The following is a 57,671-nucleotide window of genomic DNA, read 5'->3' as shown; positions in this document are numbered from 1 at the left end:
GTTCTTTTTACATCCAGACAATATAGTTTTTAATGCTAATTTAATACCAAGTATTATACATAGAGGAATTCGAGATATTGTTCCGCCAACCCCGTTATTAGAAGAGCAATTTTTAACACAATATAAATGTCTAATTATTGCTTTATTCTCCCAAAAACATAACTTTGATGATTTGTATGCTGGGTTACTAAAAGATGCAAAAGAAACAACATTTGAACAGACCGTTGCTCAAATGGAAAGCTTAGATGCATTACTGCAGTTTCTTAATGACAGCTTTGAGAAGGAACAAACAAAAACAGAAAAAAATATGCAGTTAGTACCTAAAAAAAGCTATAAATCATTTAAATACTTAGCTTTTTCCTTCATAGCGGCGACAGTTATTTTAGCTGCTCCTTTAATATATTTCACTTTTATAAAATTTCCTTATCAAAATAAATTGTTAGAAGCAAATGCAAGTTTCATAGCAACTGATTATGACAAAGTCATTACGCAATTGAATGAGGAGGAGTTTGAATCATTACCGATTGCATCTAAATATGAGTTAGCATTTGCATACATTACAGCTGAAAAACTAGGTGAAGCTCAAAAGAAATCGATTATGAAAAACATTAGTTTGAAAAGTGATGAAAAGTATTTGCTGTATTGGATGTATAACGGAAAAGGTAATTTTGATAAATCATTAGATTTAGCTAAGACACTTGATGATCCTCAGCTTATTATGTACGGCCTTGTTAAACAAATTGAATCACTGAAAAATAATCCAGATTTATCAGGGGAAGAACGTGATCAAAAGTTAAAAACATATGAGCAACAATTAGATGAATATAAAAAGAAATATGGCAATTCATCAAGCGATAAAAATTTGTCGGACACGGAGAAAAAAGAGTAAGCACTTGATGAGACAGTTGAAAAGGAGCAGTGAACACGGATGGAGCAACTATTAGTATTGACTTATGGAGACAAAATATATAAGTGCACATTACATCCAAATGAGCAATCAATAGTGTCGATTGGAAAAGAGTGGACAAATGATATTACGAATCCAAGTTTAGAACAAGAAGTAGAGTTAAAGTGGAATAATGAAGTAAATGCTTGGATGGTACAGGATCAGTTAATAGAATTTAATAAGGAAATTGAGATTGGGAAAACAAGAGATGTGAGCTTGAAAATCTTTATATCTATTGTTGGTACAACTAAAGTGTTTGATATCGGAATGAAACATTCTCTTACAGTGAGTCAAAACGATTACGATGATATTTCTATTACTGGGACTAGTGTAGATTTAATGCTATCTCGCGAAACGTTGTACGATTCTTTTAAAGTGAACGTGTATGGCGGGGATGTATTTCATAATTATACGAAGTTAAAAGATAGCGTTATGTTGGAATCAGGAGACGTATTATATTTTGATGGTATTTTATTGGAGATTGGTAGTGAAGACATTCAAGTACTTTCTTCAGAAGATAAAGTGAAATCTGAGTTACCTATTTTAGTAGAATCAGAAACAAATTATCAAAGTGGTTATCCAGACTATCATCGTTCACCACGTATTATTTACCGTGAACCAGAAGAGAAAATGACAATTGCAAAGCCTTCAAGTATGCCATCAAAACCAACGGAGCATTTAGCAAGAATCATTGCACCTTCACTTGTCATGATTGTCGTAACCGTATTACTTGCTATTTTCATGAAATATGGAATGTTTATTATCGCATCGATTGCGATGACATTAGTAACAATCATTGTTTCTGTCACATCGTATATTAAAAATTTGAAGCAATATAAAGTCGACATTGTTGAACGAGATAAAAGCTATAGAGAGTATATAAAACAAAAAACGAAAGATTTACATGCAGAAAGTGAAAAACAGCGTCACGCATTACATTATCACAATCCAAATGTAGAAGTAATACGTAATATGGCAGTTCAAGTAAATCCTCGAATTTATGAAAAAACAATGTTACATCATGATTTCTTAACATTTAGCGTTGGAACAGGACAAGCTAATACGAGTTTTGAAATTCAATTTAATGAAGAAGAATTTAGTCAAACGAAAGATGAATTAATTGATATAGCACGTGAACTAAGACAGCGTTATCTATCATTGGAAGATGTACCAGTTGTAACAGATTTAATGAATGGACCAGTCGGTTATATTGGTCAACGCTCTTTAGTGTTAGAGCAATTACAATTATTAGTTGCACAAACGGCTTTATTCCATAGTTATTATGACTTGCAGTTTATTACTATTTTTCCGGAAGAGGAAAAAGAACAATGGGATTGGATGCGCTGGTTACCTCATGGAAGTGTTCGCGATATAAATGTACGTGGATTTGTATACCATGATCGTAGCCGTGATCAAGTGTTAAATAGTTTGTATCAAATATTGAAAGAACGAAAATTAAAACTAGATGAAAAAAGTTCTACTAATGAAAAAATGTACTTTGCACCACACTATGTCGTTCTCATTACAGATGAAAAACTAATATTAGACCATGTTGTTATGGAGTTCTTTAATGATGATCCGAGTCAATTAGGTGTATCGCTTGTATTTGTACAAGATGTTATGCAAAGTTTACCGGAGCATGTGAAAACGGTAATAGATATAAGAGATGCAAAACAAGGGAACATCATCTTAGAGCAAGGAGAACTTGTTAACCGTCAATTTAAGCTAAACCATGTGCCAAAAGGATTCAATTTAGAAGATATTTCACGGGCATTAGCACCATTAAATCATTTGCAAAACTTAAAAAATAGTATTCCAGAAAGCGTAACATTTTTAGAAATGTACGGCGTTGAAAAAGTAAAAGAACTGAATATCACAAGTCGTTGGGAGAAAAATGCAGCGCATAAATCTTTAGCTGTACCACTTGGATTACGTGGGAAAGAAGATATCGTAAACTTAAACTTACACGAAAAAGCACACGGACCACACGGATTAATAGCAGGTACAACAGGTTCAGGTAAATCGGAAATTATACAATCGTATATTTTATCTCTAGCAGTCAATTTCCACCCGTACGAAGTAGCCTTTTTACTAATTGACTATAAAGGCGGCGGAATGGCGAATTTATTCAAAAACTTACCGCATTTATTAGGAACAATTACGAACTTAGATGGAGCGCAAAGCATGAGAGCGCTCGCATCAATTAAAGCTGAATTACAGAAAAGACAACGATTATTTGGGGAAAATGATGTAAACCATATTAATCAGTATCAAAAACTGTATAAAGAAGGCTTAGTAAGTGAACCGATGCCGCATCTATTTTTAATTAGTGATGAATTCGCGGAACTGAAGTCAGAACAACCAGAGTTTATGAAAGAGTTAGTTTCAACAGCGCGTATCGGTCGTTCGCTCGGAATCCATTTAATATTAGCTACGCAAAAACCGAGTGGTGTTGTAGATGATCAAATTTGGAGTAACTCGAAATTCAAACTAGCATTAAAAGTTCAAAATACGTCAGATAGTAATGAAATTTTAAAAACACCGGATGCTGCTGAAATTACATTACCAGGACGTGCTTACTTACAAGTTGGGAATAATGAAATTTATGAACTATTCCAATCAGCTTGGAGCGGAGCAGACTATGTAGAAAATAAAGAGGATAAAGAACATTTAGATGCAACAATCTATGCAATAAATGATCTAGGACAATATGAAATATTAAGTGAAGACTTAAGTGGACTTGGTAGCAGTAAAGAAGTAATAAGCGTACCATCTGAACTGGATGCTGTTATTGACTACATTCACGATTACGCAGAAATAAATGAAATTGAAGCGTTAGCAAGACCGTGGTTACCACCACTTCCAGAAAGCGTATATTTACAAGACTTACATGCTATTCAGTTCAAAGAAGCATGGACGAAAGAAAAGAAACCATTACAAGCAACAGTTGGTCTACTAGATCAGCCTGAATTACAATCACAAACACCATTAACACTAGATATTAGTAAAGACGGACACGTAGCGGTCTTCTCAAGTCCAGGCTACGGAAAATCAACATTCTTACAATCAGTCATTATGGATGTAGCTCGTCAGCATAGTCCGGAGCATTTGCATGTGTATTTAGTGGACCTTGGAACAAATGGTCTTCTACCTTTGAAAGGATTACCTCATGTAGCGGATACGATTACGATTGATGAATCTGAAAAATGTTTAAAGTTTGTTGAAAGATTAACTCAAGAAATGAAAAATCGTAAACGATTATTAAGTGAATATGACGTTGCAAATATTGAAATGTATGAAAAGGCAAGCGGGAAAGAAATACCACATATTATTATTGCAATCGACAATTATGATGCAGTAAAAGAAGCGAAGTTCTATGAAAGCTTTGAAATGCTAATTATGCAAATTGTCCGAGATGGTGCAAGTTTAGGAATTCATACCTTAATTAGTGCAGGGCGACAAAATGCACTTAGAATTCAATTGTACAATAATATTAAAATCCAAACTTGCCTATATATGATTGATCAAAGTGAAGTAGCTAGTATTGTAGGGAGATCTGATATAAAAGTGGAAGAAACAGCAGGAAGAGCGTTAATAAAACTAGAATCTCCTACATTATTCCAGGTTGCATTACCTACGAAAGCAGAAGATGAATTACAGCAAATTCAATTATTACAACAAGAAGCAAATGATATGGATCGAGAATGGGATGGAGAACGTCCGAAGGCAATTCCAATGATGCCAGAAGTGATTGATATTGCTACTTATCGTAAAAATAAAGACGTTACAAAAGCTCTACAAGCAGCAAGAATTCCAATGGGGCTTGATTTTGCAAACGTAGAAGTTGTAGCTCATGATATTGCAGTGAATGATCATTTAATGATTTATAGTGTAGATGATAGTATGAGAAAACAAATTGTATCTAGCATCCTATCTCAATTGAATAAAGATTATTTTGAAAGTGTGACGTTGGTGGATACAGCAGAGTATAGTTTCGTTCAATATAAAGATAATGTGACGCATTATATTGTAGACGAAAATGAAATCAATATGCATGCGAAGTATTGGATGGAAGTAATTCGCGAACGAGCTTTTGAATTAGCACAAGCAAGACAAGAAGGTAGAGAAATTCCTACATTCACAAAACAACTCATTATCATGACAAATGTTGAAGAGTTTAGTAAATTTGTTTATTTAGAAATGGAGGATGCAGCGACTTTAATTGATCTATCTCGTACAGTAGGTATTTACTTTGTATTAGCAGGTCACCATGACTACATGGACCGAAATCGTGAAGCTCTACCTATGAAAATGAGAAGTAAACTAACAGCAGCAATTATCGCAATGCCATTAAATGATCAAAGTATCTTCAACATAAAATATATAAGCAACGAAGCACCATTAGGTAAAGATGAAGTGTACTACTACCAAAAAGGGAACATAATGAAACTAAAAATGCCTAGAGTAACTAACGAGGTGACAGTATGAAATTAAAGAAGAAAGCTAAGGTGATGATAGTCGTGTCAATAGTTGCAAGTTTATTAAGTGGGTGTGGTTTTGGGGAGACGAAGATAGAGTATGAGAGATTTGTTGAGGCATTAGAAGAAGAGGATATGAGTACGGTAATGTCTGCGAGTGATGATGGGTATGCTTATGTGGCCCAACGAGGTATATATAGTACATTTGAACAAAAGGAAGATGGAGAGCATAGTAAAACAATTCGTCAAACTACTGAAGGTGTATATAATACAAAAGATAAAATTTTTTATGGTGACACGATACAAACAATTACTACGGATATAGAAGATAATAAGCAAAAAAGGACAAATGAAAATTATAAAAAGGAAACTATTTATAGTACTAATGTTAAGTATGAAAATGGGCAGGTGAAAAGTCCAAATTCAAACCTGGATGTTTCATATGTGAACGTAATTGTAGATCGTTTAAAAGGGATAGGGAAACTAAATATGAAACCAGGTGATAATATAAAGAAATTTGATCAGCCTAATACTGTTGGGTATAAACTAACTGAATCAGAATTTCAAAGTATTTTAAATGACAAACTAAAAATACAATATGATGAATATGAGGGAGCAACAATTGTAATTCATCTTGATTCTGCAAAAAAACCCAAACAAATATTACAAATAAGTATTGATATAGATTATAAGAAAAAGAGTGATGAGGGGAATTTATTAGAAAATATGGTTCAAATAAAAACGTATTTTAATAAAAAAGGAGATAATGAACAAGATGCAAAAAATGAATACTCAGACTATAAAGTAAGTTACGGAAATATAAAGTGATTAAGAAACGGGAGGAACTGGAATGAAAAACAATGAGGAGCAAGATAAGGATTTAAAGATAGCTTCTGATTGGGGTAAATTAGAACTGTCTGGAACTGATATTTATTCTTTTAGGGAAGGAAGATATCCTTATGATAAATCAGACGAAAAAAATATAAAGAGATTACAAGAAAACTTTAACGCAAAGTATTTAGATCATAAAGTAGATGAAAATACTGGATTTGCAGCGTATGCTTTTGAAGATAAAACAACAGGGGAAATTATAATAACGTACGTAGGAACAGAAGATGTAACGGATGCAATAACAGATGGTGAAATTGGAGGACATAATATAACAGGTGCAAATAAAATAGTGTTAGGTGATTTGGAACACGATTTTACAGTTAGACAGTATGATCAAGGAGAAGAATTTTATTTGAAGGTTAAACATGATAACCCTTCTGCCAAAATTAGTGTAACAGGGCATTCATTAGGTGGTGGTATAGCTAATACCGTATCGCTAAGACACCAAGAAGATAATATTGAATCATTAACATTAAATCCAGCACCTGTATTAAACCGAGATGTTGATAAATTTGGTAATGGATTTGATATGAATAATATTAGGAATGTTATTAACGAAAAGGATCCATTACATCTCGGAATAAAATTGGCGGACTTTACAATACCTGGGAGAATGTATATAATTCCAAACCAAGCATGGCATTCTTATGTTTTTTCTAAGAAAGATTATGATAATCATGGCAAGTTAATATGGTTTGATAAATTAACCAGTACTAATGATACTGGAGGGGATATAATTCCAGGTTTTGTAGAGTTTACCCAATCGGCAGGTGCTTTTTATACAGGACTTATAAATAAAAAGTTTGGAAGGCAAGTTTCTTTAGCGGAAGAACAAGTCGCAGGTATAGGAATAAACTTTATTCTAAAAGGAACACCGCTTTCACCGATTTTATGGGGGGTACTTACCTATTCAGATGCTGTACAAGCTGGGAGAGAATATAGAAAAATAAAGGGTCAAGTGGCAGAAAGTATTTATAACCTCCATAAAAAGTATGAAGGGCTAAAATCTCAAATTACAGCAGAAGCAATTCAATTTAGCATAATGGCTACAATCGAAATTAAAGGCGCAGTAGATACAGCTGTAGAGTGGATTGAAACAACTTTAGCGAAATGTAAGGAAAAAGTTTTAGAAGTATTAGAGTCTGTATTTAATACTGCTATAAACTTTTTAGCTGGAAGTGTTGCAGTATATTTAGCTACAAGTGAAATTTTAGAAATTGCGAAAGAAGTAGCAGCTTCTTACGTCCAAGATTTATTAGATTTGTTTAAAGGAGATTTTGTGGTTGACACAAATGTAGCTGCAATTGTATCTGAACATATATTAAGTCATCGTCACTCATTATTAAATCTCTTTATGAATGATAACAGCAGGGGGTTAAACCGTTCTTTATTAGGTGAAATTGCTAAAGATGTGAAGGAGTTATCGAAAGATTTAAAGCAATTAAATGACGATGTTTCAGAAGCGGTATTTTCTATGTTTGCAAAAGACGAAGAATTAGGAGCAGTTTCATATTATTAAAACTCCAAGTTTATAAATTTAAAAGAGAGGGGTATGAAGGTGGATTTACATACGATAATGTCAAGAGTTCATAGCACATTTCCGGCTAGTGGTGGACGAGAACAAATTATAAACGTTGTAGTGCAATTGGAAAAAGCAGCTGCATCTTTAACAGGGGATATTAGAAGGTTAGAGAGTAGTATTGATAGCACATTACAAGGAAAAACACGTGAGGCATTTATTGATCGTATCCGTCAATTAGAGAAAAAAAGACAAAAAATAGAAGAGAAAATTAGCGTACTAAAAGGGACAGTGAATTAATATGAAAGACTATATGGATAAAGTATTACCTTTAGGAAGTGTTGTGAGATTGGGTCTTAAAGAAGAGGAAGATGTGGAGTATGTAATCACTACGAGAGGTTTATTACTTGATGAAAACACATTCTATGATTATGGCGGAGTGTTGCATCCAGTGGGTTTAACCGAAGAAACGTATAAATTATTTAACCACGCGGATATTGCAGAGGTTAAATTTGAAGGGTATCGAAATAAAATTGAAGGTCAATTCGCAGCTAAGTTTAAAATGTGGCGGAATGAGTTTGTTGAAAAAGTAATTGAAAAAAATAAAAAGAAACAACAAGAACAAGAGATAGAAATAAAGGGAAAAAAATAAATTAAAAAGGAAATAAGCTTTCCTCTTCCAAAATGGAAAGAGAAAAGCTTATTTTGATTGAATAAGGGTGTAAGTATGAAGTTAAAGAAGAAAGCTAAGATGATGATGGTTCTGTCAATAGTATCAAGTTTATTAAGTGGATGTGGTTTTGGGGAAACAAAAATAGAGTATGAGAGATTAGTAAAGGCATTGGATGAAGGGGATATGAAGACAGTTATGTCTGCTAGTGATGATGGGTATGCGTATGTGAAAGAAGAGGTTAGCGATAGTACTTATGAAGAAAAAGAAGACGGTGAACATAGTAGGATAATATATCAAACAACTCATGGAGTATATAATGTGAAAGATAACGAGTTATATGGGGAAACAACTCAAAAGGTTGCTACTGATATAAAAAATGACAAAAACGTTGGTGATAATCAAAATTACAAAAAAGAAACTGTTTATAGTACAAGTTTAAAAAATGAAAAATCCCTTTCAATAGCCCAGAATCAAGGTATAGATGTTTCATATGTAAAATTAATGTTTAGAGGATTAAATGAACTTAGTAAATTGAAACCGAGTGAAGATACAAAAAGATTTAGTGAACCGAGCATAATAAGCTATGATTTAACTGAATTACAGTTTAAAAGCATAATAAATGACAAGTTAAATTTAAAATATGATAAATTTGATTCTGCAATATTGATGATTGAATTTAATATGCCTAATGATACAAAAGAAAATCAAATGAGAATAATACAAATAACAATATCGGTAAATTATGAAGAAAAAAAAGAAGATAAGCTTATAAAACGCAATCAAGAGATTTCAACATATTATCATACCAGCGAAGATAATAATCAAAGTTCAAAAAAAGAATATGTAAATTATGAAAAAGAGTATATAAATCAAAAATAATATATATTAATTGAATTTTGAGAACGATAAGTGTTGAGAGGATATGAGTAAAGGGTTAGAAAAAAATAGTTACTGTGATGACAGTTATGTTTTTGCTGGGCACGTGTAGTTTTTTGAAATGAAAATAAAGTATAAGAGCCTAGTAAAGGCAATGGATGCAGGTGACATGAAGACGCTTATGCTTAAGTCATAATGAGAAGGATATTTGGAACTTTTGAGGAGAAAGGACACTATTTGAACTATCAAAAGGCATTCTGATTAGATGATTATGGTAATCAATATGGTAATGATATACCTAAAAGATTATCTGAATTTAGTTGTACAAAGATCTATGTACTTAAAAATGTTAAGAATGTAATGGGATTTTAGTGTCTGAAAATTATTTAAACTGTATAGAAGGTGAAAAGTCAGGATGTGGAATATAAAAGAAGAGGATTTAGATAAATTTCGGATGACATGTAAACGTCGATTAAGTCCTGAAGGTGCTTTTGGATTTATGATAGGAACAATAGTGTTTGTTTCAATAATGATGTTTTTTCTTATTGGTACTTTAGTAACGTTTGGTTGGGACTATTATACTACTTTCTTTGAGAAAACAATCGTTAGAATGGAACTTGTGCTATATAGCTTGCAAATAATTTTTTTAATTCTATATTCATTTCCAAAAGCTCGATTTAAATTTCAAAAGTTACAAACATTTGTTGTATTATTATATGCATTTCAATTAGGTACGATATTATTCACGGCTCTAATTCTTCCTGGAATGTCTGATTATACAGTTGATCGAATTACATTAGTATATGTAGGTTTCTTATTTTTAGGAGCAGTGATTATTCATATTGTGACAACGATTGATACGTTTAAACAGGCAAGTGAAGGTGCGTTTAGTATGAATGAAAGATCCACTTCCTTTTTTAGTAAAACAAAAGGTACTATGATGAAAGTGGCTTCAATATACGCATTAATCCTACTTATTTTAATTTATTTTCATAATGATTATACGTTTGACATTTTTATTGGATATGTAATAGGTACTGTTTTAATGTATACAGTAGCTATAGGTGCAGCTGAATTTCAGCTATTAGCGTATTGTAGATTTAAATTCCCTTCATTTAACATATCATGGGAGCAACATAAAAGAGAGACTCCAAGATATCAAAAGAAAAATAAAAAAGGTAAATCAAAACGTAAGGCGTAAAGAAAATGAGTATAGTAGATTTAAATGTTCGTCATTTACTATAATGTGGAAGGAATATGAAGGAGAGCGTAAGTGACATTTGAAGAAACATAAAAAATATAGCCAAGATATAGTAAAAGGAGTATGTTGGGTGAATCATAGACGTAAGAAAAAGAAACCGAAACAAATAAGAAAAGAATCTGTTCAGATAAAATCGATAGTAGAAGAAAAACCACTAAAGAAGAGTAGCAAAAAGTTAGTTGATATTCTTCTAGGTATTCTTCTTTTCCCAATTTTTATATGGGCTGTCTTGGAAGGTTCTACAACACAAGTAAGCAAAGGGAAGACTTTCCTTATTATCGTTTTCTTTCTCTTAATTGCAATAGGGTTATCTATGATAGGAAACAAATAAGGGGGAGTGCAGATGTTTAAGAAGAAGGAGAAAAAAACATTTACGTTAGATTGGTAAACACACAAGGGGAAATCATTCGAGAGTTTAATTGTACAGAAAAAGACTTGCGAAAAGTAAAAGAAAATGGTACTGAAATTCGTTTGGTTGGAGATAACTCATATGAGATGGTAGCAACCGATGAACAATTAGAAAAACTAGCAAGAGTTGAAGCAGAAATCGAAGCGGAAATTAAGGCATGGGAAGATGCTTTAAATGAGAGTTTGGATGAACGCGAAGAAAGAGAAGCGAGACAGAAAGAATTGAAAGAAAAGAATAAATGGAGTACAAAGAAGAAAGTAATCGTATTTGGACTGATATTTTTTGTATTTATTGGATTACCTATTATCGAAGGGTATCAAAATAGTAAATTAGTTGAAGAAGGTACATTATTAAATGCAGAAATTGTAGGTAGGCATGTAGAGAAGGAATTCATGTTTACACACCCCACATTAGTAGTTGAGGTAGATGGTAAAAAGCATAATGTGTGGGTAAGTGAAGAGACATATAACGGAGCAGAGTGGTTAGGTAGACTAAAAGTCATCAAAACAAAAGATGGTAAAGTTGAGAAAGACCCTAGATATGAGGGGGAAGACTTAATTACGAGTTATTAAGCAGTATGTTTTTAATATTCGCTGCTCAAATTAAATAACATTATTATTTGCAAAAATCGAATCCATTAAAATAAAAAACAAATTTTAAATAACTGTAATAACCTCTTAGCATATTGTTGATGGGAGGTTATCACCTTTCTGAAGATAAAATTAAAGCTATATTATCTCGATACAATTGTGATGACAGTAACGTTTTTACTAAGTGAGTGCAGTTTCGGGGGAAACAAAAATAGAGTATGAGGAATATGCTTAAGTGAAAGAGAGAAGAATATTTAGAGCTTTTGAGGAGAAAGAAGGCTATTTGAACTATCAAAAGCATTCTGATTATGTACGGTAATTAATGTAGTGAGGATATACATAAAAGATTATCTAAATTTAGTTACACAAAGATGAATGTACTTAAAAAATTAGGAATGTAATGGGAATTTAGTGAATGAAAATTATTTAAACTGTATAGAAGGTGAAAAACTGAATGTGGAATATAAGAGAAGAAGATATGGGTCTTTTTGAAATTGAAAATAGAAATCGATTAAGTCCGGATTATATAAGAATTTTTTATGGGGGAGTTTTTGCATATACTTCTATACCAATGCTCATCATGTTTTTAGGTGTTTTGCTGAACGGTGATAAGATTTCTTTAACACCTTTTGAAACATTTTTGGTACGATCTGAGGTAAAGTTATACATTTTGGAGTTGATTCTTTTAATAATTTTCATGTCTTCAAAGGTTGCTTTTAAATTACAGAAACTCCAAGCCATCGTGACTTTATTTTATTCTTTTCAATTAGCAACATTACCATTTATTGTTATGATGGTTGAAGGAATGTTTGATTTTCCAAGTAATAATAAAACGTTAGTTTATATTGGTTTAATAATGTTAGGGGCGCTTTGTACTCACATTGTAACTACAATTGATGTTTTTAAAAAGGCAAAACATGGAGGATATAAATCGGAAGGACCAGCCGTCTCATTTTTTACTAACGCAAAATTATATTTATCGATTGGAATGACAATTGGTGTAATGGTTCTACTTATATTAATTTTTTTAAATCTTAATTATACATTTAGCCAAATGGCAATTTATGTTGTACAAACAATAATATTATATACATTTGCTGTAGTATCAGCAGAATTCGTCCTATTAGTGTATTGTCGCTTTAAATTTCCATCATTTAATATTACGTGGGAACAACATGAAAAGGAACGCCACGAATTTATAGGAAATAGAAAAAGAATAAGAGAGAAAGAACAAAAGCGAAACAAAAACTGAAATGAAAGTTATAAATGATACTCGTAAACTTACATTGAAGATAGAATGAATACATTATTCATAAATTAACTAGTAAAGGGAGGAATGTAATATCTTGAATAAAGATTCTAAAGCTGTAAAAAAAGAAAAAGGTTTATTTGAAAGTGTAATAGCACCTATTATTGTGGGGATTATGTTTATCTTTTTACTTCTATATAAAGTAGCAGAGTTTCTGGGGAAGTGGCTCATTATTTTGTCAATACCGAGCTATATTGTTACTATGTTTATTTTTTTATACCAGAAAGAATATGGAGGTGTATTGGTTTGTGGAATAGGCTTAATACTAATGCTATCGCTGTATTTTGTGTTTGTTAAAAAAAGTAAAAAAGGCTAGTTTAATATGAAATACTAAAAACATTTATTTACTCTCAGTTTGTCTACAAAAATAGAGTTATTACATGATTTTAGAAAAGATGGTGTAATTATATGTGGAATATAAAAGAAGAAGATTTAAATGAATTTAAACGTACTTGCAAGAATCGCTTAAGTCCCGATTGGGCGACAGGATTTATGTTTGGAACGATGTTTTTTATTTCTTTAATAATGTTTTTTCTTATTGGAGGGTTAATAAGGTTTGGTTGGAGTTATTACCCGACTCTCTTTGATAAAATAATTGTTAGCCTTGAGTTGGTGCTTTATAGTCTTCAAGTAATTTTTTTAATTATTTATTTGTTTCCTAAGATGCCATTTAAATTTCAGAAACTACAAACACTCGTGGTACTATTATATGCGTTTCAGCTAGGCACTATAACATTTACAATGTTGATAATTCCAGGAGCGTCAAATTATTCAATTGATCAAGTTACATTAATGTATGTCGGGTTATTATTTTTAGGTGCAGTCATTTTACATATTTTAGCGACTATTGATACTTTTAGACAGGCAAGTAAAGGGGCATTTAATACGGGAGAAGAGTCCTCTTCATTTTTTAGTAAAACAAAGAGGACTGCAATTAAGTGTGCTCTAATTTATGTGTTAACTCTTCTCATTTTAATTTATGTGCATAATGATTATACACAAAATATTTTAGGATTGTATGCGGGAGGAACTCTAATCATGTACGCGGTAGCCATAGGTGCAGCAGAGTTCCAATTATTAGCCTATTGTAGATTTAAATTTCCATCATTTTATATTTCGTGGGAGGAACATGAAAGAGAGCGTCAGAAAAGACTAAAGCTTTATGAAGAGCAGGAAAAAAAGCAAGCCAAAGAAATAAAATAAGTTTTGGTTTCTGAAAATTCGAACAGGATATATAAACAATTAAGGATTGTATAAAAATCGATGCTATTAAAAATTAAAGTATCTTCAACATAATCTGTATGAGTTAATAAATACCGGTAAGTAAAGGTGAACTATATTACTATCAAAATGGGAATGTAATGAACCTAAAAATGCCTAGAGAAATCAACGGGGTGTCAGTATGAAGTTAAAGAAGAAAGCTAGGATGATGATAGTTCTGTTAATAGTATCAAGTTTATTAAGTGGATGTGGTTTTGGGGAGACGAAGATAGAATATGAGCCATTTGTCAAAGCTTTGGATGAAGGTGACATGAAAAAGGTAATGTCTGCGAGTGATGATGGATATGCGTATGTGGAACAAAGAGGCATATATAGTACATATGAACAAAAAGAAGATGGAGAACATAGAAATACAATCTATCAAACTTCGGAAGGGATATATAATACGAAAGATAAAAGTTTATATGGAAATACAACACAAGAGGTTACTTCAGCAGTAGACAGCAAAGATAATAAAGAAGAAGTTGTTTATCGTACCAATATTATGTATAAAAATGGACAGGTACAAAGTCCGGAATCGAATCTGGATGTTTCATATGTGAACTTAATTGTAGATCGTTTAAAAGGGATAGGGAAACTAAAGATGAAGCCCGGGGATGATATAAAAAAGTTTGATCAGCCTAGTACTGTTGGATACAAACTAACTGAATTAGAGTTTCAGAGTATCATTAATGATAAGTTGAAAATACAATATGATGAATATGATGGTGGATCAATCGCATTGCATATTGATTCTAAAAATGGTTCAAAGCAGATATTGGAAGTAAGTATTGTAATAAATTATAAGAAAAGAAATGATGAAGGCAAGTTAGTAAAATACATATCACAAATACATACATCTTTTGATAGTCACCAAGGTAATAACCAAGATGCGAAACAGGAATATATTGATTTTAAAGCAAAGTATAATGAGACGCAGTAATATTTAGAAGGGCATTTGTACGGAAAGATAATAGCGACATAAGTGTGATAAATGTTTCATAAATATTTCTATTTGTAGTGGGAAGAAATTGAGTATAAATATGTAGCCCCAGTTGCTGGAGTAGATGCAACTGGGGCGTTTATCTGTCTAAATTTAGCTTGAATACATGACATGTTTTAGTTAGGGGCACGGCTTTACAAGTAGTTTCTCCATCTTCATAATAACGGTGTGAGTTATTTTGTAATTTGCTTGTATTACTAAGTTACGACTATTTCCTCTTATAGAGTTACTTCTTATTATCGATACATCGTCCACATCCCAATGTCTTTAAATCCTAGTCGTTTATAAATTCGTCCAGCAGCTGGATTATTATAAAACAAACAAAGCGTTCGGCCTTCATTCGTAAAGTCTTGAATCATTTTTTGTAATATGAGTGAAGCGTAGCCATTTCCGCGATAATTCGGGTGTGTACATACGCCAACTACCATAGCGGATAATGAATTTTCAGCGGAAGTAGAGGCGGATGCGATGATCACGCCATCTTTTTCAATATAGTATGTGCGTCCTGTATTTGTTTCGATAGCCTGCCTTAATATTTTCTCTGATTCATTGGTAGTCGGAAATTCAGCGATGTCACTTCGTAATTTCATAATTCGTTCTATATCATCGAGTGAGGCAAGTTTAATTGTTTCATGAATTGGTGTGCTAGGTAAGTTGTTGTCATTTAGACATTCGCAAAAATACATTTCATTTTTAGTACCTAGTTGTATATTTGAAGCAGTTTCAAATTGTTCTACGATAGTTGACTTACCAGAGAGTTTAAGCGGCTTATATGTGGAAAGAAGTGCCTCATAATCAGTGGTAATAAATTCTTCTTTACTATAGGGTATAAATGAATCGTGGAATCGGAGTAGAATTGATTTTAATGTTCCATTCTCTTTAAATACTCCCCATAATTCTTGAAAATCTGTGTCATAACCGAAAGCTTCAATGTCTCCAATAATAAACAAGTTAAGGGCTGCTTCTTCTTTTAGGTAAGCGAATACTTGTTCATGATCTTTCTTTGTTAATTTTCGCATCATAACGAATCGACCTCTTTTTTATTTTTCTAAATATTACAACTTTATTTTTTTGAAATCAATATAAAATTTTATGTTTAGTTCACAAACTTTCGGAAAAACTAGGAAAGATATGACAAAGGAGGTTATGAACGGTGGATCATCCAATTCAAGGGTTAATGAAAGCGGCAATGGAAAATTTAAAAGAAATGGTTGATGTAAATACGATTGTTGGAGAGCCTGTTCAAACGGCTGACGGTGGTGTGGTGTTAACGGTTTCTAAAGTGGCGTTCGGTTTTGGAGCAGGAGGTTCTGATTTCCAAACGAATGATGGACAAAGAGCGAACGGTAACCCTGCATTTGGTGGCGGTAGCGCGGGTGGTGTTTCGATTACACCAGTAGCATTTCTTGTGGTGAATAAAGATGGAGTAAATATTCTTCATCTACAAAATGCGACACATTTAGCAGAAAAAATGATTGAATTAGCTCCACAAACAATTGATAAAATTCAATCGATGTTCCAAAAAGAAGAAAAGAAAGAGGGAAATCATCACCCTCAAAACCCAGATGATATCCTTTAAAAACGCCTGCTTATGAGCAGGCGTTTTTTCTTGTAATCACTATGTAATAAAACACATGAAATTGTAAATAGTTTTTGAAGTTTTTTCTATGTTTCTAAAATTTTTCATGTTAAAATATGCTATAGAATTGAAACATATAAAACGAAGGTGGCTAGGTGCTTTGTCTGGAGGATCTGACCAAGTAAAGAATATGATATATATTAATGGTAATCGTCGAGGTCATTGTTTTATTACATCAGGAATTACGTTTAAAGAGTTTGCGAGTAACATCCCTTCACCGCTTCATCAAGTGTTGCTTTTGAAGCATAACTTTGAATGGACGGATTTTCATTATCATACTTTATTTGAATATGTTGAGGAAGAAAATATACATAAGTTAATTCAAGCAGAGATTGATGAATTTGATGAATTTTGTTGGGTAGATTTTGATGATGCAAGCGATTTAGATGAATTAGAGCCGAAGGAAATTGCAGAATTATTATATTTGGCTCACAAAAAAGAACCACTTGCAAGAACATTCTTTCCGTTACTGAAAAATAGATTTGTTTATTTTTCACATGATGACGGCTGGTACAACAAAGTGTATTATCGCAGAATTGCTGACTTTGTAGGAATGTTAAGTAAAGTCATTCCGTATAAACTCGGTGCTTTCGGTAAGAAACGTTTTTCTTTCTTCCAAAAATCAAAAATTTTCCCAGCAATTTCAAAAGAATTGATCATGGGACTTATTCCACTAATGGAAGATGGTCTTTACATTGATCTAGCAGGAAAAATTGAGTCAAGAAGAGGTCTTGAAATTCCGGTATATGTAGTTGGTTCGTATGAAAGTACGGATGAGGTGTTAGATAATATCGATGAATTGAAAGAGGAAGCAACAGAAACAGGTTGGCTCATTTTTGATAAGAAAGAACAAGAGTGGCAATGGGTTGTTGACTAAGAAAACTTGGCGCATGAAGTCAAGTTTTCTTGTCATTTGAAAGGAGTACAAATGAAGAAATATTATACAATTGTGGGTATTGTAAGTATTATTCTCGTGGCAATATTACTTATAACTTGTCCGAAAGAATCAGATTTTAAAGTGTATGTAGAGGATAAGTATGCGTTGAATTGTAATGAGAGTAGTTTTGAATGCACGCAAAATGTAGATGGTAAAAAAGAAAAACTACAATTTGAAAGTACAGATGCACGAAATGGTGTATTCTTTATGACTGTAAAGCAAACATTTAAAACAGAAGCTGGCGTTTCAAAAGAATATAGCGGAGTAGGAATGTTTGGTACATTTCTTTTTGTTTCAGAGAAGACTTTCTAGTAATAGAAGGTCTTTTTTTTATGCTTATGTTCATATAGATGAAGTAAGACAAGCATAGGAGGGATAGCGATGAAGAACACATGTATCGTTTGCGGTGGTGAGGAGTTTTTTTCCTCAACGTTATATGCACGTACGAAACAAGATTGGGCATATGCACCAAACATGTATCGATTTGAAAAAGTATTTATTGAGCATCGAGATGAAGAAAATTATCCAGTGTTTCAAGAAATTACAGCGAAACATTGTTGTGGATGCGGTCATATTATGTTGTATCATGAATGAACACACCAAGTATGACTTGGTGTGTTTTTTTAAAACGCTGACAAAGCAAGCGGATAAAGTAAAGTAAATAAAACAGAAAAACTACCAAAACCAATGGCTGTATATCCAAGTGTTCTTGCTCCGAAATTGACAGCTAATAAGCCAACTAAAATTGCTAGGGAGCCGAGCGTAACTGGATAAAAAGCAATGGAGAATAACGAAAGAAATAAAGCGACATAGCCTACCATTGCGCCGGTATTTGTACCTTCTATCTCATTTGCAATTTCTTTACGCTTATGTCTAATTGGAATGCCAGCTGGTGATATTTCAGCTGCATACTCTTCGTTTTTTTCACCACTTTTAAAATGATGATTTCTCTTTCTTCGCATGTACATCCCTCTCTTTCAATTGGGTGTACCTATAGTATCTTTCATAAAGAGAAGAACATGAGTATGAGTTAAACCCAAGTAAAGCAAAAATTGGAGAATAAAGATTCCTTCATTAGCATGTATATCTCCTTATGAAGATAAAACAGGAATTTTGGAAAATGATGTAGAATGAAATGAGTGATAAAGCGTGAAGGTAGGGGAATGTATGACGAAATTTAATTGGCATGAATCAGCAGAAAAGAAATGGGATAGTAGTGCGGAGTTTTGGAATCAAAATAGTCAAGAGATGTGGGACAGCGGGAGTAGGAGCACAATTATTCCGTTTTTTGAACAATACGTGAAGAAAGAAGCACTAGTGCTCGATGTTGGTTGTGGTGATGGGTACGGTACATATAAATTAAGTCGCGCAGGCTATAAAGCAGTGGGAGTAGATTTATCGGAAGTGATGATTCAAAAAGGTAAGGAGCGCGGGGAAGGACCAAATTTATCTTTTATAAAAGGAGATCTTTCTGCATTACCATTTGAAAATGAGCAATTTGAATCAATTATGGCAATTAATTCTTTAGAATGGACGGAAGAGCCATTACGAGCATTAAATGAAATAAAGCGTGTGTTAAAGAAAGATGGATATGCATGTATTGCAATTTTAGGACCGACAGCAAAGCCACGAGAGAACAGTTATCCTCGCTTGTATGGAAAAGACGTTGTTTGTAATACGATGATGCCTTGGGAATTTGAACAGTTAGCGAAAGAACAAGGTTTTAAAGTTGTAGATGGCATCGGCGTATATAAGCGCGGAGTAAATGAGAAGATGTTAGGTCAACTACCTACAGAGTTACAACAATCGTTAACATTCTTATGGGTATTTATGTTAAAAAACGTATAAAGAAACGAAAGAATTTTTAGGAGGTAAATAAGTGCAGAAAATACAAAAAACTGATACAATATCATCAGAATCAATTAAAGGGGGACTAGGGTATATGACAACTACTACAACAGTGAAATCTGATATTGAAATCGCACAAGAAGCAAGTATGAAGAAGATTCAAGAAATTGCAGCTGATTTAAATATTTTAGAAGATGAATTAGAGCCATACGGGCATTATAAAGGTAAGTTATCTCTAGATATTTTTAAGCGTTTACAAGATGAGAAAGACGGTAAAGTTGTTTTAGTAACAGCGATTAACCCAACTCCAGCTGGAGAAGGTAAATCAACAGTAACAGTTGGTTTAGGTCAAGCTTTTAATAAAATTGGTAAGAAAACAGTAATTGCACTTCGCGAACCATCTCTTGGACCAACGATGGGATTAAAAGGTGGAGCAGCAGGTGGCGGTTTTTCACAAGTCGTACCAATGGAAGACATTAACCTTCACTTTACTGGAGATATTCACGCGATCACAACTGCCAATAACGCATTAGCAGCGTTTATTGATAATCATATCCAACAAGGAAACACACTTGGAATTGATACGCGTAAAATCGTTTGGAGACGCTGTGTTGACTTAAATGATCGTGCCCTTCGTAACGTAGTAATTGGTCTTGGTGGACCTGTACAAGGTGTACCACGTGAAGACGGTTTTGACATTACAGTAGCATCTGAAATTATGGCCGTGTTCTGCCTTGCAACAGATATTCAAGACTTAAAAGCGCGTCTATCTCGCATCGTAGTTGCTTATAACTTTGCAAATCAACCTGTAACGGTTAAAGATTTAGGTGTAGAAGGTGCGTTAACGCTATTATTAAAAGACGCATTAAAACCAAACTTAGTACAAACATTAGAAAATACACCAGCTATTATTCATGGCGGACCATTTGCGAATATTGCTCACGGTTGTAACAGTGTTATCGCTACAACAATGGCAGCAAAATTAGGTGATTATGTTATTACAGAAGCTGGATTTGGTGCTGATTTAGGCGCTGAGAAGTTTTTAGATATTAAAGCTCGTGCAGCTGGCATTAAACCAGAAGCAGTTGTTATTGTTGCGACGATTCGTGCGCTTAAAATGCATGGCGGCGTAGCAAAAGATCAATTAAAAGAAGAAAATGTAGATGCATTAGCAAAAGGTATGGAAAACTTACAGAAGCATGTTGAAACAATTCAAAGCTTCGGTGTGCCTTTCGTAATTGCAATTAATAAATTCATTACAGATACAGATGCAGAAGTTACATACTTACAAGAGTGGTGTAATGAGCGTGGCTATGCAGTATCCTTAACAGAAGTTTGGGAGAAGGGTGGCCAAGGCGGAGTTGATCTTGCTGAAAAAGTACTAAAAGAAATCGAAAAAGGTGAGAACAACTACGCACCACTTTATGAATTAGAATTACCATTAGAAGAAAAAATTCGTACAATTGCTCAAAAAGTATATGGCGCAAAAGATATTGAATTTGCCCCGAAAGCACGTAAGCAATTAGCTCAATATGAAGGAGAAGGTTGGAGTAACCTACCAGTTTGTATGGCGAAAACACAATACTCTCTTTCTGACGATGCAACGAAATTAGGTCGTCCATCCGACTTTATCGTTACAATTCGTGAGCTAAAACCATCTATCGGTGCAGGTTTTATCGTTGCGTTAACAGGTACAATGTTAACAATGCCAGGTCTTCCAAAACAACCAGCAGCACTTCAAATGGATGTAAATGAAGATGGAAAAGCAGTAGGTTTATTCTAAAAGGTTGTAATTCATCTCGTTTATCTGTAAACTATATATACATCAAGTGGCGCCTTTCCATCGAAAGGCGCCTGTTTTTTGGAGGAAATTATGTTTGATCCAACTGCTTTTGACAATTTAAAAGTAATCGTAGAAGGTGCTGTGTATGATTTTGATCTACATGGAGATATTCTTGTAACAAATCGAAAAGATATGATGGACCTTGCCTCATTAAGTCGTATATATCATATCTCATTTCAATTAACAGAACCGTTCGAACCATTAGTAGAAGCAACATTTTCATTATCTGTGGATGCAAAGAACTTGTCTGGTGAAATACTAGAAGTGCCTCAGTTTACACCAGGTTGTGAAATGAAGCTAGCATTTTCATTCCCGTTAGAACAACCAGAAGTAGGATGCGAAGAAATTGAAACTTTAATGCGTTCTATATGGGGAAAAGAAAGAATGATTATGCAGAAAGTTTCATACGAATATAATAAGCAAGCGATTTCATATCATAATAAGGTAGAGGTTCTATTTCAAAAAGCGATTACAGAAGACCATGTTGATGATTTAATAGCTGTTATTTCACACATGATAGAAACGGTGCGAACAATACAGCATTTTCTTCAAAAATAGAGATAAAGGAGAAAAACAAATGATAAAAGATATGCAACCATTTTTACAAGAAGCTTGGGAGAAGGCTGGTTTTAAAGAATTAACTGAAATTCAAAAACAAGCGATTCCAACTATTTTAGAAGGACAAGACGTTATAGCTGAATCTCCAACTGGAACAGGAAAAACGTTAGCGTACTTATTACCCCTTTTACATAAAATTAATCCTGAAGTAAAACAGCCACAAGTTGTTGTTTTAGCGCCAACACGTGAACTTGTAATGCAAATTCATGAAGAGGTTCAAAAGTTTACAGCAGGAACTGAAATTTCAGGTGCATCTTTAATTGGTGGTGCAGATATTAAGCGCCAAGTTGAAAAATTAAAGAAACATCCGAGAGTAATTGTCGGTTCACCAGGACGTATTTTAGAATTAATTCGTATGAAAAAGCTAAAAATGCATGAAGTGAAAACAATTGTATTTGATGAGTTTGATCAAATTGTAAAACAAAAGATGATGGGCGCAGTACAAGATGTAATTAAATCAACGATGCGCGACCGTCAATTAGTATTCTTCTCAGCGACAATTACCAAAGCGGCAGAAGACGCGGCACGTGATTTGGCAGTTGAACCACAAGTGGTACGTGTAACACGTGCAGAGTCAAAAAGCTTAGTTGAGCATACGTACATCATTTGTGAGCGACGCGAAAAAAATGATTATGTAAGAAGAATTATGCATATGGGCGATGTAAAAGCAGTTGCTTTCTTAAACGACCCATTCCGTTTAGATGAAATTACTCAGAAATTGCAGTTCCGTAAAATGAAAGCAGCAGCTCTTCATGCAGAAGCAGGTAAGCAAGAGCGTGAAGCAACGATGCGTGCATTCCGCGGCGGAAAATTAGAAATTCTACTTGCTACTGATATTGCAGCACGCGGTATTGATATTGATGATTTAACACATGTAATTCACTTAGAATTACCGGACACAGTAGACCAATATATTCACCGCTCAGGACGTACAGGACGTATGGGTAAAGAAGGAACTGTCGTATCTCTTGTAACTCCACAAGAAGAGCGCAAATTACTACAATTTGCGAAAAAACTAGGCATCGTATTTACGAAGCAAGAAATGTTCAAAGGAACATTTGTAGAATCGAAGCCACCAGCACCTAAGAAAAAGAAACCAGCATTTACTGGGAAGAAAAAGCCTAGATAAATAATGGGGAAGGCGTAACTATTTATAGTTACGTCTTTTTGTTTGTAATTGAATAACAAAGGGAATTTAAATGTATCTATCTTATAAGAAATATCGATAAGGGTGAATCATTTCTCATTTAGTTTGTACAAGGAAGTAATATAAAAAAGTCGAATATTAAACTGATGCGAAATAATAAAAAGAAGGTACATATATGGATAGGAAATTAGGAATGTTTTTGAATACGAAACATATTGAAGTAAACGAAGGAATACAAAAAGCAAGGGAATGGGATTTAGAATATATTCAATTATATGCTATGAATAAAAACTTCAACTTAGCTAATATTCCAGTGATAGAATGGACTGCTTTAAAGAAAAGCTTATCTTTTAATGGGATAAAGATTCCATCATTAGCAATTAGTTTTGGAGAAAATGGAATTACAGGAACAGAAGCTGACAGTGCAATAAATCAGATTAAATATATTACTGACAGAGGTTTGGAGCTGGGAGCAAAGATAATAACAGCTCATATTGGGAAAGTTCCAGATGATGAAAAAAGTGAGAGCTATGATAAAATGGTGCGGGTTTGTTATGAGATAGGGGAATTAGCATTCAAATTTGGGGGAGTCTTTGCTATTGAGACAGGATCTGAAAAAGCAATAGTATTAAAACGATTTTTAGAAAATGCAAACTCGAAAGGACTAGGTGTTAACTTTGACCCAGCAAATTTAATAAGTGATGTAAATGAAAATCCGTTAGAAGGTTTATTACTATTAAAGGATTATATAGTACAAACTCATATTAAAGATTGTAAAGAAGTGAAAAGTAATAGTTCAAGTAAGTATATAGAAGTAGCAGTAGGAAATGGTGAAGTGGATTTCGATATATTCTTCAAAGTATTAGATGAAATTGGATTCGACGGATATAACATGATTGAAAGAAACGATTATTTTGACGAACTGGATGGGATGAGTCAGTCGATAAATTTTGCAAAGAAGTACATACCAACTCAAAAGGAATAACGATACCAGCTGTAGAAAGCTACATAGAATGTAAAAAAACAATAGGAGGAATACAAATGATTCATAAAGTAGGACAAATTATGTTATATGTAAATAATCAAGATGAGGCAGTAAATTTTTGGACGGAAAAGGTAGGGTTTCATGTAGTAGCAGAGGAAGATAACAAGCAAGGAATGAGATGGATTGAAATTGCTCCAACTAACGGTGCTGAAACGAGCATTATATTACATAATAAAGAAGTTATTTCGAAAATGAGCCCAGAATTAAATCTTGGTACACCGTCCTTAATGTTCTTCTCAGAAAATCTGGATCAATTATATGCAGGTTTAAAAAATAAAAATGTTACTGTTGGAGAAATGGTAACTATGCCTTCTGGTAAAGTGTTTAACTTTGCTGATAGTGAAGGGAATTATTTTGCGGTTATGGAGAAGAACCAATAATAATATTGCTATGTGAAAATCCCTCTCAAATATATTGAGGGGGATTAAATCTTTGAAGTGGATTTTTCATGAGAGAGTTGTGTAATAAAAAATGCACCTTTTTCAATAGCAGTTTCAATGTAACCGACAATTTGATTAAACGTAAACACCTGTAAGTCTTCATGCAAATGTTGCTCGGGATACAACATATCTTCAAAAAGATACTTTCGAAAAGCTAAAACGTTTTCTTTAGAAACCTCTTCAATATCCACAATGTGAGCCTCTTGATTGAGAAGAGAGAAGAGCTGTTGTTCTTTATCGTAATGATGAAGCAACTTTGCATTTAACAATTTAAAATCGTTATAGTACAGGGGTGCGATAGTTTCGTCATTTTCTATTCTATTTTTTAGCCATGGTAGAAAAAAGCCACTTAGCCAATTATCATCGGCAATGAGGTGGGTGTAATAGCCTAAAATAAAGGGGGAATCTATATGTGCTTCGTATTTATGAAAAAATGAATCATAATCTATTCTTCTCGTATAGTTCTTCGTTGTACCAGCATAAAAATGTGAGGTTCCTTTTTCTTTTTTTGAATGAACAGCATCAGGGGCTACAGCTCCAAGTAAGAAAGAAGTTTTATCTTGAATAGATAGTTTCTCAGCAATACCGTTAGCGATAATAACATGCATAATTCGTGATCCCATGAATGCCACCTCTGTTTCAAGTATTCATTTCAGGAAGAAGACTGAACAGTTAGTATTACTTTCCCTGTACTTTTTCTACTTTCGACCCATTCATGTGCTTTCCCTGCATCTTGAAGGGGAAAAGATTTCGTAGCCTTAATTTGTAAACGTCCGTCATGTAAATAACGGAAAACTTCATTTGCAGTTTCTTGGAGCAGTTCAGGACGCTTTTTTCGTGTGGTCCCAAAGCTAAAACCGAGTATAGAGCGGCAACTTGCATGTAAATCTTTCGTTTGAAAGTTACCAATTTCACCACTAGCATTACCGAAATGAACGAGGCGACCGTAATAAGCAAGGCAGTTTAAACTTCTTTCAGAAAAAGTTCCAGAAATAGAGTCCAAAATGATATTCACTCCTTCTCCGTTTGTCAGCTCATTGACTTTCTCTACAAAATCTTCAGCTTGATGACAAATAACATAATCAGCTCCAGCATCTAAAGCGATTTCTTTTTTCGTTTCACTTCCGACAGTACCGATAACTGTTCCAGCCCCTAATCGTTTTGTAAGTTGAATCGCGGTAGTACCAATTCCGCCAGCAGCTGCATGAATCAGCACGGATTCATTTTGTTGAAGCCTTGCAACATTCACGAGTAAATTATAGCTTGTGAAAGATACGATCGGACAAGCAGCTGCGGTTTGAAAGTCGACTTCATGGGGTAAAACGAAAGTGAGATTTTCATTTGAAACAACGTACTCTGCGTAAGATCCATTTTGAGGAAAAGCAATGACACGCTGTCCAGGTTGAATATTTTTCACATGAGAACCGACGCGTTCTACAATACCAGTGGCATCTATACCTGGAATAAAAGGTAGTGCTTTATTTCCTTTTTTGCCATAACGTGATTTAATATCAGCGAAATTTACACTAGTAGCAACAACGCGAATTAAAACTTGATCTTCTGAAATAGCCGGTATATCCAAATCTGTATATTTCATCACTTCAGGACCACCGAACGACGTTACAACGATAGCTTTCATCATATATCCTCCTAAATTTGACTATATAAATCATTTTAAATCTTTATCAGAAATTGGAAAATTATATAATAGTTATGTGTGGTTATAAGTGAAGCTTATGAACTCATTGGATCATAATATTAATTTATATAAAAAATTTTTTCGGAAAAATCGAACGAAATATGAATTACTTGCCAATATATAGTGTAAGACAAAGGAGGGCTGGAATATGAAGGCTGAAATAGATTACGCACATTTAATTCGATTAACTTTATCAGGAAATAAAGAAGCGTATAGCGAATTGTATGATGTAACGATTCAAGAAGTATATAAAACAGCACATTTTTTAATTGAAGATAAAACGGATGTAGATGATGTCGTTCAAGAAGTATACATACAGCTATATGAATCGCTTCGTAAATATGATAGCGAGAAGCCATTTCGTCCTTGGCTAATTGGGCTTGCGATTAAACAAATTCATTCTTATAGAAGAAAGAGGTGGATGCGACTACGAATTATGAAAAAAGCAGAAGAGCAAAGAAAGCCAGTGCAAATTGATTTTTCTAACGATGTTGTAAGTAAAATATCAAACCAAAAACTAATCGAACTCATTCATAAATTACCGTATAAATTGAAACAAGTTATTATCTTAAGATACTTATACGAATATTCACAAGAAGAAGTAGCACAAATATTACATATTCCAATTGGTACAGTGAAGTCTAGAATTCATGCGGCATTAAAGAAACTACGTCAAAAAGAGCAAGTAGAAGAAATCTTTTTAGGAGAGGTAGGGAATGTGAAATGAGTTTAGATTGTAGAGTTAGAGAATCTATACGAGAAGAAGCGAAGGGGATTGTTGCCCCGCCGGAGTTAAAAGAAAAAGTAATTGTTCAAATCAAAATGAATCGCGGGGGAAGTAAGGTGAAGAAACGTCTTATCGCCGGAGTGCTTGCAGCAGCATTTTTAATCCCTACGACCGGTTTTGCATATCAATCTATTATGGCGGATGGTATATACGGATCTTTTGAGAATTTAAAAAAACACGCCGGAGCGATGACATTAGAAACGTATATGCGTTTTAATGCAAAATTATCAGAAGCGAAAGATGAAATGAGTTCGAAGGAATATGAAGAGTTTACAAAAGAACTGAAAAAATTAACTAATGCAAAGCTTGCGTACGGGGATTCGAATGGTAATATAGATTATGATCAATTATCACCAGCTAAAAAAGAGGAATTGAAAAAGGTAGTAATGGAGCTTCATCCGTATTTTGATAAATTAAATGGCCATAAATCTAGTAAAGAAGTACTAACTCCTGAAGAGTATGAACAATATATGGAGGCATTAATGTCACATCAAACTGTGTTAGTAAAAACGAAATCGAGTGGCGGGATAACAGTAGAAGAAGTGCCTGAGGCGTACAAAGAAAGATTTATTAAAGCGGAGCAGTTTATGGAGTATGTAGATGAAAAGGTGAGATAAGTAAAAAAGCTCAAAGCTTTAGCTTTGAGCTTTCTTTATTAAAAGAAAATAGAGCATTCAATTATATTTTTTCATCGTTGCATTGTCCTTTTGTATAAAACAATCTAAAAGGGAATAACCAGCTATTAAACTAATAATCGTAACAAAAGTTGTATTTATTAGAATAATATTAACTAAATAAGGTAGGTATTCGGCAAGTGGTGAAAAGAGTAGTGCTGGGGAAAAGGAAATGAATAGTGTAGGCACTGTAATAGCAATAAATTTATCCGGTTGAAAGCTCCAGTTTTGTTTACTCGTTTCGCGATTAATAGATTGAAGGAAGCGTAATAAAATGCCAACTATAAGAGGGAAGAGTGTAAAGTAGAATAATCTTGGATAAACGTTAAAGTTCACTTGTGCATCTGTATCTAAATAAAATTGAATTTTTACTCCTACAAATAATAATAAGACGATAAATAATGTGAAGCAGAGGTATAGCATCACTTTTTGCATTATATTCCACCATCCTTTACTCAAAATATATTCAAAAAAAGAAGAGATATACAATAACTACTGTTGTATATCTCTTCTTTTACTGTTAGTTAATAGTGGAGTTTGATTTTTCTTGCTTCGTGAAATAATCAATAATGCCCATTGCGCTAATTTCTATATCTAAATGTAAAATATTATAAACGGAATGATCTGATGGAACGTTTAACTTTGTAAGATGAGAAGAGATTTTATCCATTAACAAAGTTTGTAAAGCTTTAGTTGCTTCATCGAAATCATTATACTTTTCAAAGACTTCCTTACCAGTATGAACGAAAATAGGTAGCCAATATTCCAGTTGATTATATACTTCTGTAACATGAGAGGATGCGCCGTAATGACCGAAATAAATAGTATCTACATTCATACTTTGAATGTGATTTTTAGAAGTAATCATCGCATCTGGTTGGAATTGTGAAGGGGACGTTGATGGTAGATATAACTCTACATCAACGTCTGCGAGTTCTCTATAATAAATTCCAATTGTATCGCCAGTAAAAATCCCGTTTGTTAATGAATCGTGAATGCTAATATGGTGCTTCGCATGTCCTGGTGTATCATAAAATGTAAGGGTGCGATCTTTTGCAATTTTTAACGTATCACCATGTTGTACAATATGAACACGTTCTTCTTCAATTGGAAGAATTGGATCAAAGAGTTTATCGAAATCTTCTTTGTAGACAGCTTTTGCACCTAAAATAAGTTTTGTTGGATCAATCATATGACGAGCACCACGAGAATGCACATATAAAGTAGCATTTGGGCACTTTTCCATCATTAAACCAGCTGCTCCAGCGTGATCTAAATGCACATGTGTAACGATAATGTTTTTAACATCGTTTAAATCAATATGTAATTGTTGTAAGCCGTCTAAAATATACGGAAGAGAAGGGGCTGCACAAGTTTCAATTAAAGTAATATCGTCACCTAATAAAACGTACGTACCTGTTCGTTCATTATGCTGTAAATCGAAATCATCAATAAGATATAGGTGAGAAGATAATTGCTCTACTTTTTTCATCTTTACCACTCCTTATATACTGCATGTTTTTATTATACGCTAAAATAGAAAAAAGGCAGAAAACGAAGCTCGTCTTCTGCCTTTTTGTAATACTATTATTTCGTTTGTTGTTTATTAATAGACATAATGAACAGTCCAACAATCCCGCCTACTAATGGAAGCATAATCTCTCCTGCTAAATTAAAGTAGGAGCTTAAGAATAAACCATTTACATCGATTACCCAGCCAGTAACAAACAATAACATCATATATAGTACGAAATAAAACTCGCGATTTGAAATCGTTTCATGTTGTGCAGTTTTCATAATGAACACCATCCTTTTCTTTTATAATGGAATATAAACTGTCACATTTTGTTCACATTTCAATTGTAAAACTTTCCATCATAAAAGTCTAGTAGTTTGTGTCGAATTTTCGAACAGAAATAAAGCGCTATCATTACAACTTATAAGTACGTAATAAGAGCTGTATATTCACGAATGTAGTATAGTATAAACATAGAATGATAGTGAAGAGAGGGGCAAAGACAATGACAGTTTATGATTTTTCAGCTAAAACAATTACAGGTGAAGAAAAATCGTTAAAAGATTACGAAGGAAAAGCACTTCTTATTGTCAATGTAGCTAGCAAATGTGGTTTCACACCACAATATAAAGGATTACAAGAGGTATATGATAAATATAAAGACCAAGGACTCGAAATACTTGGATTTCCTTGTAACCAATTCGGGGGACAAGAACCAGGTACAGAAGCGGACATTACTAGCTTTTGTGAATTAAACTACGGTGTAAACTTCCCGATGTTTGCAAAGGTTGATGTGAAAGGTGATAAGGCTCACCCTCTATATACATACATGACAGAACAAGCACCAGGTTTACTTGGTATGAAAGCAGTGAAATGGAATTTTACGAAGTTTTTAATCGGAAAAGACGGGAAAGTAGTAGGGCGTTTTGCTCCGCAGACGAAGCCGGTAGATTTAGAGGTTGAGATTGAGAAGGTGCTTGGGGAATAAGTAGGAGTTTCACTTTATTAAAAAACGTCTCAAAGAACAATGTAGTTCTTTGAGACGTTTTCTTTAAACTCAAATTTTCAAGATTAAATAACTGTATCAAAGCCATCTGATTTAGGTGGAGAAGCTGCTTTTTTCATAAGCACTTCCCATAAGTGTACGGATTTCTTCCATTCTACCGTAGCCTGCCCCTGTTGATACATAGCGTTCTCATAACTGGCAGTAAGTTGTTGCATATCGGCCGAGTTGTAAAGTGTATCGATATGGAGAGCGTATTCTCGGAATGTTTGACTTTCACCCCGTGGTATGCCAATTCTCGCAAATTGTTTTAAAAGTGCACCGTAAGCTTTTTGATAAACAGCATCATCTTTTCGGTATTTATAGAAATGAATAATAAGAAATGTCATCCATTTCATTCTAGTGGTGAAGAGAATGTATCCTATAATACTAATTAGTGCCGTAGAGAGGAATACATACCACCAAGAAAAACTAGTTTTAGAATTTGTGACCTTTTTAGTAGAAGCTTCTTCTGTATTTTCAATTAAACTTTTAAGTTTTGCTTCATTATTTCGTTGTTGTATTTGCTCGTTATTAGAATTATTTGCTTCGCTATTTTGTGAAATAGGAGCAGGCGTATTATTTATAAAATTATAGGGATTAGTAAATCCTTTTGTCGGTTCGAATGGAATCCATCCGTATTCTGGGAAATATACTTCGACCCAAGAGTGTGCGTTATCGTTCGTGATTGTATAAACATCCTCACCTTCTGCAGAGGCAAGTGTATTGTCAAGAGTTCCTTCTGTATAGCCTTTCACCCAGCGAGCTGGAATCCCGGCAGAACGAAGTAGTACAATCATAGACGTCGAAAAATTATTACAGTAGCCGCTTTTTGTATCGAAAAGGAATTGATCTACATAATCTTGGCTTTTGGCAGGGAATGAGACATTCGTTGATTCGTATGTAAAAGAGTTGTCTGTGAAGTAATTTTCAATAGCTAATACTTTATCATATCGGTTGTCTTTATCATTTGTAAGATTGATAGCCAAGTCTTTTACGCGCTGTGGTAATGACTCGGGAAGTTGTGTGTACTTTGTCATAAAATAAGGATTTGTTTCTTGACCTTCATTTGTTTTTACAGCTTTCAAGTTTTTTATGGAAAACTCAGGGATCTCATATGTTACTTTATACGAATGTAAAGTAGTAGAAGAGTCTCCATTCATTGTATAAATTTTTTCTGAAAACGGGTCAACACTGTATGATACATCAGAAGAAGCTTCAACTGTTACTAATCCTGCTGGATAGGTAAGGTGAGGGTAACTTTTTTGCATGGTAATTGTTGCCTCAGTAGTTTCTGTTTTTGTATTTTGTTCGTAACAGCTTACGACGTCGTTTTTATTTTTAAAAGAAACCTTTTTCGGATTTTCAGAAACCTCCCAGCCTTTTCCGGTATAAAAATCTTTCGTTTCGACTCTCCAATATTGTTTGTTTTGCGTTCGTGCTGTGAAAACAATTGTAGGATCCGCCTTAAAAGGACCACCTAATCGTGAGTCATCTAAACCATACCCAATTGTAGAAACTTTTTTTTCTTTACTTGCTTCAGATGTGTTGAATTTTAAAAAATCCATTGGGTTTGGCCATTGAGGGCCAAATTTTGGAGCAAAGTATGCGATGGCTGCTAATAATACAATAAATATTGTAAGTGGTCTAAGTAATTTTGAGATTTCCCTAGCATAATTTTGTAAGTGTTCACGTTCTTTTATTCGTTCTACTTGAAGAAGACTAAGCATAAAAAAGCCGATGACAACAGTACGAATAATAGCGTAGTTTGCATTGTATAAATGTAAGTTATGAAAAGTTGCGATATAAATAATAGTCAATACAAGAAATAGAAACCCACGTTTTTTATGAATAATCCAAAATGAAGTAAAAGAACTCAAAAACCAAAATGAGAGAAAAAATAAAACCGTCGGAAAAACTGGAGAAATATCTAGTAAATTCCCTTGGAAAAACAGGGAGGAATTTTGAAACATATCAGAAAAGAATGCTGTTAGCCAAGATGGATTTATAAAAGCATTTTTATAATATAGGGAATGAATGATAAATAGGACTGTGACAATTTTTATTGGAATCTGCCACCTCGTTTGAAAAAAAGAGAGAGCGAAGCAAATTCCTATAAATGTTACGAAAATATCTAATCTACCTACATTTGTAATACCTATAAGAGGTCTTAGCCATTCTAGTAAAAGAAGAAATACACATGCATGCATAAAGAATCTGTTCGTATCCCACTTGTATTTTGCTTGTAATGTTATCATTTGCTCACCTCAAAAAACACGTTTGTATACCGGTTTTCATAAACCGTGTTTACAAATATTTGTCGTTTTTTTAGAGTTTCTATTATACTGATTTCTCGGTGTGAAAGTTGAGTCGCTTTTTCTTTCACGACAAAAACCATACATTTTCTATTTCTTATAGCAGCACAATCAGCCGCCTTTTGAATATCGGGAGAAAGATTACTGGTCACGAGTATAACCGTGACGGGCTCATAAATTTTTCTTAGTTCCATGTCTACATTCTGGGAGAGCGGGAATACACTGTCTGCTTGCACTTTTGCTAAATGACAAAGGATTTGTTGTAACTGCGTATCTCCATTGTCTAAAGGGAAAATAGTTTGTTCTTTTCCAATAGACACGAATGATGCTGGTGAATTTTGTTTCAAGACAGCCCTTACGATAGAGGCAGTAAATGTGACGACTGATTCGAATAGAGGAGACTCGGTTCTGTCTATGAATATCATGATATTATGGCTGCGCTGTTGTTCAAACTCTTTTGTCATAATATTGTTTGTTCGTGCAGTTGCTTTCCAATCAATCCATGAAAAGCGATCACCAGGTTTATAGTCTCTGACACCGACAGAGATTGTAGAGTCTTTTGCTGAATTTATATTTGCTGAAAGCGCTCCTTGTTCGAAATGATTTTCCAATTGTCGATACGTTATATCTACATAGTGGGGATAGACTAAAAATGTATCTGGAACTGAAAAAGTTACTTCTTTCTCCATCATGCCGAATAAATCGCCAGTTTTGACACGAACGCTTGAAAAAGTGTGCTCGCCTCTAGAGATTGTATCAATAACATATTGAAACGAAATATGTCGTTTCAATCCTGGGAAGAGTACTACCTTATTCATCTTTGTTTGTTTACAACTTATAAATTGTGGTGGCAGTTCATCTTCTATAACTAAATAAAGTAAGGGAAAAGGAAATTTTCTTTTTATTGTAATCGTGCTTACAAATTGTTCTCCTACTACATACCCATTTTTGTTTGTTATTCGCTTTACTTCAGCGTCCCGTAAAGCGTAGAAGGGTAGTAGTAGTGAATAAAGAGCAATGGGAATTGTGCTGTAAAATAAAAACCAACTTACAAACCCTCCTTGAAACATAGCGTACACAAATGTTAAGACTAGGCATAAAGGGAGTAGCAATAACTTCGTAACGTGATATAGTGCTAGCAGTATTCGTTTCATCAAGGGTTCATCGTCCTTTGAGTCGGAACGGTAGTTCGTGCAACGATTTTTGCGATAACTTGTTCGCCAGTTATTCCTTCAAATTTTGCTTCCATTTTTAAAATGAGTCTATGCGCTAAAACGTAAGGGGCTAAAAATTTAACATCGTCTGGAATAACATAATTTCTGCCATGGATAAATGCATAAGCTTGTGAAGCTTTCATTAAAGCAATTGAGCCACGTGGACTTGCACCTAGCTGTATAGAACTGTATGTACGAGTCTGATTAACAAGCTTTACAATATAATGCTTAATTGCTTTGTCCATACTTACTACCCGTACGCTTTGTTGTAAATAAAGTAATTCTTCTATTGTAGTAATGGCCTGTAATTGAGAGAGTGGATTTATTTTTTCCATTCGGTTTAAAATTTCAAATTCTTCTTCTGGTGTAGGATATCCCATTTTTAGTTTCAATAAGAAACGATCGAGCTGAGCTTCTGGTAGAGAATATGTTCCTTCATATTCGACCGGATTTTGTGTAGCCATGACAAAGAATGGCTTTGGTAAAGGTCTTGTAATGCCATCTATTGTAATATTGCCTTCTTCCATACATTCAAGTAAAGCAGATTGTGTCTTTGGCGATGTACGATTAATTTCATCAGCAAGTACTAAATTCCCCATAATTGGTCCAGGCTTGAACTCAAATTGGAGCTCTTTCGGATTATAAATAGAAACTCCTGTTACATCTGAAGGCAATAAATCAGGTGTAAATTGAATTCGCTTATAATCAGCATCAATGGATTTAGAAAGCGCACGTACTAGCATTGTTTTCCCGACACCAGGAACATCTTCTAATAGCACATGACCTTCAGCTAGGAGAGCTGTCAAAGCTAAGATTGTTTCTTTTCGTTTTCCGACCATTATTTTTTCAATATTATTGATTATTTTTTCTACAGTGGGATGTAATGAATCAAGCTGGGGCATCGTAATCCTCCTAATGTTATTATCGTTTTCTAATCAATTTAGTGGACATATTTCTAATTCTATATGTAGATAGTAAAAGGTCTACCTTAAATTCTAAGAATATTCAGATTATTTATTTCGATTACATCTAGTATAATTGTTTCCGTAACTAAGGGCAATACAGTAAATAATGATTTGTAGTTTTATGTAAAATCAGACTCAATATAAAATAATAACATTGGGAAAAAATTTCTTACATACAATTTATACTCTTTTCCTTATGGCAGTTTTGAAATAATATCAAAACTCTTTTTCATATATTTATAAAGAAAAAACGTAGGAACTTCTCCTACGTTTTTTCTATTGCAAAATAGTCGATACCTCAAAATGCCATTCTCCTAATAATTACGATTAACCATAATCTTCACAACGGAACAAAAGATTTTCTCACAAACTTATTTTCTACTGAATTTTTGACAATCTCTTGAACTGTGCGAAATGTCACATCTGTATTTTACAACCTCTCTTATAGTAAGGGTATGTAAGAGAGACGTATTAAAGGAGTGAACAGTATGAAGAAGAAACCTTCAGCACTAATGAGACGTTTAAAATATTTTTCACCAATAGATCGTTATAACGATAATCATACACAAGAAACATATGAAGATCGCGAATGGGAAAATGTGTACAGAAAGCGTTGGCAGCATGATAAAGTAATTCGTTCTACACACGGCGTGAACTGTACTGGTTCATGTAGCTGGAATATATATGTGAAAGATGGAATTGTAACTTGGGAAGGGCAGGAGCTTAACTATCCGACTACAGGTCCTGATATGCCAGATTTTGAACCACGAGGATGCCCGCGTGGAGCAAGTTTTTCTTGGTACATTTATAGTCCACTTCGTGTGAAATATCCGTATGTACGTGGTGTTCTTTGGAGTATGTGGCAAGAGGAGCTACAAAATAACGAGTCACCACTAGATGCTTGGAAAAGTATTGTGGAAAACCCTGAAAAAGCACGTACGTATAAGCAGGCGCGTGGTAAAGGTGGATTTATTCGTGCGAATTGGGATGAAGTGTTACAACTCGTTTCAGCTTCTCTACTTTATACAGTAATTAAATACGGTCCAGACCGAAATGTTGGCTTTTCACCAATTCCAGCTATGTCGATGTTAAGTCATGCTGCTGGTAGTCGTTTTATGCAACTTATGGGTGGCCCGATGCTTAGTTTCTATGATTGGTACGCAGATTTACCACCAGCTTCTCCGCAAATTTGGGGCGATCAAACAGATGTACCAGAAAGTAGTGACTGGTATAACTCTGGTTACATTATGACATGGGGTTCAAATGTACCGATGACGAGAACACCAGATGCTCACTTTTTAGCAGAGGTTCGATATAAAGGAACGAAAGTCGTTTCTGTCAGTCCTGACTTCGCTGAATCTACAAAGTTTGCGGATGATTGGATTAGTGTGAAACAAGGTACAGATGGTGCACTTGCGATGGCAATGGGGCATGTGATCTTACAAGAGTTTTACGTAGATAATCAAGTGGAATATTTCACAAAGTATGCGAAGCAATATACTGATTTTCCTTTCTTTGTCACATTGAAACAAAAAGGAGATCAATTCGTTGCTGATCGTTTCTTAAACGCTGCTGATATTGGACGCGAAACGAAGTTAGGAGAATGGAAACCTGTTCTTTGGAACGAGAACACGAATGATTTTGCAACACCTCAAGGCACAATGGGCTCACGTTGGGATAACGAAAAGAAATGGAACTTGCGTTTAGAAGATGAAGAAACAGGTGAAAAGATTGATCCACGTCTTTCTTTACTTGGAATGGAAGAATCGATTGGAACTGTACAAATCCCGTACTTCTCTGATGATGGAAACAAAGTATTAGAACGTACAATTCCAGTGAAAAAGGTTATGACAGAAGAAGGCGAAGTGTTCGTTACAACTGTATACGACTTAACGTTAGCAAATTACGGCGTGAACCGAGGGCTTGGCGGACAAGAGCCGAAAGACTTCAATGATGATGTACCGTTTACACCTGCATGGCAAGAGAAAATGACAGGAGTGAAACGAGAACTAATTATTCAAATCGCTCGTGAGTTCGCACAAAATGCCGTTGATACAAATGGTCGCTCGATGATTATTGTTGGAGCTGGTATTAACCATTGGTTTAATTCTGATACGATTTATCGCGCAGTTTTAAATCTTGTTCTTCTAGTTGGAGCACAAGGAGTAAACGGCGGGGGATGGGCGCATTATGTTGGTCAAGAAAAGTTACGACCTGCAGAAGGATGGCAAACAATCGCGATGGCAAAAGATTGGCAAGGGCCACCAAAATTACAAAATGGTACATCTTTCTTCTATTTCGTAACAGATCAATGGCGCTATGAAGATACACCTGTTGGACATTTAGCATCACCAATTGAAGGTAACTCACGTTATCAACATCACGGTGATTACAACGTATTAGCAGCACGACTCGGCTGGTTACCTTCTTATCCGACATTCGAGAAAAATGGAATTGAATTATATAAAGAAGCTGTTGCTGCTCGCGCAACAACGCAAGAAGAAATCGGAAAATATGTTGCACAAAAATTAAAAGAAAAAGAACTGAAATTTGCGATTGAAGATCCAGATAACAAAAACAACTTCCCGCGCAACTTATTCGTATGGCGTGCGAATTTAATTTCAAGTTCTGGTAAAGGGCATGAATATTTCTTAAAACATTTATTAGGTACAACAAACGGATTAATGAATGACGATAGTGATTCATTACGACCAGAAGAAATTAAGTGGCATGAAGAAGCACCAGAAGGGAAGCTTGATTTACTCATTAATTTAGATTTCCGTATGGCTGGAACAGCACTGTATTCTGATATCGTCTTACCTGCTTCAACTTGGTACGAAAAACATGATTTAAGTAGTACAGATATGCATCCATTTGTACATCCATTTAATCCAGCAATCGGTTCACCTTGGGAAGCACGCTCTGACTGGGATATTTTCACTTCACTTTCTAAAGCTGTTTCAGATTTAGCGAAGAAGGTTGATCTTGAACCAATGAAAGAAGTTGTTGCAACACCACTTCTTCACGATACACCGCAAGAATTAGCGCAACCACTTGGCAAGATTAAAGATTGGAGCAAAGGTGAGTGTGAACCAATACCGGGTAAAACGATGCCGCAAATTCATGTTGTTGAAAGGGATTATAAAACGATTTATGACAAAATGACAGCACTTGGACCAAATGCCGGAAAACAACCGATTGGTACGAAAGGGATCTCTTGGTCAGCAGAAAAAGAGTATGAGCAATTAAAGAGCAAATTAGGAGTTGTTCGAACGGATACTATTGCGAAAGGTTGTCCAGACATAAAAGAAGCAATCAATGCTGCTGAAGCGGTATTAACGCTTTCTTCTACAACAAACGGTCATATGGCAGTAAAAGCATGGGAAGCACTTGAAAAACAAACAGATCTAAAATTACGTGATTTAGCAGAAGAACGTGAAGAAGAATGCTTTACATTCGAACAAATTACAGCACAACCGAAAACAGTAATTACTTCTCCGGCCTTTACAGGTTCAGAAAAAGGTGGACGACGTTACTCACCGTTTACAACAAATGTGGAACGTCTTATTCCTTGGAGAACGATAACTGGTCGACAATCTTTCTACTTAGACCATGACATGATGAAAGAATTTGGTGAAACGATGGCAACATTTAAACCAATTCTGCAACATAAACCGTTCCGTAAGTCACGCCCTGAAGTAGAAGGGAAAGAGATTACACTAAACTATTTAACACCGCATAATAAGTGGTCGATTCATAGTATGTACTTCGATTCATTACCGATGTTAACGCTATTTAGAGGTGGTCCAACTGTTTGGATGAATAAAGATGATGCGAATGAAGCTGGCGTCGCAGATAATGATTGGATCGAGTGCTTTAACCGTAACGGTGTTGTTGTAGCACGTGCTGTCGTAACGCACCGTATACCGAGAGGAATGGCATTTATGCACCATGCACAAGATCGCCACATTAACGTGCCTGGTACGAAATTAACAAGCACCCGCGGGGGAACGCATAATAGTCCAACCCGTATTCATGTTAAACCAACACATATGATTGGTGGATATGGCCAATTAAGCTATGGATTTAACTACTATGGTCCGACTGGGAATCAGCGTGACTTAAATGTTGTCATCCGTAAACTGAAGGAGGTAGATTGGCTTGAAGATTAAAGCACAAGTCGGAATGGTAATGAACCTAGATAAATGCATCGGCTGCCATACTTGTAGCGTAACATGCAAAAACACCTGGACAAATCGTCCAGGTGCGGAATATATGTACTTTAATAACGTAGAAACGAAACCTGGAATTGGTTATCCGAAACAATGGGAAGATCAAGAGAAATATAAAGGCGGCTGGGAATTGAAAAATGGTGAAATTCAGCTGAAATCAGGTTCGAAAATGAAACGTCTTATGAACATTTTCCACAATCCAGATCAACCAACAATTGATGATTACTTTGAACCTTGGAATTATGATTATGAAACATTAACAAATAGCCCGCAGCGTAAGCATCAACCAGTTGCTCGTCCGAAATCAGCAATTACAGGCGAATTTATAGACAAAATTGAATGGGGTCCGAACTGGGAAGATGATTTAGCTGGTGGACATATAACAGGATTACAAGATCCGAACGTAAAGAAAATGGAAGAAGAAATTAAAACAGATTTTGAAAACGTCTTTATGATGTATTTACCACGCATATGTGAACATTGTATGAATCCGTCTTGCGTATCATCTTGTCCATCTGGTGCGATGTATAAACGTGAAGAAGACGGCATTGTTCTTGTAGATCAAAATGCATGTCGTGCTTGGAGGTTCTGCGTATCATCTTGTCCATATAAAAAAGTGTATTTTAACTGGCAAACGAATAAAGCTGAAAAATGCACAATGTGTTTCCCTCGTATTGAAGCTGGTATGCCAACAATTTGTTCAGAAACATGTGTAGGACGTATCAGGTATATTGGGGTAATGCTATATGACGCTGACAAAGTAAAAGAAGCGGCTTCTGTTGAAGACGAAAAAGATTTATATGAATCTCAGCTTACTGTTTTCCTAGATCCAAATGATCCAGAAGTAGCAGCTGAAGCGAAAAAACAAGGCATTCCTGAAGAATGGATTAAAGCAGCACAAGAGTCACCAATCTATAAAATGATTATCGATTGGAAAATTGCTCTGCCTCTTCATCCAGACTACCGTACAATGCCGATGGTTTGGTATATTCCGCCGCTTAGCCCAATTATGAATATGGTGGAAGGGAAAGGCAGTAACTGGCAAGCAGAAGAGATTTTCCCTGCTATCGATAATATGCGTATTCCAATTCAATATTTAGCGAATCTACTCACTGCAGGGGATGAATCGCATATTCGTCTTACATTGAAGAAAATGGCTGTTATGCGAACGCATATGAGAGCGCTACAAATTAATAAAGAGCCAAATGAAGCGGTATTAAAAGAACTTGGTTTAACGAAACAGGATGTAGAAGATATGTATCGTCTTCTTGCTATTGCGAAATATAAAGATCGCTTCGTCATTCCGGGCACTCACCGTGAACAAGTGGCAGATTTATATAGCGAACAAGGAAGCTGTGGTTTAGCATTCGCAGGTGGTCCAGGCTCTTGTATGACAATTTCTTAAATAAAGGGGGCAGAAAATGATGAAACAAAGTTTACAAACTGCTTTTTCTTGTTCTTCTTTTCTTCTCTCCTATCCTGAACTAGGGTGGAGAGAAGCTGTAACTGAATTGCAAGAAGAGATTGAAACGATAGAAAAGGAAGAAGTTAAAGCATCACTTACAGCCTTTATAAAGCAAGCGCTAGATAAAACGAATGATCAACTCATTGATAGTTACGTATATACATTCGATTTTGGTAAGAAAACAAATATGTATCTTACTTATATGAACACTGGTGAACAAAGAGAAAGAGGTATTGAATTATTAGAGTTAAAGCAGCATTATAAAAAATCTGGTTTTGAAGTAACGGATAAAGAACTACCTGATTATTTACCACTTTTTCTTGAGTTTTTTGCAAATGCAAATGAGCAAGACAGTGAACCAATTATGAATAAATACACGGAGAATATACAAGCATTACACGTTCAATTAAAAGAAGCAGGTAGTATGTATGAACCAATTCTTGCGGCTGTGCTACTCGCTATCGAAGCATGGGGTGTACAGACAAATTAGAAAGGAGGGTTGTTAAAATGATGGATCAATTTCTATGGGTATTGTTTCCCTATATCATTTTTGCAATCTTTATCGGTGGACATATTTTTAGATACAATTATGATCAATTTGGATGGACATCAAAATCTAGTGAACTATTAGAAAAGAAAATGCTTCGGGTCGGAAGTCTATTATTCCACTTTGGGATCATGTTCGTAATTGGCGGTCATGTTATGGGGATTTTAATTCCAGAAGCTGTATACCGTTCAATAGGTATTTCTGAGCATATATATCATGTAGTAGCAATTAGTTTTGGGCTTCCGGCAGGTGTTGCTTCTATTATCGGTTTAATTATATTAACGTACCGCCGCGTAACAGTAAAACGTATCATTGCAACGAGTACAAAGGGAGATTATATTGCGCTTATTTTATTACTTATCGTAATGCTAGCAGGACTTTCTTCAACATTTTTAAATATCGATTCAAAAGGATTTGATTATCGTACAACGATTGGTCCTTGGTTCCGAAGTCTCTTTATTTTCCAACCGAAAGTTGAATATATGATGGAAGTACCAGTTTGGTTTAAAATTCACATTCTTGCAGGGATGGGTCTATTCGCAGTATGGCCATTTACAAGACTTGTACATGTATTTAGTGCCCCAATTAAATATGTAAGCCGTAGTTATGTAATTTACAGAAGACGTATTCCTAATGAGTTGAAAAAATAATACTGCTGTAAACGGATAGGAGCTAATGGTTAAAACAAAACGAGGTCTAATATGGAAGGCCTCGTTTTTGTTTATATAGGGAATAACCGTTAATAAGTAGCTTAAATTGAAAAAAGATTAGCATCTAAATAAGATGCTAATCAATGCTGCAAACAGAAGCAGAGCAATCTTCACAGGCAATTTCACATTTTAAAAATTGTAAATCGTGGATCGTAATCTTTCCTTTATGAATCGAAATTGTACCTTGCTTTTTTAATTCATTTAACATTCGATTTACACTTTCACGTGAAGTTGCACAGAAATTAGCAAGTTCTTGATTCGTTAATGGTAAATCGATGAGAATCCCATTTTCTTTTAATACACCGTAACTATTTGTCATTCGTATAAGAGTAGAATACAGGGCACCTTTTTTGCCGTGTAATACTAAATCTCGGAACTTCGTTTGCATTCTTCTTAAATGTTCACTAATCCATTTCATAAATTCAAATACAAGTGCGGGTTTTTGGAGTAATGCTTTTTCTAAGGTTTCACGCTTTATAACTCCTACTTCAACATCTTCAAGGCATTTTGAATTTAATAAATACTTCGCATTGTCCGTGAATAATGTTAATTCTCCAATAATGTCGTATGCCGAACAAATACGGAGTGTTAATTCTTGCCCGTCAGCACTTAATTTACTAATTTGTACTTTTCCTGAGTGGATGATATAGAGCTCTGTTGCCTCCATACCCTCTTGAAAAATAAAACTACCTTTTTTAATTTGCATTTTATATTCAACAGATGCAAGTAATTCTTTTAAATCTTGAGATAATGTCATACTGTTTGCCACAGTGATCACCTTTCTTCTTATAAGCAATACATTTCCTATTTTGAGTGTAAGTATGATGAAAATGCAAGAGCTATTTTAAAAATAAATTGAAATTTCAATGACCGTAAAGGGAAGAGATTTTCAGTTTTTAGTTTGAAAAATGCAATAGACAAAGCGGATGAGAGTAAAGATGTGAACAAAATTCGAACGGATTTGTGAAGAATTTTTGAATGGGGAAAGTAATGTGAGAAAAGTCACATTGAATATGTAACTTCTTTTTTATAATGAAGGCAAATAAAAAACGAAAGCTTACTAAGGATTGCAGCAGAAAAGAAGGGATATAGATGCATGAGAACATGAAAGATTCTTTAGAACGGCCACTTCAAGATTTACGTATTTCAGTTATTGATCGTTGTAATTTTAGGTGTACATACTGTATGCCTGCTGAAGTGTTCGGACCTGATTACGCTTTTTTACAGGAAGAGCTTTTACTAACGTTCGATGAAATAGAAAGATTAGCGAGATTATTTATAAGTATGGGAGTCAATAAAATTAGGCTTACTGGCGGTGAACCGTTATTGCGTAAAGACTTACCGACGTTAATTGTAAGACTTGCAAAGCTAGAAGGCTTAAAAGATATTGGACTCACAACAAATGGTATTCATTTAGCAAAACAAGCAAAGGCGTTAAAAGAAGCGGGATTAAAACGTGTAAATATTAGTTTAGATGCGATAGAGGATTATGTCTTCAAAAAAATTAATGGACGAAATGTAAGCACAAAACCTGTATTAAAAGGAATTGAAGAAGCAAAGAACGCAGGGTTAGAAGTAAAGGTAAATATGGTCGTAAAAAAAGGAATGAATGATAGTCAAATTCTTCATATGGCTCGTTACTTTAAAGAACAAGAAATTCAGCTCCGTTTTATAGAGTTTATGGATGTGGGCAGTACAAACGGCTGGAACTTTGAACAAGTCATTACGAAGGAACAATTAATAGAGAAGATTAATCGTGTATATCCGATTGAGCCTGTTAAACCTCGTTACTTTGGAGAAGTTGCGAAATTGTATCGATATATAGGGAGTGATGCAGAAGTTGGATTTATTACTTCAGTATCTGAGTCATTTTGTTCTTCTTGTACGAGAGCTCGTATTTCGGCAGACGGCAAGTTTTTTACGTGCTTATTTGGAGAAAAAGGAACGGACTTACGAACGCTTCTTAGAGAAAATATTTCGGATGCATCACTACTAAAAATTCTCAAACATACATGGGAGTTTAGAACAGATCGATATTCAGATGAAAGAACTGCTGAAAGTACAAATAAACGTCCAAAAGTTGAAATGTCTTACATTGGTGGATAACGAAAGGAGGATTCCATATGAAGGAGCGTTATTCAAGGCAAGTATTGTTTTTTGGAATTGGTGAAATGGGACAAAGAAAAATAAGAGAAAAGCATGTGCTTCTAATCGGTGCGGGTGCACTAGGAGCTGCAAATGCAGAAGCGCTCGTTAGGATGGGAATTGGGAAATTGACAATTGCTGACCGTGACTACGTCGAATGTAGTAATTTACAACGGCAACAGTTATATACAGAAGAAGATGCACAGCAGTGCAAACCGAAAGCAATTGCAGCGGCAGAGCATTTAAGAAAGATTAATTCTGAAGTGGAAATTGTACCAGTTGTAACGGATGTCACACTGCAAGAAATAAAAGAGTTAACAAAAGAAGTGGATCTCATAATAGATGCGACTGACAATTTTGATACGCGCCTACTTATAAATGATATTTCACAAAAAGAAAATATACCTTGGATATACGGTGGATGTATTGGAAGTTACGGTGTAACGTATACAATTCTTCCAGGGAAAACACCATGTTTTCGCTGCTTAATGGATCATCCTATGGGCGGTGCAACATGCGATACAGCAGGAATTATTCAACCAGCTGTACAAATGGTCGTTGCACATCAAGTAACAGAGGCTATGAAAATATTGGTGGATGATTTCGAGGTGCTAAGAGGGACAATGTTATCATTTGATATTTGGAACAATCAGCATCTCTCATTAAAAGTAAATAGACAGAAGAAAAATACATGTCCATCTTGTGGAAATACACGCACGTATCCAAGTTTAACATTTGAAGCACAGATGAAAACGGAAGTGCTATGTGGACGGAATACGGTTCAAATCCGCCCAGGGATAAAACGTGTTCTTCATTTAGAGGAAGTTCAAAAACGATTACAAAAAAGTGTACATGTCCAAAAAACGCCTTACTTACTATCATTTCTAATTGATGAATATCGTTTCGTTTTATTTACAGACGGTAGGGCATTTATTCATGGAACAAATGATGTGAAAATAGCAAAACGATTATACGCAAAATATATAGGCTGACTAGAAAGTAAGTTTCACGTTCCAAAAACGAGGTGAAAAAAGAATGTTAGAAAAACGTACACCAATCTCAGTGGCAGAAGCAGTTGCACGAGTAATGGAATATGCTTACCAAGGTGAAATAGAAAAGGTTTCTCTTATAGAAAGCTACGGTAGAACGCTTGGAGAAGATGTTATTGCAGATCATGATGTCCCGCATTTTGATCGCTCTCCGTACGACGGGTTTGCGATTCGAGCAGAAGATACGAAAGAAGCCAGTAGCAGTAACCCGATTATGTTTGAAGTAATTGGTGAAATTGGAGCAGGTTTTGTTTTTACAGAAGAAGTGAAAGCATTTCAAGCTGTCCGTATTATGACAGGAGCCGCAATTCCAGCAGGGTGTAATGCGGTTGTTATGTTAGAGCTAACGGAAGCATTTGCAGAAAACGAAAAGACTTATATGGCATTAAAACGCTCTTTCGCTGCTGGTGATAACATTTCTTTTAAAGGAGAAGATGTAAAACAAAATAGCATCCTTGTGAAAAAAGGGACTGTTATTAATCCAGGAGTAGCAGCGCTTCTTGCTACGTTTGGTTATAGTACGGTATATGTTGTAAAACAGCCAGTCATTGGAATTGTAACGACAGGAAGTGAACTGCTCGAAGTACATGAACAATTAAAGCCAGGAAAGATTCGAAATAGTAACTCTTATATGGTAGCTGCTCAAATTGAACGAGCAGGCGGAATTGTACAGTATTATGGGCAATTCGCTGACGATTTTGAGACGTGTTATAACATTGTAAAAAAAGCGATAAAAGAAGTTGATATATTAATTACAACTGGTGGCGTTTCAGTAGGAGACTATGATTATTTACCGGCTATTTATGAGGAATTACAAGCAAATGTACTTTTCAACAAAATAGCGATGCGACCAGGAAGTGTGACAACTGTAGCTGAGCTAGAAGGAAAACTATTATTTGGTCTATCTGGTAATCCATCTGCTTGTTATGTCGGTTGTGAATTATATGTTCGACCAGTCATTGAAACATACTTGCATAAGAAAAATCCCCACTTATATCGTGTAGAAGCAATTTTACAGAAAGACTTTCCAAAAGCAAATCCGTTTACTCGTTTTGTAAGAGGGAGAGTGGAAATTGTAGATGGCCAATTGCAGGTTACACCAGTTGGTTTAGATAAATCTAGCGCAATTTCTTCACTTGCAGAAGCGAATGCATTTATCGTTTTGCCAGGGGGAACGAGAGGATTTGAAGCAGGAATAACTGTTTCGGTACTGTTATTAGAATTAAACGTCGGAAGTGAGTGGCCATGGAAAGAACCACTTCAATCATACAAATAATAGGAAAATAGGTTGCTAATTTATACAAAGATAAGAGGTGCAAGATGACACAAACGTATTATGAAGTAATTGATACACCTATTTCAATTGAAAGTGTTACTAGCAAAGTAATTCGGCGCGAGTGTGGTGCGGTTACTACTTTTATTGGTACTGTCAGAGAATTTACGAAAGGACGTCGCACGTTATATTTAGAGTATGTTGCTTATAAAACAATGGCGGAAAAACAACTTGAGAAGATTGGTACCGAGGTCGAGGAGAAGTGGCCTGGGACATATGTGGCAATTACACATCGCATTGGTACGTTACAAATTTCGGATCTTGCTGTTGTCGTCGCTGTTTCTACACCACACCGGAAAGCTGCATATGAGGCAAACGAATATATTATGGAGCGTATAAAGCAAATGGTGCCGATTTGGAAGAAAGAGTTTTGGGAAGATGGAGAGTCGTGGATAGGCGATCAGTTAGAGAAAACAGCATATAGTAATGGCGAGCCTGGAAAGGAGATGAGAATATGATTGAAGTACTATTATTTGCACATTTGCAAGAAGAAGTAAGTAAGCCAGCATTACACATAGATTGTGAAAATATTACGGTTGCGGAACTCAAGGAAGTCCTCAATAAGAAATACAACGTAGCAATTTCAAGTGAGATAATGGTCGCTATAAATGAAGAGTATGCAAATGAGGATGACATCATTCAAGTTGGCGATGTCGTAGCCATGATTCCGCCAGTAAGTGGTGGTTGATTCTTTTCAGCCTAATCATGTTAGGACGTGATTAGGCTGGAGAGAATGAATATAACTATGCATACATAGGAGGGAACAGGATGAAAAGTCCTAATTTTCAATTAAGTTTACAAACTTCTAATCTAGTTATCGGTTTTATGGTATGGGTCATTTTATCATCATTAATGCCTTATATTAAAGCGGATATTCCATTAACTGCGGGACAAATTTCTATAGTAACAGCAGTACCGGTTATTTTAGGTTCTGTTCTTCGCATTCCAATTGGTTATTGGACAAATCGTTTCGGAGCAAGAAAATTATTCTTTATTAGTTTTATTTTATTATTATTTCCTGTCTTTTATATTAGTGTTGCCAATTCTATGATGGATTTAATTATTGGTGGATTATTTGTCGGAATCGGTGGTGCTGTATTCTCTGTAGGGGTAACTTCTTTACCAAAATACTTTCCGAAAGAGAGTCACGGTTTTGTAAATGGTATTTACGGTGTAGGTAATGCCGGAACAGCAATTACTTCATTTTTAGCGCCTGTTATCGCAACTTCAGTTGGCTGGAGAGCGACAGTACAGTGTTATTTAGTTTTACTTGCAGCATTTGCACTTATGAACTTTTTATTAGGCGATCGTAAAGAGAAAAAGGTGAATACACCATTAATGGAACAAATAAAAGGTGTATATAAAAATGAAAAACTTTGGTTTTTATGTATCTTTTACTTTTTAACATTCGGATCATTTGTCGCATTTACCGTATACTTACCAAACTTTTTAGTATCTCACTTCGGATTAGAGAAAGTAGATGCAGGTATGCGGACAGCTGGATTCATCGTACTCGCAACAATTATGCGCCCAATTGGTGGTTGGCTCGGTGATAAGTTTAATCCATTTAAAATATTAATCTTCGTATTTATCGGTTTAACACTTTCAGGTATTATTTTATCATTTATGCCAAGTATGAACGTGTATACATTTGGTTGCCTACTAGTCGCATTTTGTGCAGGAATCGGAAATGGTACAATCTTCAAACTCGTTCCAATGTACTTCTCTGAACAAGCGGGTATTGTAAATGGACTCGTATCAGCTTTAGGTGGACTAGGAGGATTCTTCCCACCGCTAATTTTAACATTACTATTCCAATTAACAGGTCATTATGCAATTGGATTTATGGCGTTATCAGAAGTCGCACTTGCTTGTTTAATCATTACAGTATGGATGTATAGCCAAGAGAAACTGTTAGTGATGTTAAAGAATCATTAATAAGGAAAAAGAACTGTCCCAAAGTATTTTGGGATGGTTCTTTTTGTAATAGGCTTCAACATGTTTTTATTGCTATCTCAACAAACGCTCGTTTTCTAAAAGAATGTGCTTTTAAAATGAAAAACAGAAGGTTTATGGAATTTTATTTTAAAATATAGAAGTCAAAAGTTATTCAATTAAAGGGTAGATTAGTGAAGGAAATCTTAAATCTATTCTAAAGATCGAACTCATTTTTAGAATGCAAATATTTAATTGAATCGGGATGTTTAGATGAAAAAAAATATAAGTCCACTCAAGATAAACAAGTATCAGGTGTGTGAGGTGGTTTAAGCGACAAGTATGGAATTGATGTAAGTATTCTTCGCATAGTAACTACAGTATCAGATTTTTTTAGGGCCAAATTTTTTGGTAAGGCTAACGGATATTGTGAAAAAAGTACTCTTAAACTAAAGAATACAGTTTAGTTCGATAAGATAAAGTTATGAATTTGTATAAATAATCCATAATTTTCTTTATGAGTTATATTTGATATGTTAAAGAAAAGAGAGGGGAGGGAAATGAAATAAGAATTTTTGATGAGCATTTTCATATTATTGATTTCAGTTTTCTAATTATTGAGAACTAAGGGTGTTTTCCGATGAATTAAATGTGTCCATATTTAGTAAAGCATTTAATCCAACTAAAATATATTTAGAATGAGGTTTTAAATGTTTGTATTTATTATATTAGACGTAATATTACCGATATTAATATTGATGCTAATTGGTGCAATCTTAAAAAGAAAGTTCCAATTTAACTTAAAGCAGCTATCTACACTTATTACTTATTGCTTGATGCCAGCGGCTGTATTTGTGAATATATATGATATTCGTATAGAAACAGGTTTGTTGCTCCAGATAATATACTATTTAATGCTTTATAGTCTGAGTCTGATCATAGTAAGTCATTTCATTTCAAAAATATTAAAGTTAGAAAAAGGAGAAAGTGCAGCTCTAAAAAATAGCATTTCGTTAATGAATTCCGGTAATTATGGGTTACCAGTAAGTCAATTGATTTTCAGTCACAATCCAGTGGGGGTTTCCATTCAAATTTTTATTGTTATTTTCCAGAATCTTTTAACTTATTCGTATGGGATATATAACTTACTATCAGCAACAAAAACAATCGGAAGTATTATTCAATCATTTCTAAGACTGCCTGTATTTCATGCGCTCATATTAGGGCTTTTCTTTCAATCTTTTACAATTCAAATTCCTAATTCTATCTTTATTCCTCTTAATCAGCTTGCAAATGGTTTTGTTGCAATAGCACTCATATTGCTAGGGGCACAATTATCCAACATTAAACTTAATTTTTTCCATCGAGTCATAACATGGGCTTTAATTGGAAGGTTACTGATGGGACCATTATTAGCACTTGTCATGATATACCTACTAAACATCGATGGTATTGTTGCACAATCGTTATTTATTGCAAGTTCTTTTCCTACTTCAAGAAATACATCAACCATTGCTATGGAGTATCAAATAGAACCTGAATTACATGCACAAATCGTTTTATTTTCAACACTTTTCAGCATTATTACAGTAACTGTCGTTATTTATTTGTCATATATTTTGTTTTGAATATACGTGCAAAAACGAATAGATTTGAGGCGGTAAATGATGGACGGAAATCCCATCGATATGAGAAGAAAACGGTTTTTGATATATTGGGTGTCGTTTACAATTGTACAATGTCTGATAATCAAGCGGCTTAATTCAAAAAAGGAAACTCATTAGGGGTTATTTCGTATGCAAATCTTTAAAGTATTTACATATATACTTGCGAAAAAAGACACAATCTCGCTTATCATGTAAAGTTACATGAGCTTAGGATGATAACAATGGGTAAAAGTGTCAAGTAAGAATTTTATCTTTATTGATTTTATGCGGTTTTTCCTCATAATTGTAATTAAGGGAGATGATTTTAATTTGAGTGAACAGAATATTAGCACAACGGTTTCGGGAGATTTGATTGTTACCCATCTAATTGGCCAGATTAAAACAGAGGATGTGTATGAATGGTTTAATGGTTTCGAGCAGGTTTGTCAGCAATTCATTTCCGAAGGACGGAAATACAAATTGTTGGTGGATAGAAAAGGATACACGCCAAATCATTTTTCTGTTCAAAAAGTATGGAAAGAGAAGTTCTTCAATGAAATCATTTTGAATCACAGTAAGGCAATTGCGTTTCTCCTTGAAGAGGGGGAGATAATGGATTATTTACAACAATCTAATACGAAAGAATCTGTGAGATTTTTTGATGATTATGAACAAGCGCTAATTTGGTTGAATGAATATCCAATATAAAACCTATATTGAAGCAGTTGCTCTCAAGCAACTGTTTTTTATGTCCGTAATTGTTGACGTTGTTTCCAGGCTTCCAAAACCGTTATTTTTCTTCACAGATTCTTGTCCAATTGTTTGTATGAGCCTAAAAAACGAAACTAAAGCAAAAAGAACAAACGCCTCTAAATACGTTTGTTCAAAGTTAATTACTATTTTAGCTGAGTGATAGATTACAATTTGTGAGTACGAGAAAGCTTTTTTATAAGTTTAGGAAGTATAGATGTTAATTCCTTTTTCATACGCTTCGTAAACGATGGATCCCTACCTGAAGTTGAAATCGTTACAACATATTCATCATTTCGAATGACACCAGGCGTGTGAAATGATGATTCTGTACCATCACTTACAACGTTAACCCATTGAAAATCATGGGCGGCCTGTTTGACCATCATATTTACAGTATGTTGATTTGTAGCTGCATAAATAAGGTGGGCATCTTTAATATCATCATTAGAAAAAGTTTTTTTCTTCCAAGTAATATAAGGAAGCTCCTTCATTTCCTCGCAAATTTCTGGGCTGATAACAGTGACAAAAGCGCCTGTATCCTTTAATCCAGACGCTTTTCGATATGCAATTTTACCTCCACCAATGATAACGACCACTTTATTTTGTAGATTAAACATAAGAGGGTACATGTTATACATATATGCATTCCTCCATTCGTTCTAATAATGTTAACTTCATGTATGTATCAAACTGAAGACAGTTACAAGTCGTAACGTGATCATATTTTTTTGCATGTAATTTAATTTTTTGAAGTAATAATCCGGTAAAGAGAAGGTACGGCATGACATATACGTGGGACGCCGTCGATGTTATAGCCTTGAGCTCAGCAGTAAAAGAGGGAGTTCCTTTCGTTAAAAAAGAACAGGATACTGGCATACCGAGTTTTCGCTCGATGGCTGCTCCGATTTGTTGTAATTCATGTATCGGTTGTGGATCACTGCTGCCTCGTCCTACGAGTAAAATACTACTATTTTGCATTGGCATAGCTTCACGTATTCTTTTCACTACAAGTTCCACCATATGTGGATGTGTACTAAAAGGAGGTACAACTGAAAATGTTATTTGTGGATATTTCTTTTGTAGTTGCTCTATTTCAAAAGGAATATCACATTTATAGTGAGCTGCTGCAAATAATAAAACAGGTACAATCATTATTTCAGTTACTCCCTCTAGTATCGTTTCTGTAACTGCATCCGAAATAGTAGGTGTCGTTAGTTCTAGAAAAGCTATTTTTTGAATTCTTTCGTTTCGCTCTTTCATAACAGATTGAATAAATTGAATGAATTGTTCATTACCTTCTTGTAGCCGGCTCCCATGTCCAACATATACAATTCCTTTCATTGTCTCACCATGTCTTTCTCCACAAGAGTTTCTTGTAATTGATGATCTACGTTATGAAACCCAACTTTATTTGCATAGTGTAAAGTTGGAACGTCGGTATACGAGAATGGGAGAGTAAGAATATTGATAAAGCCAAGGCGTTTTATTTCTGCTAGAAACGTATCAATAGAAGCACGACCTTCATATACAATGCTATCCCATGAGAATTCAGAAAGCATACGTGAATGAATTTCATCGAAGCGATGATCAATTGTGTACTCATGAGTCATCATATAGGAACCAGCACCAATTTTTTCTTGAATAACAGCAATTCGGTTAATGTTTCGTCCTAAATAAATCGTTGAATTCGAAGAAAATTGCGCAGGTTTACTTAACAATCCATATTGCATGAGCTTTTCTTGAATAGAAAGGTTCATATACTGAAGTTCTGCCTGTAAGGAACGAATATCTTTATGATATTTACTGCATGATTGCATTAAGATGTCTACACTCTCAGCGGAACAAAATACAAGACGATCAACGCTGAAAATCTTATTGATTTGTTCAGAGGTTAATGTATATTCTTTCTTTTTGAAAGTTGGAATTTGATATATTTCTGCACCGGACTCTTGTAACATTTGCTTTATTGCGCTTTTTTTATTTGTTGCAGATGCAAATAAAACTTTCTTGCCGTGCAATGCCTTGCGTTCTTTCCAAGCGATTTGATTACGTAAGGAAACGACATCACCAACAATTGTCATAGAAGGATTAGAAATATTTTCGTTTTTGACAATAGAAACAATGGTAGACAGTGTTCCTGTGACAACGCGCTGTTTACCAGTTGTACCCCATTCAATGACTGCTACTGGCGTATCTTCTTTTTTTCCTGCTTGTAGTAAGTTTTCACAAATTGTAGGTAAGTTTTTTATACCCATGTAGTAGGCAATCGTGTCGCTATTGTGAGATGAATTATATTTTCCATGATCGGTTAAAGGACCTTTTGCATGTCCGGTTAATAAAGTGACACTATTACTGTAGTCACGGTGGGTGAGGGGAATACCTGCGTAGCTACTAGCGGCGATGCTAGATGTAATACCTGGTATAATTTCATATGGAATATTTGCTGCTGCTAAAGTTTCTGCTTCTTCACCAACACGGCCAAAAATAGATGGATCTCCGCCTTTTAAGCGGACTACGATTTTTCCTTCTTTCGCAAATTGAAGGAGGTGTGCGTTAATCATTTCTTGCCGCATAGTATGATTCTTTGGCATTTTTCCGCAATAAATAAGTTCACATGTTTCTTTTGTATAATTAAGAAAGGAAGGGTTTAATAAGCGGTCATATAAGACGATATCTGCACGATTTAAGCACTCTATCGCTTTTTTTGTAATAAGCCCTTCATCACCTGGTCCTGCACCAACTAAATATACATATCCGTTCATATTCGCACCTCGTCTATTTTTATTTAAAAGGAAGCCAGAGAAGGCTTCCTTTTGTAAATTACATGTATATATAAATATCCCCGTCAATAACTTCTACTTCATACGTTTGAATACAACCGTCATCAGGTTTTTGAACTTCACCTGTTAGTAGTGAAATTTTCCAATCATGTAGTGGACAAAAGACGAATTCTCCAGATACAATACCTTCCGCTAATGGCCCGTTTTTATGAGGACAACGATTTTCTACAGCTCGAATATCGCCATTTGAAAGGCGGAATAGGGCGAAAGACATACCTTTCATTTGCACCTCTTTACCGATTTGAATAGGAAGGTCTTCTGCACGCATAACTTTTATTTTTTCTTTCGTTTGTATCATATAGGTCACAGCTCCTTATTTCACAGTTTCTACTTCATACATCGCTTTTAATGATTTCGTTTCTAGTGCTTGTCCCCATGCTTCTTTATATGTGCCACGAGCTTTTTGGAAACGTTCATTTAACTTAGTGACCATATTTGCATCTTGCAGTATTTCTTTTATGCGATCGAAGCCTAAACGTTCTGTCCAGTAGGCAGTTCGCTCTCCGTAAATACCAGTTTCACGATAATATTGCATGTAAGCTGTAGCGATGCGAAGGACATCATCTTCAGTAGGGACAATCATTACAAAATCAGCTTCACGTACTTCTGTACCACCATTTCCGCCAATATAAAGTTGATATCCATTTTCGACACAAACAACGCCAAAATCTTTCGTCAGTACTTCCGCACAGTTACGCGGACAACCGGTTACACCCATTTTCATTTTATGAGGTGTATCTACCATTTCTAATGATTGTTCAAGCAACATACCAAGTCTTAATGAATCTTTCGTACCGAAACGGCAAAAACGAGAGCCAACACATGATTTTACATTACGAAGAGATTTTGAATACGCATATCCAGAAGTCATATTTAAGTCAGCCCATACGTTAGGTAAATCTTGTTTCTTGACACCGTATAAGCCAATTCGGCTTGCACCGGTAATTTTCACAAGTGGAACATCATACTTCTTCGCAACTTCAGCAATTTTCATTAAATCATCTGCTGTTGTAACGCCTCCGTACATACGTGGAATAACAGAGAATGTACCATCGTGCTGGATGTTACCATTCATTCTTTCATTAACGAAACGGGACGATTTATCATCTTCATATTCTTCTGGAATCGCCATACGTAAATAGTAGTTTAAAGCAGGGCGGCATTTCGAACAGCCGTCTTCATGTGCAAAACCAAGAACATTTCGTACTTCTTTTGGAGATTTTAAGCCTTTCTCGTGAATGGCCGCTACGACTTCATCACGGGATAAAGGTGTACATCCACACATACCGGCAGATTGCGCTGAGGCATCAAAAGCATCTCCAAGTGTATGAGATAAAACTTGTTCCACAAGCGGACGACATTTGCCACAAGACCCTGCGGCTTTCGTACAGCCTTTAACTTCTTCAAAAGTCGTTAACTCTTGTTCTAAAATGGCGTGAACGATTGTACCTTTCGTAACACCATTACATCCGCAAATCGTGTCATCCGCACTCATTGTAGCAACGTCAAGTTCACTCTCTTCACCAGCTTTGTGAAGAATGGAAACTGGTGTATATTCTTGTATATCTTCTTCTTTCTTTAACATGCTAAAGAGGCGTGTACCGTCAGCTGTGTCACCATATAAAACGATACCGACGACTTTATTATCACGAATTAATACTTTTTTATAGGAACGTTTACATTCATCAAAGATGGATATTGCTTTCGTTTGATCATCTTCATAAATTTGACCAGCAGAGAATAAATCACAACCAGCAACTTTTAATTGCGTACCGACGATACTGCCCGAATATCCATCAGTTTGTAAATTCGTTATATGTTTTGCTAATATCGCACCTTGTTCATAAAGAGGAGCAACAAGTCCATATGCGATACCGTCATGTTCCGCACATTCTCCAACTGCATAAATGGACTCATCATTTGTTAGCATATAGTCATTGACTACAATACCGCGATTTACAATTAAACCAGCATCTTTTGCTATTTGCGTATTTGGGCGTATTCCGACAGCCATTACGATTAAATCACAATCTACAACTTCACCATCTTCAAATTGAATGCCCTCAACATGGTCTGTACCAAGAATCTTTACAGTTTTCTTTTCCGTTAGAAACTTCATGCCTTGCGCTTCTAAATCTTCGCGTAATAGAGAAGCTGCTTTCGTATCTAGTTGCTGCTCCATTAAGTTTGGCATTAAATGAACAACATGTACGTCCATCCCTAAGTCAATAAGACCTCTTGCGGCTTCTAAACCAAGTAACCCACCACCAATAACAACGGCCTTTTTCTTTTCTTTAGCGGTGTCTATCATAAATTGTGTATCTTCAATTGTTCGAAATCCTGTTACACCAGGAAGAGTAGAACCTTCAACAGGTAAAATAAAAGCACTAGAACCTGTTGCGATAATAAGTTTGTCATATGTAAGAGTACGATTTTTTTCTGTGACAATGACTTTTTCTTCTCGGTCAATACTTTGAACTCTTTCGTTTGTATATAAAGTTATCTCATTCTCTTCGTACCAACTATATTCATTCATAATGATATCTTGCATATTTGTTTTGCCTTGTAAAACGTGAGAGAGCATAATGCGATTGTAGTTTGGATGCGGTTCATCTCCAAAAATAGTAATCTCATATGAATCACTATTATGTTTTAATATTTCTTCCATACAGCGTATGCCAGCCATACCATTTCCGATCATAATTAAACGTTTTTTCATTTTCGTTTCCCCTTTTTCTGTGAAATGTTGAACAAAGGATTATATTTCTATTATAGAAAATCAAAAAAAGGGGAGATGTGATATTTATCACATTTTTATAATGATTCACAAATTGTTAAAATTCGGATTTATTCGAGAGGGATGTGTATATTCTTTACCAAATGAAAAAACAGGACATAAGTATGTATACTCATGTCCTGCACTTGATTTATACTCTCGTAATTGCACGTGGAAATAAAATGTTATTTTCTAAATGAATATGTTCAAATAAATCAGACTCTAGTGCTTCAAGGCGTTGGTAAACAAGTCGATAAGTGCCGCAAGCTCCTTCTGGAGGAGTAAAGTCATTTGTAACTTTACGAAGCTCTTTAATAATGTTGCCTGCGTGGTTATGTTCATTTTCCAACTCATCTACTACTTTACGTAATTTCACATAGTTTTCTTCAATTGGATTTTGTTCAAATTCTAAAATTAATGGAAAATCTTCTGTTTCTTCTTTAATTAAATGTTGTTCTAATTCCATCTTTAATTCGTGAAATAGCTTATGAATTTGAGCTAAATGAGGCTGACTTGCCCCATGAACGCGTAATACTTTCGTTACATAAGGGCTTAACTGTGGTAATTCTTCATTTAAATAGCGATGATGCTTATTTATAACATAATCAATCAACTCACGATAAGAAGCATTTTTCCAATCAATTTCAGATTCGTTTAATCGTTTCGTATTATTATAAAGCGTATTTAACTCTGTAAGTACTTCTGTTGCTGATAAATTTCTTTCATGAATTGCATCAATAAGTGGTTTATTGCCACCACAACAAAAGTCTATTCTATATGATTTAAAAAGATCACTAGCTTTCGGGAATTGTGTAACGATCTCACCGACAATAGAAGTTTCAGTAAATGCATGTTTCATATGAACGCCTCCATAAAGTTTGAATGTAATAACTAAATTAAGAATAGCGATAAATTAAAATCTATGTAGTGATTGAAATCACTTATTCTGTGTCGTTTTTGAGAATAATAAGAAGAATGTTATTAAAATAAGGGGGAAAGTAATAAGTGGTAATATTTTGCGTTAATAAAAAAGAAGCTTAGTAGAAGCTTCTTTTTTATTGCTATTTTTCACATGCAATTCCATCGCCATCACGATCAAGATGAGAGCTATAACCTGGTTGCCCTTTATGTAAAGGGGCTTTCCCAGCTGCTCTAACTGCAGCACAATTTTTGTAGTATGCACTACTAGTATTTCCTGAAGCGGGTTGTGTTTGAGTTTGCTGTACTTTTTGCTCTTCTTGTTGTTTACGAGCCTGTTCGTCAGCCTGACGTTTTTGTTCTTCTTGTTGTTTACGA

Annotated in this window: 57 protein-coding genes and 1 pseudogene (1 of these 58 running past the window's edge); 40 read left to right on the top strand and 18 right to left on the bottom strand. The window is 34.8% G+C overall.

What is annotated here, in order from left to right:
* The 14 genes from essB to RT27_RS28630 form a co-directional block, all read left to right on the top strand.
* Positions 1-889, top strand: partial view of a type VII secretion protein EssB gene (essB, locus tag RT27_RS28695; RefSeq protein ID WP_043938478.1) — the 3' portion only. It extends 311 nt beyond the left edge of the window; only the last 889 of its 1,200 coding nucleotides appear in the window; its start codon lies off the left edge, out of view; its stop codon occupies positions 887-889.
* A gap of 39 nt (positions 890-928) precedes the next feature.
* Complete coding sequence (gene essC, locus RT27_RS28690) at positions 929-5,434, top strand: type VII secretion protein EssC (RefSeq protein ID WP_043938477.1); 4,506 nt, start codon at positions 929-931, stop codon at positions 5,432-5,434.
* A complete protein-coding gene (locus RT27_RS28685; protein ID WP_043938476.1) occupies positions 5,431-6,252 on the top strand; it encodes a DUF3952 domain-containing protein in 822 nt (273 codons plus the stop codon). The genes essC and RT27_RS28685 overlap by 4 nt, the downstream gene beginning before the upstream one ends.
* A 22-nt stretch (positions 6,253-6,274) precedes the next feature.
* Positions 6,275-7,834, top strand: coding sequence for a lipase (locus tag RT27_RS28680; RefSeq protein WP_043938475.1), 1,560 nt, complete (start codon positions 6,275-6,277; stop codon positions 7,832-7,834).
* Between the two features lie 39 nt (positions 7,835-7,873).
* On the top strand, positions 7,874-8,134 hold the full coding sequence (locus tag RT27_RS28675) for a hypothetical protein (protein ID WP_000363098.1): 261 nt from the start codon (positions 7,874-7,876) through the stop codon (positions 8,132-8,134).
* A gap of 1 nt (position 8,135) precedes the next feature.
* Entirely contained in the window at positions 8,136-8,486 is a 351-nt protein-coding gene (locus RT27_RS28670) for a DUF4176 domain-containing protein (protein WP_043938474.1), read from the top strand.
* A 75-nt stretch (positions 8,487-8,561) separates the two neighbouring features.
* Complete coding sequence (locus RT27_RS28665; RefSeq protein ID WP_043938473.1) at positions 8,562-9,386, top strand: DUF3952 domain-containing protein; 825 nt, start codon at positions 8,562-8,564, stop codon at positions 9,384-9,386.
* A gap of 412 nt (positions 9,387-9,798) precedes the next feature.
* Positions 9,799-10,584 (top strand): hypothetical protein, encoded by a 786-nt coding sequence (locus RT27_RS28660; RefSeq protein WP_043938472.1) that lies wholly within the window; start codon positions 9,799-9,801, stop codon positions 10,582-10,584.
* Between the two features lie 130 nt (positions 10,585-10,714).
* Positions 10,715-10,975 carry a hypothetical protein gene (locus RT27_RS28655; RefSeq protein WP_043938485.1) on the top strand — a complete coding sequence of 87 codons (261 nt, stop codon included), beginning with the start codon at positions 10,715-10,717 and terminating at the stop codon, positions 10,973-10,975.
* A 104-nt stretch (positions 10,976-11,079) separates the two neighbouring features.
* Positions 11,080-11,625, top strand: a complete 546-nt coding sequence (locus RT27_RS28650; protein WP_043938484.1) for a hypothetical protein — start codon at positions 11,080-11,082, stop codon at positions 11,623-11,625.
* A 472-nt stretch (positions 11,626-12,097) separates the two neighbouring features.
* Positions 12,098-12,895, top strand: a complete 798-nt coding sequence (locus RT27_RS28645) for a hypothetical protein (protein ID WP_043938471.1) — start codon at positions 12,098-12,100, stop codon at positions 12,893-12,895.
* 94 nt (positions 12,896-12,989) lie between these two features.
* Complete coding sequence (locus RT27_RS28640; protein WP_043938470.1) at positions 12,990-13,268, top strand: hypothetical protein; 279 nt, start codon at positions 12,990-12,992, stop codon at positions 13,266-13,268.
* Between the two features lie 92 nt (positions 13,269-13,360).
* The gene (locus tag RT27_RS28635) at positions 13,361-14,155 is read left to right on the top strand and encodes a hypothetical protein (RefSeq protein WP_043938469.1); all 795 of its coding nucleotides are present in this window, start codon (positions 13,361-13,363) and stop codon (positions 14,153-14,155) included.
* Between the two features lie 199 nt (positions 14,156-14,354).
* Positions 14,355-15,155, top strand: coding sequence for a DUF3952 domain-containing protein (locus RT27_RS28630; protein WP_043938468.1), 801 nt, complete (start codon positions 14,355-14,357; stop codon positions 15,153-15,155).
* Positions 15,156-15,451: 296 nt separating this feature from the next.
* Here RT27_RS28630 and RT27_RS28625 read toward each other — a convergent pair whose 3' ends face one another.
* Positions 15,452-16,237: a GNAT family N-acetyltransferase gene (locus RT27_RS28625; protein WP_043938467.1), complete on the bottom strand. Its 786-nt coding sequence runs from the start codon at positions 16,235-16,237 to the stop codon at positions 15,452-15,454.
* A gap of 131 nt (positions 16,238-16,368) precedes the next feature.
* On the opposite strand from RT27_RS28625, the gene ytfJ reads away from it, so the two are divergent.
* The 4 genes from ytfJ to RT27_RS28605 all read left to right on the top strand — a co-directional run bounded on the left by ytfJ (position 16,369) and on the right by RT27_RS28605 (position 18,385).
* Entirely contained in the window at positions 16,369-16,794 is a 426-nt protein-coding gene (ytfJ, locus tag RT27_RS28620) for a GerW family sporulation protein (RefSeq protein WP_016081901.1), read from the top strand.
* Positions 16,795-16,954: 160 nt separating this feature from the next.
* Positions 16,955-17,731: an oxalate:formate antiporter gene (locus tag RT27_RS28615; protein ID WP_000014087.1), complete on the top strand. Its 777-nt coding sequence runs from the start codon at positions 16,955-16,957 to the stop codon at positions 17,729-17,731.
* A gap of 51 nt (positions 17,732-17,782) precedes the next feature.
* The gene (locus RT27_RS28610) at positions 17,783-18,103 is read left to right on the top strand and encodes a hypothetical protein (RefSeq protein ID WP_000761184.1); all 321 of its coding nucleotides are present in this window, start codon (positions 17,783-17,785) and stop codon (positions 18,101-18,103) included.
* A gap of 69 nt (positions 18,104-18,172) precedes the next feature.
* Complete coding sequence (locus tag RT27_RS28605) at positions 18,173-18,385, top strand: hypothetical protein (protein ID WP_000798747.1); 213 nt, start codon at positions 18,173-18,175, stop codon at positions 18,383-18,385.
* 29 nt (positions 18,386-18,414) lie between these two features.
* Here RT27_RS28605 and RT27_RS28600 read toward each other — a convergent pair whose 3' ends face one another.
* A complete protein-coding gene (locus tag RT27_RS28600) occupies positions 18,415-18,753 on the bottom strand; it encodes a hypothetical protein (protein ID WP_001253201.1) in 339 nt (112 codons plus the stop codon).
* Positions 18,754-18,958: 205 nt separating this feature from the next.
* On the opposite strand from RT27_RS28600, the gene RT27_RS28595 reads away from it, so the two are divergent.
* From RT27_RS28595 to RT27_RS28570, 6 genes are all read left to right on the top strand, one after another.
* Entirely contained in the window at positions 18,959-19,639 is a 681-nt protein-coding gene (locus RT27_RS28595) for a class I SAM-dependent methyltransferase (RefSeq protein WP_000160041.1), read from the top strand.
* A gap of 94 nt (positions 19,640-19,733) precedes the next feature.
* Positions 19,734-21,422 (top strand): formate--tetrahydrofolate ligase, encoded by a 1,689-nt coding sequence (locus RT27_RS28590; RefSeq protein WP_043938483.1) that lies wholly within the window; start codon positions 19,734-19,736, stop codon positions 21,420-21,422.
* Between the two features lie 90 nt (positions 21,423-21,512).
* Positions 21,513-22,040: a hypothetical protein gene (locus RT27_RS28585; protein ID WP_043938466.1), complete on the top strand. Its 528-nt coding sequence runs from the start codon at positions 21,513-21,515 to the stop codon at positions 22,038-22,040.
* Positions 22,041-22,059: 19 nt separating this feature from the next.
* Positions 22,060-23,229, top strand: coding sequence for a DEAD/DEAH box helicase (locus tag RT27_RS28580; RefSeq protein ID WP_016512956.1), 1,170 nt, complete (start codon positions 22,060-22,062; stop codon positions 23,227-23,229).
* Positions 23,230-23,422: 193 nt separating this feature from the next.
* Positions 23,423-24,232 carry a sugar phosphate isomerase/epimerase family protein gene (locus RT27_RS28575; protein ID WP_043938465.1) on the top strand — a complete coding sequence of 270 codons (810 nt, stop codon included), beginning with the start codon at positions 23,423-23,425 and terminating at the stop codon, positions 24,230-24,232.
* A 56-nt stretch (positions 24,233-24,288) separates the two neighbouring features.
* Positions 24,289-24,672: a VOC family protein gene (locus tag RT27_RS28570; protein WP_000581475.1), complete on the top strand. Its 384-nt coding sequence runs from the start codon at positions 24,289-24,291 to the stop codon at positions 24,670-24,672.
* Between the two features lie 44 nt (positions 24,673-24,716).
* Here RT27_RS28570 and RT27_RS28565 read toward each other — a convergent pair whose 3' ends face one another.
* Together RT27_RS28565 and RT27_RS28560 are read right to left on the bottom strand one after the other, a co-directional pair.
* Positions 24,717-25,355 (bottom strand): zinc dependent phospholipase C family protein, encoded by a 639-nt coding sequence (locus RT27_RS28565; protein ID WP_029442162.1) that lies wholly within the window; start codon positions 25,353-25,355, stop codon positions 24,717-24,719.
* Between the two features lie 29 nt (positions 25,356-25,384).
* Entirely contained in the window at positions 25,385-26,371 is a 987-nt protein-coding gene (locus RT27_RS28560; protein ID WP_043938464.1) for a quinone oxidoreductase, read from the bottom strand.
* Positions 26,372-26,579: 208 nt separating this feature from the next.
* Between RT27_RS28560 and RT27_RS28555 the strand changes: the two genes are divergently transcribed.
* Positions 26,580-27,158 (top strand): sigma-70 family RNA polymerase sigma factor, encoded by a 579-nt coding sequence (locus tag RT27_RS28555; RefSeq protein WP_000642664.1) that lies wholly within the window; start codon positions 26,580-26,582, stop codon positions 27,156-27,158.
* Positions 27,155-27,835: a DUF3600 domain-containing protein gene (locus tag RT27_RS28550; protein ID WP_000050703.1), complete on the top strand. Its 681-nt coding sequence runs from the start codon at positions 27,155-27,157 to the stop codon at positions 27,833-27,835. Before RT27_RS28555 ends, RT27_RS28550 begins: the two co-directional genes overlap by 4 nt.
* A 57-nt stretch (positions 27,836-27,892) precedes the next feature.
* On the opposite strand, the gene RT27_RS28545 is transcribed toward RT27_RS28550, so the two are convergent.
* The 3 genes from RT27_RS28545 to RT27_RS28535 all read right to left on the bottom strand — a co-directional run bounded on the left by RT27_RS28545 (position 27,893) and on the right by RT27_RS28535 (position 29,689).
* The gene (locus tag RT27_RS28545; RefSeq protein ID WP_001174535.1) at positions 27,893-28,327 is read right to left on the bottom strand and encodes a hypothetical protein; all 435 of its coding nucleotides are present in this window, start codon (positions 28,325-28,327) and stop codon (positions 27,893-27,895) included.
* Positions 28,328-28,412: 85 nt separating this feature from the next.
* Positions 28,413-29,384, bottom strand: coding sequence for an MBL fold metallo-hydrolase (locus RT27_RS28540; protein WP_043938463.1), 972 nt, complete (start codon positions 29,382-29,384; stop codon positions 28,413-28,415).
* Positions 29,385-29,479: 95 nt separating this feature from the next.
* Positions 29,480-29,689, bottom strand: a complete 210-nt coding sequence (locus tag RT27_RS28535) for a DUF3925 domain-containing protein (protein WP_043938462.1) — start codon at positions 29,687-29,689, stop codon at positions 29,480-29,482.
* Positions 29,690-29,913: 224 nt separating this feature from the next.
* On the opposite strand from RT27_RS28535, the gene bsaA reads away from it, so the two are divergent.
* The gene (bsaA, locus tag RT27_RS28530) at positions 29,914-30,396 is read left to right on the top strand and encodes a glutathione peroxidase (protein WP_000219434.1); all 483 of its coding nucleotides are present in this window, start codon (positions 29,914-29,916) and stop codon (positions 30,394-30,396) included.
* Positions 30,397-30,479: 83 nt separating this feature from the next.
* Here bsaA and RT27_RS28525 read toward each other — a convergent pair whose 3' ends face one another.
* Genes RT27_RS28525 through RT27_RS28515 form a run of 3 tightly spaced genes read right to left on the bottom strand, consistent with a single transcriptional unit; the run spans position 30,480 to position 34,881 of the window.
* Entirely contained in the window at positions 30,480-32,708 is a 2,229-nt protein-coding gene (locus tag RT27_RS28525; RefSeq protein WP_043938461.1) for a transglutaminaseTgpA domain-containing protein, read from the bottom strand.
* Positions 32,705-33,919 carry a DUF58 domain-containing protein gene (locus RT27_RS28520; RefSeq protein ID WP_043938460.1) on the bottom strand — a complete coding sequence of 405 codons (1,215 nt, stop codon included), beginning with the start codon at positions 33,917-33,919 and terminating at the stop codon, positions 32,705-32,707. Before RT27_RS28520 ends, RT27_RS28525 begins: the two co-directional genes overlap by 4 nt.
* Positions 33,919-34,881, bottom strand: a complete 963-nt coding sequence (locus RT27_RS28515; RefSeq protein WP_043938459.1) for a MoxR family ATPase — start codon at positions 34,879-34,881, stop codon at positions 33,919-33,921. The genes RT27_RS28520 and RT27_RS28515 overlap by 1 nt, the downstream gene beginning before the upstream one ends.
* A 551-nt stretch (positions 34,882-35,432) precedes the next feature.
* Here RT27_RS28515 and RT27_RS28510 point away from each other — a divergent pair.
* The 4 genes from RT27_RS28510 to narI are packed head-to-tail and all read left to right on the top strand — an operon-like array spanning position 35,433 to position 41,838.
* Positions 35,433-39,116: a nitrate reductase subunit alpha gene (locus RT27_RS28510; protein WP_043938458.1), complete on the top strand. Its 3,684-nt coding sequence runs from the start codon at positions 35,433-35,435 to the stop codon at positions 39,114-39,116.
* Positions 39,106-40,581 (top strand): nitrate reductase subunit beta, encoded by a 1,476-nt coding sequence (gene narH / locus RT27_RS28505; protein ID WP_043938457.1) that lies wholly within the window; start codon positions 39,106-39,108, stop codon positions 40,579-40,581. Before RT27_RS28510 ends, narH begins: the two co-directional genes overlap by 11 nt.
* 19 nt (positions 40,582-40,600) lie before the next feature.
* On the top strand, positions 40,601-41,131 hold the full coding sequence (gene narJ / locus RT27_RS28500; protein ID WP_043938481.1) for a nitrate reductase molybdenum cofactor assembly chaperone: 531 nt from the start codon (positions 40,601-40,603) through the stop codon (positions 41,129-41,131).
* A 17-nt stretch (positions 41,132-41,148) separates the two neighbouring features.
* Entirely contained in the window at positions 41,149-41,838 is a 690-nt protein-coding gene (narI, locus tag RT27_RS28495) for a respiratory nitrate reductase subunit gamma (protein WP_016081882.1), read from the top strand.
* A gap of 136 nt (positions 41,839-41,974) precedes the next feature.
* On the opposite strand, the gene RT27_RS28490 is transcribed toward narI, so the two are convergent.
* Positions 41,975-42,667, bottom strand: coding sequence for a Crp/Fnr family transcriptional regulator (locus tag RT27_RS28490; protein WP_000013863.1), 693 nt, complete (start codon positions 42,665-42,667; stop codon positions 41,975-41,977).
* Positions 42,668-42,990: 323 nt separating this feature from the next.
* Here RT27_RS28490 and moaA point away from each other — a divergent pair, with 323 nt between their 5' ends.
* The 9 genes and pseudogenes from moaA to RT27_RS28450 all read left to right on the top strand — a co-directional run bounded on the left by moaA (position 42,991) and on the right by RT27_RS28450 (position 50,714).
* Positions 42,991-44,004: a GTP 3',8-cyclase MoaA gene (moaA, locus tag RT27_RS28485; protein WP_029442172.1), complete on the top strand. Its 1,014-nt coding sequence runs from the start codon at positions 42,991-42,993 to the stop codon at positions 44,002-44,004.
* A 17-nt stretch (positions 44,005-44,021) separates the two neighbouring features.
* Positions 44,022-45,035, top strand: coding sequence for a molybdopterin-synthase adenylyltransferase MoeB (locus RT27_RS28480; RefSeq protein WP_016081880.1), 1,014 nt, complete (start codon positions 44,022-44,024; stop codon positions 45,033-45,035).
* 43 nt (positions 45,036-45,078) lie between these two features.
* Positions 45,079-46,368, top strand: a complete 1,290-nt coding sequence (glp, locus tag RT27_RS28475) for a gephyrin-like molybdotransferase Glp (RefSeq protein ID WP_043938456.1) — start codon at positions 45,079-45,081, stop codon at positions 46,366-46,368.
* 44 nt (positions 46,369-46,412) lie between these two features.
* On the top strand, positions 46,413-46,883 hold the full coding sequence (locus RT27_RS28470; protein ID WP_029442175.1) for a molybdenum cofactor biosynthesis protein MoaE: 471 nt from the start codon (positions 46,413-46,415) through the stop codon (positions 46,881-46,883).
* Positions 46,880-47,113, top strand: coding sequence for a molybdopterin converting factor subunit 1 (gene moaD, locus RT27_RS28465; protein ID WP_016081877.1), 234 nt, complete (start codon positions 46,880-46,882; stop codon positions 47,111-47,113). The genes RT27_RS28470 and moaD overlap by 4 nt, the downstream gene beginning before the upstream one ends.
* Positions 47,114-47,193: 80 nt before the next feature.
* Entirely contained in the window at positions 47,194-48,363 is a 1,170-nt protein-coding gene (gene narK / locus RT27_RS28460) for a nitrate transporter NarK (RefSeq protein WP_000841859.1), read from the top strand.
* 251 nt (positions 48,364-48,614) lie between these two features.
* Positions 48,615-48,755: pseudogene (locus RT27_RS34450) on the top strand (PspC domain-containing protein); the annotation flags it as partial.
* Between the two features lie 315 nt (positions 48,756-49,070).
* Positions 49,071-49,988, top strand: coding sequence for an AEC family transporter (locus tag RT27_RS28455; protein ID WP_043938455.1), 918 nt, complete (start codon positions 49,071-49,073; stop codon positions 49,986-49,988).
* 303 nt (positions 49,989-50,291) lie between these two features.
* Entirely contained in the window at positions 50,292-50,714 is a 423-nt protein-coding gene (locus RT27_RS28450) for an STAS/SEC14 domain-containing protein (RefSeq protein WP_231577707.1), read from the top strand.
* Between the two features lie 209 nt (positions 50,715-50,923).
* On the opposite strand, the gene RT27_RS28445 is transcribed toward RT27_RS28450, so the two are convergent.
* From RT27_RS28445 to RT27_RS28415, 7 genes are all read right to left on the bottom strand, one after another.
* Positions 50,924-51,397 carry a precorrin-2 dehydrogenase gene (locus tag RT27_RS28445; RefSeq protein ID WP_029442178.1) on the bottom strand — a complete coding sequence of 158 codons (474 nt, stop codon included), beginning with the start codon at positions 51,395-51,397 and terminating at the stop codon, positions 50,924-50,926.
* Positions 51,390-52,100: a sirohydrochlorin chelatase gene (locus RT27_RS28440; RefSeq protein WP_029442179.1), complete on the bottom strand. Its 711-nt coding sequence runs from the start codon at positions 52,098-52,100 to the stop codon at positions 51,390-51,392. Before RT27_RS28440 ends, RT27_RS28445 begins: the two co-directional genes overlap by 8 nt.
* Entirely contained in the window at positions 52,097-53,521 is a 1,425-nt protein-coding gene (locus RT27_RS28435) for a uroporphyrin-III C-methyltransferase (RefSeq protein WP_016081872.1), read from the bottom strand. Before RT27_RS28435 ends, RT27_RS28440 begins: the two co-directional genes overlap by 4 nt.
* Positions 53,522-53,579: 58 nt before the next feature.
* Positions 53,580-53,897 (bottom strand): nitrite reductase small subunit NirD, encoded by a 318-nt coding sequence (gene nirD / locus RT27_RS28430; protein WP_000616683.1) that lies wholly within the window; start codon positions 53,895-53,897, stop codon positions 53,580-53,582.
* Between the two features lie 15 nt (positions 53,898-53,912).
* Positions 53,913-56,318, bottom strand: a complete 2,406-nt coding sequence (nirB, locus tag RT27_RS28425; protein WP_016081871.1) for an NADPH-nitrite reductase large subunit — start codon at positions 56,316-56,318, stop codon at positions 53,913-53,915.
* A 208-nt stretch (positions 56,319-56,526) separates the two neighbouring features.
* On the bottom strand, positions 56,527-57,234 hold the full coding sequence (gene ric, locus RT27_RS28420; protein WP_016081870.1) for an iron-sulfur cluster repair di-iron protein: 708 nt from the start codon (positions 57,232-57,234) through the stop codon (positions 56,527-56,529).
* Between the two features lie 202 nt (positions 57,235-57,436).
* A partial coding sequence (locus tag RT27_RS28415; RefSeq protein WP_043938453.1) for an excalibur calcium-binding domain-containing protein occupies positions 57,437-57,671 on the bottom strand: 235 nt, incomplete at its 5' end.

The sequence above is a fragment of the Bacillus sp. L_1B0_5 genome (genome assembly GCF_000836715.1).
GTDB lineage: Bacteria > Bacillota > Bacilli > Bacillales > Bacillaceae_G > Bacillus_A > Bacillus_A thuringiensis_S.
This window is presented reverse-complemented; position numbering and strand designations above follow the sequence as displayed.

Bases quoted from the DNA above. Each gene is read 5' to 3' on its own strand.
- RT27_RS28535 (WP_043938462.1), bottom strand. From the start codon at position 29,689: ATGAAAACTGCACAACATGAAACGATTTCAAATCGCGAGTTTTATTTC.
- moaA (WP_029442172.1), top strand. From the start codon at position 42,991: ATGCATGAGAACATGAAAGATTCTTTAGAACGGCCACTTCAAGATTTA.
- RT27_RS28600 (WP_001253201.1), bottom strand. From the start codon at position 18,753: ATGCGAAGAAAGAGAAATCATCATTTTAAAAGTGGTGAAAAAAACGAA.
- nirB (WP_016081871.1), bottom strand. From the start codon at position 56,318: ATGAAAAAACGTTTAATTATGATCGGAAATGGTATGGCTGGCATACGC.
- RT27_RS28590 (WP_043938483.1), top strand. From the start codon at position 19,734: ATGACAACTACTACAACAGTGAAATCTGATATTGAAATCGCACAAGAA.
- RT27_RS28510 (WP_043938458.1), top strand. From the start codon at position 35,433: ATGAAGAAGAAACCTTCAGCACTAATGAGACGTTTAAAATATTTTTCA.
- RT27_RS28645 (WP_043938471.1), top strand. From the start codon at position 12,098: ATGTGGAATATAAGAGAAGAAGATATGGGTCTTTTTGAAATTGAAAAT.
- narI (WP_016081882.1), top strand. From the start codon at position 41,149: ATGATGGATCAATTTCTATGGGTATTGTTTCCCTATATCATTTTTGCA.
- RT27_RS28450 (WP_231577707.1), top strand. From the start codon at position 50,292: ATGCGGTTTTTCCTCATAATTGTAATTAAGGGAGATGATTTTAATTTG.
- moaD (WP_016081877.1), top strand. From the start codon at position 46,880: ATGATTGAAGTACTATTATTTGCACATTTGCAAGAAGAAGTAAGTAAG.
- RT27_RS28635 (WP_043938469.1), top strand. From the start codon at position 13,361: ATGTGGAATATAAAAGAAGAAGATTTAAATGAATTTAAACGTACTTGC.
- RT27_RS28685 (WP_043938476.1), top strand. From the start codon at position 5,431: ATGAAATTAAAGAAGAAAGCTAAGGTGATGATAGTCGTGTCAATAGTT.
- glp (WP_043938456.1), top strand. From the start codon at position 45,079: ATGTTAGAAAAACGTACACCAATCTCAGTGGCAGAAGCAGTTGCACGA.
- narJ (WP_043938481.1), top strand. From the start codon at position 40,601: ATGAAACAAAGTTTACAAACTGCTTTTTCTTGTTCTTCTTTTCTTCTC.
- RT27_RS28660 (WP_043938472.1), top strand. From the start codon at position 9,799: ATGTGGAATATAAAAGAAGAGGATTTAGATAAATTTCGGATGACATGT.
- RT27_RS28560 (WP_043938464.1), bottom strand. From the start codon at position 26,371: ATGAAAGCTATCGTTGTAACGTCGTTCGGTGGTCCTGAAGTGATGAAA.
- RT27_RS28625 (WP_043938467.1), bottom strand. From the start codon at position 16,237: ATGATGCGAAAATTAACAAAGAAAGATCATGAACAAGTATTCGCTTAC.
- RT27_RS28630 (WP_043938468.1), top strand. From the start codon at position 14,355: ATGAAGTTAAAGAAGAAAGCTAGGATGATGATAGTTCTGTTAATAGTA.
- RT27_RS28440 (WP_029442179.1), bottom strand. From the start codon at position 52,100: ATGAAAGGAATTGTATATGTTGGACATGGGAGCCGGCTACAAGAAGGT.
- RT27_RS28540 (WP_043938463.1), bottom strand. From the start codon at position 29,384: ATGAAAAAAGTAGAGCAATTATCTTCTCACCTATATCTTATTGATGAT.
- RT27_RS28575 (WP_043938465.1), top strand. From the start codon at position 23,423: ATGGATAGGAAATTAGGAATGTTTTTGAATACGAAACATATTGAAGTA.
- RT27_RS28470 (WP_029442175.1), top strand. From the start codon at position 46,413: ATGACACAAACGTATTATGAAGTAATTGATACACCTATTTCAATTGAA.
- RT27_RS28605 (WP_000798747.1), top strand. From the start codon at position 18,173: ATGAAGAACACATGTATCGTTTGCGGTGGTGAGGAGTTTTTTTCCTCA.
- narK (WP_000841859.1), top strand. From the start codon at position 47,194: ATGAAAAGTCCTAATTTTCAATTAAGTTTACAAACTTCTAATCTAGTT.
- essC (WP_043938477.1), top strand. From the start codon at position 929: ATGGAGCAACTATTAGTATTGACTTATGGAGACAAAATATATAAGTGC.
- RT27_RS28680 (WP_043938475.1), top strand. From the start codon at position 6,275: ATGAAAAACAATGAGGAGCAAGATAAGGATTTAAAGATAGCTTCTGAT.
- RT27_RS28545 (WP_001174535.1), bottom strand. From the start codon at position 28,327: ATGCAAAAAGTGATGCTATACCTCTGCTTCACATTATTTATCGTCTTA.
- RT27_RS28665 (WP_043938473.1), top strand. From the start codon at position 8,562: ATGAAGTTAAAGAAGAAAGCTAAGATGATGATGGTTCTGTCAATAGTA.
- RT27_RS28555 (WP_000642664.1), top strand. From the start codon at position 26,580: ATGAAGGCTGAAATAGATTACGCACATTTAATTCGATTAACTTTATCA.
- bsaA (WP_000219434.1), top strand. From the start codon at position 29,914: ATGACAGTTTATGATTTTTCAGCTAAAACAATTACAGGTGAAGAAAAA.
- RT27_RS28595 (WP_000160041.1), top strand. From the start codon at position 18,959: ATGACGAAATTTAATTGGCATGAATCAGCAGAAAAGAAATGGGATAGT.
- RT27_RS28565 (WP_029442162.1), bottom strand. From the start codon at position 25,355: ATGGGATCACGAATTATGCATGTTATTATCGCTAACGGTATTGCTGAG.
- nirD (WP_000616683.1), bottom strand. From the start codon at position 53,897: ATGATACAAACGAAAGAAAAAATAAAAGTTATGCGTGCAGAAGACCTT.
- RT27_RS28525 (WP_043938461.1), bottom strand. From the start codon at position 32,708: ATGATAACATTACAAGCAAAATACAAGTGGGATACGAACAGATTCTTT.
- RT27_RS28515 (WP_043938459.1), bottom strand. From the start codon at position 34,881: ATGCCCCAGCTTGATTCATTACATCCCACTGTAGAAAAAATAATCAAT.
- RT27_RS28480 (WP_016081880.1), top strand. From the start codon at position 44,022: ATGAAGGAGCGTTATTCAAGGCAAGTATTGTTTTTTGGAATTGGTGAA.
- RT27_RS28445 (WP_029442178.1), bottom strand. From the start codon at position 51,397: ATGTATAACATGTACCCTCTTATGTTTAATCTACAAAATAAAGTGGTC.
- RT27_RS28585 (WP_043938466.1), top strand. From the start codon at position 21,513: ATGTTTGATCCAACTGCTTTTGACAATTTAAAAGTAATCGTAGAAGGT.
- RT27_RS28670 (WP_043938474.1), top strand. From the start codon at position 8,136: ATGAAAGACTATATGGATAAAGTATTACCTTTAGGAAGTGTTGTGAGA.
- RT27_RS28550 (WP_000050703.1), top strand. From the start codon at position 27,155: ATGAGTTTAGATTGTAGAGTTAGAGAATCTATACGAGAAGAAGCGAAG.
- ric (WP_016081870.1), bottom strand. From the start codon at position 57,234: ATGAAACATGCATTTACTGAAACTTCTATTGTCGGTGAGATCGTTACA.
- RT27_RS28610 (WP_000761184.1), top strand. From the start codon at position 17,783: ATGAAGAAATATTATACAATTGTGGGTATTGTAAGTATTATTCTCGTG.
- RT27_RS28455 (WP_043938455.1), top strand. From the start codon at position 49,071: ATGTTTGTATTTATTATATTAGACGTAATATTACCGATATTAATATTG.
- RT27_RS28580 (WP_016512956.1), top strand. From the start codon at position 22,060: ATGATAAAAGATATGCAACCATTTTTACAAGAAGCTTGGGAGAAGGCT.
- RT27_RS28435 (WP_016081872.1), bottom strand. From the start codon at position 53,521: ATGAACGGATATGTATATTTAGTTGGTGCAGGACCAGGTGATGAAGGG.
- RT27_RS28520 (WP_043938460.1), bottom strand. From the start codon at position 33,919: ATGAAACGAATACTGCTAGCACTATATCACGTTACGAAGTTATTGCTA.
- RT27_RS28570 (WP_000581475.1), top strand. From the start codon at position 24,289: ATGATTCATAAAGTAGGACAAATTATGTTATATGTAAATAATCAAGAT.